The organism is Streptomyces sp. NPDC019443, from assembly GCF_044389785.1.
Lineage (GTDB): Bacteria > Actinomycetota > Actinomycetes > Streptomycetales > Streptomycetaceae > Streptomyces.
In genome coordinates, this window is sequence record NZ_JBIRYJ010000008.1 from 224726 (window position 1) to 282396 (window position 57671).

Here is a 57671-nt window from a genome sequence, read left to right on the forward strand (position 1 = left end):
GAGCGCCTCGGGCGGTGGCGGTGAGGTGATCGACCGCCAGGCCGGTACGACGACGGTGCCCGCTCTGCCGATGGCCTCCAGGCCGTACGGTGCGGTCAGTTCGAGCCCGCCGGTGGTCCGCAGCGGGCCTTCCTCGCCACCGCAGACGAGCAGGCGATAGCGGGGAACTCCGGCGTCCTGACGGTCAATTCCGAACACCGAGAGCGGGATGGAACTTTCAAAGATGGGGCCGCCGCTGAACAGCAGCACCGCGACGACCTCCCGGCGCCGGCGCCCGGAGAGCTTCCGTGCTGCCTCCGGTGCGGCGGAGTCCTGACTCATGACGCTAAGCCCCCCTCGGTGTTCGCGTCTCCCCGTTCGTTTCGGGCCTTTCGCTCCTGCACGTTTCCCCTCGGTTTCGCACGAGTCCCGAGCCTTCGATACTCATGATCGAATCTACTGTGTCCCGTGGCGCCGACGTGACAAGTTCGGCATGCCCCGCTATGTCGACAAGGCAACTTGGCGCGAAGCATTCGATCACGAAGCGTTCCACTCGGGGGCTCCGCAGGGAAGTGCGCCTCGCACGCATGGCCCGTCCGCGTAGGGTGCGAGCGCCATGAATGGTCCTTTCTTCCCTGGTGGCAAGGGGGTTGGCAGGCCATTTCGCCAAGGGAAGGCCAGTGGCGCGAAGTTGGCTGAAAACATACGGGTGCGGGTGTGCGAACGCGTCAGTCGCCGGGCGCACTTCCCGCGCCGCGCCGAGAGCCCCGGTGCGCCCCGGGAGTGGTCCGCGTGCGCCGGCCGCGGGGCTGCGGCGACTCGGCGGACGGGGCACGGGGCGCACTGCGTTCGGACTGGCGCAACAGCACCCGGCAGGCGGCCGTCACGGCGGCGAGGCCCAGGGCAGCGGCGGCCGCCCCGCCAACGGACGTCCCGTACACGACCAGCACGACAGGGACGACCACACAGCTGAAGGCCGCCCAGCGCACCACGTCGCTCGCCGAATCGGACGAGGGGCGCGGGGCGGCCTCAACGCGCTGTCCGTGCTGCGGGGCCGGGGAGGGGTCGGGGGCCGGGGCGGACGGGCGTGCGGGCACAAAAGCTCCCTGGAGGCGGCGGAGTGACCGAGGTGCAACGAGGAGCGGAGCCTTCCGGTCACTGGCGTGGACGTCAACGGCCGGATCAACGGCCGGATCAACGGCCGGATCGGCAGCCGGATCAGCGGCTGGATCGGTGGACCGGCCGACGGACGACCGACCGCCGGCCCAGTGGACGGCCGGCGCAGACTGCTGTAGACGCCAAGCGGCATTGCCATCCGGGGCACGCTCGGGCATGCTCCCTGGAACGCCGCGTACGGGCAGCAGCTCTGGGCAGGAGAGGAGTGTCGCCGTACCCTTGGGGTATGGGCCAGGGAAGATGATTCCCGGACACAGCTCCGCCGCGATGCCAACCGACGCACCCTCCCTGAGACGATCCCTCACAAGAGGACCTTCTTCGCCGAGACACCGATGGCCGGTCACGAAATTCCCGAACCCGCGGACCGCAAGCAGGTAGCCGACCCCCTGTCGGACCTGCGAGCGGCAGAAGAAACACGTCATTCCTGCGATCCGGCCTTCCGGCACGGAGTCGTAGTCGGCTTCGACGGCTCGACCTCCAGTGAGCGGGCGCTCGCGTACGCCGTCGGCATGGCCAGAAGGTCGGGTTCCGGCCTGATCATCGTCCACGTCGCCAACCGGCTGCCGACCACCGTCTGGGCGGGCTGCGAACCCCCGGTCTTCGTGGACGTCCCCGATCACCGCACCGAGGTGCTCGGCCTGGAGCTGGCCTGCGCGGACTACCTCACCGAGGTGCCCTGGATCCTGGTCGAACGCGGCGGCGACATCTGCCACGAGCTGGAGGAGGTCGGCCGGGAGTATTCGGCCGACGCGATCGTGGTCGGCTCGACGCACGGCATCGTCGGACGCATCTTCGGCTCGGTTGCCGGGCGGCTCGCGCGGCGCGCGCAGCGCCCGGTCGTAGTGATCCCGTAGCGCGATCCCGTAGCGCGATCCAGTGACGCATCGTGACGTATCGTGACGTGCGGTGGTCGGCTCGTCGCTGATCGTCGTAACTCGGCGTACGCCTTGTCGTGTCCATTCCGTAATCCCGGCTTCAGTCCAGGTGAGGCAGCGTCAACTCCCTTCCTCGGCATGGAAATCTACCCGTCCGTACAGGTGGATTGTGCGCTTGTGAAGGGTACATAGCGGTCGCTGGGAAGCAGCACAACTGCACAGGACACGAAGGGAGCCCGCCGTGGACAACGAAGTCTCTGCGGGAAGCGCTACTCCATCGACACAGACTCTCGGCCACCTCGCACTCGGACTGACCCTGCTGGCGTTCGGCGTGGGCAACACAGGCGTGATCGACAATGTGGCGGCGGCAGACGCGGCCGGTCTTGCGACCTGGGTCGGCGGCGTCGCACTGTTCATCGTCGGGTTGCTCGAATTCCGCGCGGGCAACGCCGGTACGGGCACGGCGTTCTCGGGCCTCGGCGCCTTCTGGTTCACCTGGGGGACCGGGGTCGGCGCCGAAGTCACCGGTGAGGCGGCAGGCCTCTTCATGCTGCTCTGGGCGCTGCTCGCGCTGACCCTGACGGCCGCGTCCGCGGGCAGCGGACTGTTCGGACAGGGCGTGTACGGGCTGCTGTTCGTCTCGCTGCTGCTGCTCGGCATAGCGTCGTTCGCCGAGAACGACGGTCTCGCCAAGGCGGGCGGCTGGATCGGCGCGGTCGCGGGTCTCGCCGCCTGGTACGGCGCGACGGCCGCACTCGCCAAGTGGCCGACCTTCTCCGGACGTGCTGCCGGCCGTGGAGTGACGGCCACCGGCTGAGGCAGCCACAAGCCGGCGTGCTGGGCTGCGCCGGCTGACGAAAGGGCGGTCCCCCCGCGCGTAAAGGTGGCAACGCACGGGGGGACCGCTCCTGTCTGTATCGGCTGTACGGCCCTGTACGGGCCGTACGGGGCCGTACTACTCGACCGTGACGGACTTCGCCAGGTTGCGCGGCTTGTCGATGTCCCGGCCCATGGCCAGCGCCGTGTGGTACGCGAAGAGCTGGAGCGGGATGCCCATCAGAATCGGGTCCAGCTCGTTCTCGTTCTTCGGCACGACGATCGTGTGGTCGGCCTTCTCCTGCTCGCGGTGCGCGACGGCGAGGATCCGGCCGCTGCGGGCCTTGATCTCCTCCAGGGCCGCGCGGTTCTTCTCCAGCAGGTCGTCGTCCGGGACGATCGCGACCGTCGGCAGCGCGGGCTCGATGAGCGCCAGCGGGCCGTGCTTGAGCTCGGAGGCCGGGTAGGCCTCGGCGTGGATGTAGGAGATCTCCTTGAGCTTCAGGGAGGCCTCAAGAGCCACCGGGTATCCGCGCACGCGGCCGATGAACATCATCGACTTGGCGCCCGCGTACTCCTCGGCGAGCTTCTTGATCTCGGCCTCGCCCTCAAGGATCTCGCTGATCTGCGCGGGCAGCTTGCGCAGGCCCTCGATGATCCGCTTGCCGTCGGCGACCGAGAGGTCGCGGATGCGGCCCAGGTGCAGGGCCAGCAGTGCGAAGGCGACGACGGTGTTGGTGAAGCACTTGGTGGAGACGACGCAGACCTCGGGGCCTGCGTGCACGTACACGCCGCCGTCGGCCTCACGGGCGATCGCGGAGCCCACCACGTTGACCACGCCGAGGACGCGGGCGCCCTTGCGCTTGAGCTCCTGCACGGCCGCGAGTACGTCGTACGTCTCACCGGACTGGGAGACGGCGATGTACAGGGTGTCGGGGTCCACGACCGGGTTGCGGTAGCGGAACTCGGAGGCCGGCTCGGCGTCCGCGGGGATCCGGGCGAGGCCCTCGATCAGCGAGGCGCCGATCATGCCCGCGTGGTACGAGGTGCCGCAGCCGAGGATCTTCACACGGCGGATGCCGCGGGCCTCGCGGGCGTCCAGGTTCAGACCGCCCAGGTGCACCGTGGAGAACTTCTCGTCGATGCGGCCGCGCAGGACGCGGTCCACCGCGTCGGGCTGCTCCGAGACCTCCTTGTGCATGTACGTGTCGTGGCCGCCCATGTCGTAGGAGGCGGCTTCCCACTCGACGGTCTCGGGGGTGGCGGTGGTGCGCGTGCCCGAGGTCGTGTAGGTGCGGAAGTCGTCGGCCTTCAGCGTGGCCATCTCGCCGTCGTCGAGGGTGACGACCTGGCGGGTGTGGGAGATCAGCGCGGCGACGTCCGAGGCGACGAACATCTCCTTCTCGCCGATGCCGAGGACGACCGGGGAGCCGTTGCGGGCCACGATGATGCGGTCGCTGAAGTCGGCGTGCATGACGGCGATGCCGTAGGTGCCCTCGACGACCTTGAGCGCCTCGCGGACCTTCTCCTCGAGCTTTTCGGCCTGGGAGCGGGCGATCAGGTGGGTGAGCACCTCGGTGTCGGTCTCGGAGGCGAAGACGACGCCGTCCGCTTCCAGCTTCGCGCGCAGCTCGGCGGCGTTGTCGACGATGCCGTTGTGGACGACCGCGACCTTGTTCTCGGGGTCGAGGTGCGGGTGCGAGTTGATGTCGCTTGGGGCGCCGTGGGTGGCCCAGCGGGTGTGGGCGATGCCGGTGGTGCCGGCGAAGCGCTTGGGGATCCGGGCCTCCAGGTCACGGACCCGGCCCTTGGCCTTGACCATCTTCAGTCCGGCGGCCTTGGGGCTCGTGATCACGATGCCCGCGGAGTCGTAACCCCGGTACTCCAGCCGCTGCAGGCCTTCGAGCAGCAGCGGTGCCACATCACGCTTGCCGATGTATCCGACAATTCCACACATAGAGTTCTTACCCCTCCATAGATCAGGTGTGTGCTCGTCCCCCTGGGCTGTCTGGCCGCCCGGCCGATCGGGCCGGTCGGCCGGTCAGCCGTATACGATGCGGCGCAGCTGGCGGAGCGAGAGCTCCGGCGGCGCCACGGCGCGGTGCGGCAGTTCGGCCGCGATCCGCTCGAAGATCTCCGTGTTCGCCAGGCCACCGGACTGCAGCTCGCGGTGGCGGCGGCGGACGAATTCGTCGGTCTTCTCGTCGAAGTACGCCAGCACGTCGAGCACCACCCGGCCCGCCTCACCGCGCTGGAGCGCGGTGCTGCGCACCAGATGGTCGATGAGGTCGTCGTGTGACGAGGGGCGGCGGTCGAGCACCCGTAGATATTGCGGGGTCACCTGCCGCATTTGCAAGAATCCTGCCCGATTGCGGGCAGGAAGAGCTCACATTCGCTTCAATACGGCCTGTTTCGCGGTGGTGAACTCCTCGGCCGTCAGTATTCCGGCCTCATGCAGTTCGCCCAGCTCGCGCAGTCGGCGCAGCAGCGCGTCGTGATCGCTGCCGCCGGGCGCGGGGACGGCGTCGGCAGGCTCGGCGGGACGGGCGATGGGGGAGGGGGCGTACGGATGGGGCATACGGGCCACCACGGCGGCCCCGACCAGCGCCATCAGCGGGTCCTTGCGGAAGCCCCACAGCTCTACCGCGTGCGGGTCGTACTTGGGCGGAGCCTTCGTCGGGGCCTTGGACACGGCGAAGCGGAGGTAGCCGTTCTCCAGCCCGGCCGACGGCAGCCACTCCACCGACTCCACGTCCTGAACCGCGAGGGTGCGCGCGCCGCCGGATGACTTGGACTCCTCGGTCTTCCAGTTCCACTCCAGCCGGATCCGCTCCCCGTCGAAGGTGGCGGTGCCGTCGCCCGCGCCCACGGTGATCGGCAGGGCGGGGCCGGGCAGCAGATAGCTGTCGACCGGGCCTGTCTCCACCTGTTCCAGCAACAGCGCGTTGCGCACCTCGTCGACGAAGTACTCGGCGACGCCGGTGCGGTCGTTGTCCACGGTCAGCCGGTAGGGGTCGGAGCCGTCCTCCAGCTTGCCGCCGGTGATCTGCAGGAGCGGGTCGGCGCCGTTGCGCAGGCGCAGCCGCAGCCGTCCGGACTTCTTGCCCGGCTCGAAGGAGATCCCGGCGAGCGCCCCCAGCGGTACGGCGATCTCGCCGAGGGTCTTGCGCAGCAGGCTCACGCTCTTGTCGCTGCCGGGCACGATGCGCACCGTGTCCCCGTCGAAGGTCCAGGTGCCGTCCTTCTGGATGATTTCCGCCATGCCGGGATTCTCGCACCGGGGATGGCGTACGTGGGTTCGCCCAGGGGGAGTTGGCGAGGGGCGGCCCAGGGGCGTGGTCTACACCTTGACCGGAGTTGAGGCGCGCGGTACGCATGATGACTGCCGTTCGGTTGCTCAGCACCACAGTTGCGACGCCCGTCGAAGGGACCCAGCCTGTGAGACAGCCCAGAACGTTCCCCCGTCTTTTCGGCTCGCTGCTGCTCGTCGCGGCCGCGGGCATCGCCGGCGTCGGCGCCGGCCAGGCCCCCGCTCCGGCCGCCCCCGAGGCCCGGCCGCTCGGCCAGATCGTCCCCGCGCCCGCTTCCGTGCGCCCGGGCGGGTCCGCGTACACCCTCACGCCATGGACCCGGATCCGGGTCGACGGCGACTCCCGCGAGGCCCGCCGGATCGGCACGTATCTCGCCCAGCTGCTGCGGCCGTCGACCGGCTATGCCCTGCCCGTCACCGACGACCGCGGCCCCGGCGGTATCCGGCTGCGGCTGAGCCCCGGGGACCGCTCCCTGGGCGACGAGGGCTACCGGCTGGAGTCCACGCGCGGCGCGCTCACCCTCACCGCCCGCAAGCCCGCCGGGCTCTTCCACGCCGTGCAGACGCTGCGTCAGCTGCTGCCCGCCTCGGTGGAGAAGGACACCCGGCAGCGCGGCCCGTGGAAGGTCGCGGGCGGCACGATCACCGACAGTCCGCGCTACGGCTACCGGGGCGCGATGCTCGACGTCTCCCGGCACTTCTTCACCGTCGACCAAGTCAAGCTCTATATCGACCAGTTGGCGCTCTACAAGATCAACAAGCTGCATCTGCATCTCTCCGACGACCAGGGCTGGCGGATCGCCATCGACTCCTGGCCGCGGCTGGCGGCGTACGGCGGCTCGACCCAGGTCGGCGGCGGCCCCGGCGGCCACTACACCAAGGCCCAGTACAAGGAGATCCTCGGCTACGCGGCCTCGCGCTATCTGGAGGTCGTCCCCGAGATCGACATGCCGGGGCACACCAACGCCGCCCTCGCCTCGTACGCCGAGCTGAACTGCTCCGGCATCGCACCGCCCCTCTACACCGGGACGGACGTCGGCTTCAGCTCGCTGTGCGTGCCGAAGCCTTTGACGTACGACTTCGTGGACGACGTCATCCGCGAGTTGGCCGCGCTCACCCCCGGCAAGTACCTCCACATCGGTGGCGACGAGGCGCACTCCACCAGCCACGCGGACTATGTGGCGTTCATGGACAAGGTGCAGCCGATCGTCGCCAAGTACGGGAAGACGGTGGTCGGTTGGCACCAGCTGACCGGCGCGACTCCGGCGAAGGGGGCGCTCGCGCAGTACTGGGGTCTGGACAGCACCAGCGCCGCGGAGAAGGCGCAGGTCGCGAAGGCCGCGCAGAACGGCACCGGGTTGATTCTGTCGCCTGCGGACCGGATCTACCTCGACATGAAGTACAACAAGGACACCCCGCTGGGGCTGGCCTGGGCCGGGTACGTGGAGGTGCGGAGGTCCTACGACTGGGACCCGGCGGCGTATCTGCCGGGCGCGCCGGCGTCGGCAGTGGCGGGGGTCGAGGCGCCGCTGTGGTCCGAGACGATCTCGACGAGCGACCACATCGAGTTCATGGCGTTCCCGCGGGTGGTGGGGGTGGCGGAGCTGGGCTGGTCGCCTGCGTCTGCGCATGACTGGGAGTCGTACAAGGTGCGGCTGGGGGCGCAGGGGCCGAGGATGGCGGCGCTCGGGATCGACTTCTACCGCAGCCCGCAGGTGCCCTGGCCTTCGGGCTGAGACGTCCGGGCGCACCGCGCCCTGGGGCTCCGCCCCGGGCCCGTGCCTCAAACGCCGGCGAGGCTGGTTTTCGGGGCTCCGCCCCGGACCCCGCTCCTCAAACGCCGGAGGGGCTGGAAAATCCAGCCCGTCCGGCGATTGAGGACAACGCCCGAAGGGCGTACCGGGCCCGCTGGACCGTGCCGTCCTCGCCGATGACCAGGATGACCCTCGCCCCCTCGGGGCGCGACTGTTATGGCCCTGTTCACATCGCAGTGGCCTTTTCGGCCTCGGTGGCGTCGTCGGCCTCGTCCACCGCGCCGGCCTCGGCCTCCTCGCGGAGGCCGTCCTCGCTCACCCCGCGCTTCCAGTAGCCGACGAATGTGACGCGGCGGCGGTCGAGTTCACGCTCGCGCACCAGATGGCGGCGGAGCGCCTTCACGCTGCCCGACTCGCCCGCGATCCAGGCGTACCCGGTGCCCTCGGGCAACTCGGCAGCGCTGACCGCCTCCAGGGCGGACGGCGGGCCCTCCTCCCGTACCAGCCAGGTGATCCGGGCGTCCGCCGCGGTCCTGAGGTCCTGGCGGTCCCCGGTGTGCTGCACCTCCAGCCAGACCCCGGCCTTCATCCCGGCCGGAAGCCACTCAAGGATCGCCGCGGCGGCCGGCAGGGCCGTCTCGTCGGCCCAGATCAGCACCCAGTCGGTGTCCGCGGGCGGCCGGCAGCGCACGGCGGTGTTGTCGGCGACGGCCGGGCCGAGCACCATCACGCGGTGTCCGGGTGCGGCCCGGCCGGCCCAGCGGCAGGCGGGACCGCCGTCCGCGTGCAGTGCGAAGTCGATGTCCACCTCGCCTGCCTCGCCCGGCAGTTGGCGCTGCTCGCGCACGGTGTACGAGCGCATCACGGCCCGTACGTCGTCGGGCAGCGCCCGCCAGGCGGCGAATATCGCGCTGCCGTCACCGGCGTCGACGGGCACGACCGGCGCGTCCTGGCCCGGGTGCGGCAGGAACAGTGACAGGGACTGGTCGCGGCCCCCGGCGGTGAAGTGCTTCAGGTCCTCGCCCCCGAAGGTGACGCGGACCATGGACGGACCGAGCCGCCTGGTCCGTACAACCTCCAGGTCGAAGAAGCGGAACGGGGCGGCCTCGGCCGTCGTCGTCATGGTCAGGCAACCTTCTTCGCGGTCTCGATGGCCTTGGCCAGGTCCTCGAGGACCGGCGCGCACTTGTCGTAGGAGTAGATCGGCTCGGTGACGCGCGGGATGACCTGTCCGGCCTTGACGGCGGGCAGCTTGCCCCAGGTCGGCTTCTTGGTCAGGGAGTCGGGCTGAAGGGTCCCGGTGCGGTTGTCCAGGATGATGATGTCGGCGCCGTACTTGCCGGCGTTCTCCCAGCTGAGCTCCTCGAAGAAGCCCTGCGCGTTCGGCTTCGGCTCCACGAACTTCACGCCCAGCTCCTGGAAGTACAGGGTGTCGGCGGACGTCTTCGGGACGGAGACGTAGAAGAGTTCCTGGCTGCCGGAGCCGATCAGGACCTTGATGTTCGGCTTGGCCTTGGCGGCCGCGCGCAGCCGGGCCGCGGCCTTCTCGAAGCGGGCCTTGGCGTCGGCGGCCTTCTTGCCCTTGACGTCGCCGCCGAGGGATTCGGCGAGCTCGGCGTGGCGCTCCAGGGCCTTGGCCATCGTGGTCTCGGCGGCCCACAGCAGAACGCTGGGGGCCAGCTTCATGATCTTGTCCTTGGACTGCGGCGGGACGTACCACGGGTCGTTCTTGGCCCACATGTTGGTGATCAGCAGCTCGGGGGCCAGAGCCGCGTACTGCTCGATGTTGAACTCGCCGTAGACATTGCCGACAATCTTGACCTTGCTGATGTCGAGGTCGCCGGCCTGGACGTCGGGCTTGCCGTCCTTGGTCTTGGTCGGGCCGAAGACGCCCTTGACCTCGACGCCGTAGTCATGGAGGGCGGCGGCGGTGCCGGTGAAGGCGACGATGTTCTTCGGGACGGACTTCAGCTCGACGGTCGTACCGCGGTCGTCCTGGAACTTCCAGGGGCCGGACTTCTCGGCGCCCTTGCCCGCGCCGCCCTTGTCGTCTTTCTTGCTGCAGGCGGCCAGTGCGACGCCGAGCCCGAGGGCGCTGCCCGCGGTGAGCAGGCCGCGACGGGTGAGATGGGAAGCTCGGGCGTTGGGCATGATGGTTTCCGCTTTCGTACGTGCCGGGGTCGGCCACTGGGCAAGTTCGAGGGTAGGTTAGCCTAGCCTTATCCCGTGCCCAGGAGATGCCTCCCCCGGCCGTGCGGACGGCGGGCCCGTGCGTCAGGCGGGCAGGCCCAACTCCCGTGCGATCAGCATCCGTTGCACCTCGCTCGTGCCCTCGCCGATTTCCAGGATCTTGGAGTCGCGCCACATCCTGGCCACCGGGTACTCGTTCATAAAGCCGTAGCCGCCGTGGATCTGGGTGGCCTCGCGGGCGTTGTCCACCGCGATCGTCGAGGAGTACAGCTTGGCCAGCGCCGCCTCCTTCTTGAACGGCTCGCCCCGCACCAGCCGGGATGCCGCGTCGCGCCAGCCGACCCGAGCCATATGGGCCCGCATCTCCATGTCGGCGATCTTGAACTGGATGGCCTGGTTGGCGCCGATCGGCCGCCCGAAGGCGTACCGCTCCCGCGCGTACTTCACGGACTCGTCCACACAGCCCTGAGCGAGGCCCGTGGCGAGCGCGGAGATGGCGATCCGGCCCTCGTCGAGGATGCGCAGGAACTGGGCGTAGCCGCGGCCCTCTTCGCCGAGCAGATTGGCGAGCGGCACCCGGACGTCGTCGAAGGACAGCTCCCGCGTGTCCGAGGCGTTCCACCCGACCTTGGAGTACGGGGCCGCGACCGTGAAGCCCGGGGTGCCGGACGGAACGATGATCGAGGAGATCTGCGGCTTCCCCCCGTCGGTGCGGCCGGTGACCGCGGTGACCGTGACCAGGCCCGTGATGTCCGTACCGGAATTGGTGATGAAGCACTTGGAGCCGTTGATGACCCACTCGTCGCCGTCCCGTACGGCCGTGGTGCGGGTGCCACCGGCGTCCGAGCCCGCGCCCGGCTCGGTCAGGCCGAACGCGCCGAGGATCTCGCCGGAGCACAGGCGGGGGAGCCACTGGCGCTTCTGCTCCTCGGTACCGAACAGATGCAGGGGCATCGCGCCGAGCGAGACGCCCGCTTCGAGGGTGATCGCGACGGACGAGTCGACGCGGGCCAGCTCCTCCAGGGCGATGCCGAGGGCGAGATAGTCGCCGCCCATGCCGCCGTACTCCTCGGGGAAGGGCAGTCCGAACAGGCCCATGCGGCCCATCTCGCGGACGATTTCGTACGGGAACTCATGGCGCTCGTAGAAGTCGCCGATCTTGGGCGCCACGACATCGTGCGCGAACGCCTCGACGGTACGGCGGAGTTCCTCGTGTTCGGCGGAAAGCCGGTGGTCGAGCGACATTGCTACGACTCCTTGTGGGAGAGGGCGCGAACGGTGCGGGAGGGGCTCGGTCGCCCCAGTTGTCCGGCCAGCCAGACGCTGGTGGCGGTGAGCCGGCCGAGGTCGACCCCGGTTTCGATGCCGAGGCCGTTGAGCATCCACACGAGGTCCTCGGTGGCGAGATTTCCGGTCGCGCTCTTCGCGTACGGGCAGCCGCCGAGGCCGCCCGCGGAGGCGTCCACGGTGGTCACACCGTGCTGCAGCGCGGCGAGGGTGTTGGAGAGGGCCTGCCCGTACGTGTCGTGGAAGTGCACGCCGATCGCGGAGGTGGGCACGCCCTCCTCGTTGAGCTCGGCGAGCAGGCTCTGCACATGGCCGGGCGTGGCCACGCCGATGGTGTCGCCCAGGCTCAGCTCGTCGCAGCCGAGGTCCATGAGCCGCTTGACGACCCGGACGACCTGGTGGACGGGGACGGGCCCCTCCCACGGGTCGCCGAAGCACATCGAGAGATAGCCGCGCACATGGATCTTGTCGGCGCGGGCCTTGGCGACGACCGGCTCGAACATGGCGAGCGACTCGTCGATCGTGCGGTTGAGGTTGCGCTTCGCGAAGGTCTCGGTCGCGCTTCCGAACACGGCGATACGGCGCGCGCCGAGTGCCATGGCGCGGTCAAGTCCGCGGGCGTTCGGCACGAGGACGGGCAGGCCGACGCCCCTGATGTCGCCAAGCAGGGGGAACAGCTGCTCGGCGTCGGCCAGTTGGGGCACCCAGTCGGGGTGCACAAAACTGGTCGCCTCGACGGTGGTCAGTCCGGCGTCGGCCAGCCGGTGGATGAACTCCGCCTTGATCTCGGTCGGTACGACCGCCTTCTCATTCTGCAAACCGTCGCGCGGGCCCACTTCGTGGATGCGCACCCGGGGCGGCAGGTCCTGCGACGGGAACTCCATCGGCAGTCGGCCGGTCATCGCTCGTCCTCCTCGTGCGGGGTGACCACGGCCAGCACCTGGTCCATGGCGACGGTGGAGCCCGCGGTCACATCGAGCTCGGTGACGGTGCCGGCGTGCGGGGCGGAGATGACGTGCTCCATCTTCATCGCCTCGACGACCAGCAGACTCTGGCCGGCGGCGACTTCGTCCCCGACAGCGACCTTGACGACCGTGACCGTCCCGGGCATGGGGGCGGCCAGCGTGTCGGCCCCGGCGTGCGCGGCGCCGGTGAGGGAGGCGGCGACGGGGTCGTGGTCCTGGACGTGCCAGGAGTCACCGTCCCGGCCGAGCCAGGCGCCGGCCCGCCAGAAGGTGTGGACCACGCCGTCGAGGGTGACCGAGACCCGGTCGGCCTCGACACGGTGGCTGCTGCGGTCCCGTACCTCATAGGACACCGGGTCGAGTCCCGGCACGCGGAACCAGTGGGTCACAGGGGCGGGCCGGCCGCCCATGCGCCAGCCACTCGGCACGGAGAAGGGGTCGGTCCAGCCCGCGACCCGCTGCGGAGTCAGCTCGGCGAGCCGGACCGCGGCCGCGGCTTCGTACACCTCGTCCGGGATACCGGACGGCACGAGTCCGTCCGCCTCGCGCTCCACCAGGCCCGTGTCCAGGTCGCCCGAGACGACCAACGGGTGGGCCAGCAGGCGGCGCAGGAAGCCCGCGTTCGTCGGGACGCCGAGGGTGACCGTGTCGGCGAGGGCCGCGCGCAGGCGGCGCAGGGCCGTCGCGCGGTCCGGGCCGTGGGCGATGACCTTCGACAGCATCGGGTCGTACAGGCTGCTGACCTCCGTGCCCTCGCTGAGGCCGGAGTCGGTGCGCACGCCGTCGCCCTGCGGTTCGCGCAGGGCGAGCACCGTGCCGCCCGAGGGCAGGAAGCCGCGGGCAGGGTCCTCCGCGCAGATACGGGCCTCGATCGCATGGCCGGTGAGTGTGATGTCCCGCTGGGCGAAGGGCAGTTGCTCGCCCGCCGCGACCCGCAGCTGCCACTCCACCAGGTCCGGGCCGCCCCTTCCCGTGATCGACACAGCCAGCTCCGTCACCGGATGCTCGACCTGGAGTCGGGTGTTCATCTCCATGAAGAAGTACGAGGAGGGGTCGTTGCCCGGGACGATGAACTCCACCGTGCCCGCGCCCCGGTAGCCGCACGAACGCGCCGCCTGCACGGCCGCCTCGCCCATCGCGGCACGGGTTTCCGGGTCGAGCAGGACGCTCGGCGCCTCCTCGATGATCTTCTGGTGGCGGCGCTGGAGCGAGCACTCGCGCTCGCCGAGGTGGACCACATTGCCGTGGCCGTCGGCCAGCACCTGGATCTCGATGTGCCGGGGGCGGTCGATCCACCGCTCCACAAGGAGGGTGTCGTCGCCGAACGAGGCACGCGCCTCTCTGCGGGCCGCCGCGATCTCCTCCAGGAGCACCGACTCGACCCGGGTCAGGCGCATGCCCTTGCCGCCGCCGCCCGCCGAGGGCTTCAGCAGCACCGGCATGCCGATCTCCCGGGCAGCGGCGGCCAGTTGGTCGTCCGTCAGGCCGGAGCCGGACGAGCCAGGCACCACCGGGACGCCCGCCGCCTGCACGGTCTCCTTCGCGCGGATCTTGTCGCCCATCAGCGAGATCGCCGAGGCGGGCGGCCCGATGAAGACCAGGCCCGCGTCGGCGCAGGCCTGCGCGAAGCCCGCGTTCTCCGCGAGGAAGCCGTAGCCGGGGTGGACGGCCTCGGCGCCGGTACGGGCCGCGGCCTCCAGCAGGCGCTCCACGCAGAGGTAGCTCTCGGCCGCGGGTGCGGGGCCGATACGGACCGCGGTGTCCGCCTCCCGTACATGCCTCGCGTCCGCGTCCGCGTCGCTGAAGACGGCGACCGAGCGGACGCCCAGGGCGCGCAGCGTACGAATGACCCGGACCGCGATCTCGCCCCGGTTGGCGACAAGAACTGTGCTGAACATCGTCATGGTCCGTCTCACATCCGGAAGACGCCGAAGGCGGGGTCGGTCAGCGGGGCATTGGCGCAGGCCGTGAGCGCGAGGCCCAGCACCTGCCGGGTCTCCAGGGGGTCGATCACGCCGTCGTCCCACAGCCTGGCCGTCGCGTAATAAGCATTGCCCTGTTGCTCGTACTGCGCTCGGATCGGCTCCTTGAAGGCCTCTTCCTCGGCGGCCGGCCACTGCTCGCCGCGGCCCTCCAGCTGGTCCCGCTTCACCGTGGCCAGCACCGACGCCGCCTGCTCGCCGCCCATCACGGAGATCTTGGCGTTGGGCCACATCCACAGGAAGCGAGGGGAGTACGCCCGGCCGCACATCGAGTAGTTCCCCGCGCCGTACGAGCCGCCGACGACGACCGTCAGCTTCGGCACGCGGGTGCAGGCCACCGCCGTGACCATCTTCGCGCCGTGCTTGGCGATGCCGCCCGCCTCGTAGTCCCGGCCCACCATGAAGCCCGAGATGTTCTGCAGGAAGAGCAGGGGGATGCCGCGCTGGTCGCACAGCTCGATGAAGTGCGCGCCCTTCTGGGCGGACTCGGAGAACAGGATGCCGTTGTTGGCGACGATGCCGACCGGGTGGCCGTGGATCCGGGCGAAGCCGGTGATCAGCGTCGTGCCGAACTCCGACTTGAACTCCGCGAACCGGGAGGCGTCCACGATCCGGGCGATCACTTCGCGTACGTCATAGGGGGTGCGGGAGTCCACCGGCACCGCGCCGTACAGCCCGGCGGGGTCCACCTTCGGCTCCTCTGCCGGTTGGACCGACCAGGGGAGCGGGCCGCGCTCGGGGAGCGTCGCCACGATGTTCCGTACGATCCGCAGCGCGTGCGCGTCGTCCTCGGCGAGATGGTCGGTGACGCCGGAGATCCGGGAGTGGACCTCGCCGCCGCCCAGCTCCTCCGCCGTGACGACCTCGCCGGTCGCGGCCTTCACCAGCGGCGGTCCGCCGAGGAAGATCGTGCCCTGGTTGCGCACGATCACGGCCTCGTCACTCATCGCCGGGACGTATGCCCCGCCGGCCGTGCAGGAGCCGAGGACCGCAGCGATCTGCGGGATGCCGGCGCCGGACATCCGGGCCTGGTTGTAGAAGATCCGCCCGAAGTGCTCGCGGTCGGGGAAGACCTCGTCCTGCATGGGGAGGAAGGCGCCGCCGGAGTCGACGAGATACACGCAGGGCAGGCGGTTCTCCAGCGCCACCTCCTGGGCGCGCAGGTGCTTCTTGACCGTCATCGGGTAGTACGTGCCGCCCTTGACGGTGGCGTCATTGGCGACGACGACCACCTCGCGGCCGCTGACCCGGCCGATCCCGGCGATCACTCCGGCGGCCGGGGCCTGGCCGTCGTACATCCCCTCCGCGGCAAGCGGGGCGAGCTCCAGGAAGGGCGAGCCCGGGTCGAGGAGGGTGTCCACGCGGTCGCGCGGCAGCAGCTTCCCGCGGGCGGTGTGGCGGGCCCGGGCCTTTTCGCCGCCGCCGAGGCGGGCCTCGGCCAGCTTGGCGCGCAGGGCGTCGGCCAGCTCCTGGTGCGCCGCCTCGTTGGCCTGCCAGGCCGGTGAGGCGGGGTCCGCCGCGCTCGCCAGCACGGGTGCCTGCTCCATCGTCGTGCGCCCCCTTGCCGTACGCCTTCGTACGAGAAAAAGTTAATGAGCGTTAACGCGTTTCCTTCAGGTTAACGACCGCTAACAGCGTTGTCTAGAATCAATGTCATGACCACCAGGACCGACGCCCCGACGCGTCGCGAGCAGATCCTCAAGGCGGCCGCGCGCCTGTTCGCCGAGCGCGGCTTCCACGGCGTCGGCGTCGACGAGATAGGGGCGGCCGTCGGTATCAGCGGACCCGGCCTGTACCGCCACTTCCCCGGCAAGGACGCGATGCTCGCGGAGCTGCTGGTGGGCATCAGCGAACGCCTGCTGAGCGGCGGCCGGCTCCGCGTCGAGGAGGCGCCGGCCGACCCCGAGGCGCTGCTCGCCTCGCTCATCGACGGGCACATCGACTTCGCTCTCGACGACCGCCCGCTGATCACACTCCACGACCGCGAGTTGGACCGGCTGCGCGACAGCGACCGCAAACTGGTGCGGCAGTTGCAGCGGCAGTACGTCGAGCTGTGGGTCACCGCGGTCCGCGAACTCCACCCGGACGTCGCGGAGTCGGAGGCCAGAGCGGCGGTCCACGCGGTGTTCGGCCTGCTCAACTCCACGCCGCATCTGGGCTCGTACGGCGGCGGCCTGCCGGGCCGCGCGGCGACGGAGACACTGCTGCGGCGCTTGGCACACGGGGCTTTCGCGTCACTGGCGGGCTGAGGACCTGGGGTTCTGCCCAGCCGTCCGCCGCTGCCGTCCAACGTTCGGGACGCAGGGCGCCGCGGGCGTGCCGGACGGCACAATGGGCTCATGCCGATACCCAGCCGTGCCGCCCTTGTCGACCACCTCGTCCGCACACGTATCGCCGGAGACGTCGCCACCCCCCGCGACAACAATCTCTCCCACTACCGCAAGCTCGCCAACGGCGACCGTCACTTCTGGCTCGGCCTGGAGCTCGGCGACCGGTGGACCGATGAGCAGGATGTGCTCGCCGTGATGGCCGAGCGGTGCGGTGTCAACGACGATCCCCAGCACCGGGCCGGGCAGGACACCATCGACCCCGAGCTGACCGTCGACGCCCTGGACCGGCTGGCCGCCCGGCTGCGGAAGGCCGCCGCCGGGCAGGAGCGGGTGCTGTTCGCGACCGGGCATCCCGGCGGGCTGCTGGATGTCCACAGACAGACCGCCGACGCGCTGCGGGCCGCCGGGTGCGAGATCGTACGGATTCCGGGCGGGCTCACCGCCGACGAGGGCATGGTGTTCCAGTTCGCGGACATCGCGATGCTGGAGCGCGGCGCGACCCTGTGGCACACGCACTCCCCGGCGCCCATGGCCGCGATCCTGGACGCGCTGGAGCGGGAGGCCCGCCCGCAGCCCGACCTGGTGGTGGCGGACCACGGCTGGGCCGGGTGCGCGGGACAGCGGGGTCTGGACTCCGTCGGGTACGCGGACTGCAACGACCCCGCGCTGTTCATCGGGGAGGCGGAGGGGACCCTCCAGGTGGTGGTGCCCCTGGACGACCACGTCACCGATCCCCGCTTCTACGACCCGATGGCCGAGTATCTGCTGGACGCGGCGGGGCTGACGTCCCAGGGCTGACGCCCGACGGCTGACGGCGGGGCGGCGCACACGCCCGCCGCCTGACCGTCCTCAGGCGCGGGGTACGCGAACGACGCCCTCCTGGATGACGGTGATCGCCAGCCGCCCGTCCTGCGTGTAGATCCGCGCCTGGCCCAGACCCCGGCCGCCGGAGGCCGACGGTGACTCCTGGTCGTAGAGCAGCCACTCGTCCGCCCTGAAGGGGCGGTGGAACCACATCGCGTGGTCGAGCGACGCGCCCACGACATCGCCGACCGCCCAGCCCCCGCGGCCGTGCGCGAGCAGCACCGAGTCGAGCAGCGTCATGTCGGAGACGTACGTGGCGAGGCAGACGTGCAGCAGCGGGTTGTCGGCGAGCTTGCCGTTCGCCCGGAACCAGACCTGCGAGCGCGGCTCGCGCGCCTCGCCGACCGTTCCGTACGGCGGGGCGTCGACGTACCGGAGATCGACCGCCGCCCGCGCCTCCAGGAAACGGTCGGCCACGCCCGGATCGACGAAGCGGTCCGCGTAGCGCGGCAGCATCTCGGCCGCCGTCGGCAGCGTCTCCGGGTCCGGCGCGGCAGGCATTTCCGCCTGGTGCTCCAGCCCCTCCTCGTACGTCTGGAACGACGCCGAGAGATGGAAGATCGGCTGCCCGTGCTGCACGGCCACCACCCGGCGTGTGGTGAAGGAGCGGCCGTCGCGGATCCGGTCGACCGTGTAGACGATCGGCGCGCCCGGGTCGCCCATGCGCAGGAAGTACGAGTGCAGGGAGTGGGCCGTGCGGTCGTCGGGCACGGTGCGGCCCGCGGCGACGAGAGCCTGGGCCGCGACCTGCCCTCCGAAGACGCGCGGGACCACCGCGGACCGGGACCGGCCGCGGAAGATGTTCTGCTCGATCTGCTCCAGGTCGAGCAGATCGAGCAGGTCGTCGAGCGCTTGGTTCACGGATGGAACCTACAGGCCCATCGACTTGGCGATGATGGACTTCATGACCTCGCTGGTGCCGCCGTAGATGCGGTTGACGCGGTTGTCGGCGTACAGGCGGGCGATCGGGTACTCGTTCATGTAGCCGTAACCGCCGTGCAGCTGGAGGCACTTGTCGATGACGCGGTGCGCCACCTCGGTGCAGAACAGCTTCGCGGACGCGGCCTCCGCGGCGGACAGCTCGCCCGCGTCCAGGGCCTCCAGGGTACGGTCGGCCACGGCCTCGGCGGCGTCCACCTCGGCCTGGCAGGCGGCCAGTTCGAACTTGGTGTTCTGGAAGGAGGCGACCGGCTTGCCGAAGACCGTGCGGTCCTGCACGTACTGCTGGGCGAACCGGACGGCGGCCTTGGCCTGCGCGTACGCGCCGAACGCGATGCCCCAGCGCTCGGAGGGCAGGTTCTGGCCGAGGTAGTAGAAGCCCTTGTTCTCCTCGCCGAGCAGGTCCTCGACCGGCACCTTCACGTCGACGAAGGCCAGCTCGGCGGTGTCGGAGGTGCGCAGGCCGAGCTTGTCCAGCTTGCGGCCGACCGAGTAGCCCTCCGACTTGGTGTCCACCGCGAACAGCGAGATGCCGAAGCGGCGGTCGTCCTCACGCGGGGCGGAGGTGCGGGCGCACACGATCACGCGGTCGGCGTGCACACCACCGGTGATGAAGGTCTTGGCGCCGTTGAGGACGTAGTGCGTGCCGTCTTCCGAGAGCTTGGCCGTGGTCTTCATGCCCGCGACGTCGGAGCCGGTGCCCGGCTCGGTCATCGCCAGCGCCCACATCTCCTCGCCGGTGACGAACTTCTCGAGGTAGCGCTTCTTCTGCTCGTCGGTGGCAAGCAGCTTGATGTACGGCAGGGCGAGCAGCACATGCACGCCGGAGCCGCCGAAGTTGACGCCCGCGCGGGAGGTCTCCTCGTAGAGCACGGCCTCGAACTTGTGCGTGTCCAGGCCCGCGCCGCCGAACTCCTCGGGGACGTTGATGCCGAAGACGCCCAGCTCACCGAGCTTGTAGTAGAAGTCGCGGGGCGCCTGGCCGGCCGCGAACCACTCGTCGTAGACGGGGACGACCTCGGCCTCGATGAAGGCGCGGATGGTCTCGCGGAACGCCTCGTGGTCCTCGTTGAAAACGGTACGGCGCACGGGGACGCCCCCCTTCCCTTTGCGGCTGGACCGCCGCCGCTCCCGCGGAGGTGGTTCAGCGCCATCGTGGTTGCTCAATTGATGGTGCAACTAAGCGCTTGCTCAGACAAAGTTACCCGGCGGTCACCGGGGCTGTCCAGGGTGGGGGACGGTCGTTCGCGTCACAGCGAGCGCAGCGCGAACCACAGCTCCATCCGTACGTCCGCGTCGTCCAGGTCCTCGTCGAGCAGGGTCGCGCAGCGGGCGATGCGCTGGCGGACGGTGTTGCGGTGGACCTCCATCGCCGCGGCGGTGCGGTCCCAACTGCCGTGCAACGACAGCCAGTTGCGCAGGGTGTCGAGCAGAGCTGGGGAGTCCGCGATCGGGGCGAGACGCAGCCGGGCATGGGCGGCCGCCTCCTCGGGGGCCAGCAGCGCCGAGAGCGAGGTGCCGCGGTGCCTGACCAGCTCAGTGCGGGTGGCGGCGGCCCGGTGCACGGCCCTGGCGGCCTGGCTGTCGGCGGCGGCGAGCTCTTCGGGGAGGACGGGGGCGCTCACGCCGAGCAGCCAGCCGGGCTGCGGGGTGACCTCGCTGTCGGCCGGCAGCAGGATCCGTACGGTCCCGTCGTCGGCCGGGTCGACGAGCGCGCTGCCGAGCGCTGCGCCGAGCGCGGACGCGGCGAAGGGGGTGCCGCTCCCGCCGCGTGCGTGGACGACGGTCCACCGCTCGGCCCCCAGCAGTGCCGCGGCCTCGGAGGCCCCCGCCCCGAGCAGCAGCCGTACGAGGGCGGCGCTGCGCCCGCTGCTGTCGGCGCCCTGGTGGGGCGCGGTGAGCAGCGAGAGGAGGACGACGGCGACTCCGGCGACGGTGTGGTCGCCGGCCTCGCGCACGGGGGTGGCGAGCCCGAGGACGAGCCTCTGGTGCCCACCGAGGGCGTAGGCGGCGAGCTGCGCGCCGGGAATGGCGTCACTGGCGGAGGCGGGCACGGGCCCGGCCTGCCCCGCGTCGTCCCCCGGCGTTCCCGGCAGCGGTTTCACCACCTGCGCCAGCCGCCTCAGCGCCGCCCCCGCGTCCGGGCTCGGCGCGCGGCCCGACGACGAGAGTTCCGTGCCGTCCGGGGCCAGCAGCACCGCCTGGCCGCCCAGGCGGGACGCCAGCTGGTGCAGGACCGCCGGGACCGGGTCAGGGCGGGCCGCCGCCGCGGCGAGGCCCTGCTGGGCCTGGGTCACCCGGCGCAGTTCCCGGTGGCGCGCCTCCGCCATCAGGCGCCAGACCGCACGCGCCACCGCCGTGAACGTCGTCTTCGGCGGCACCTCGAGCAGCGGCAGCCCATGCCGGTCGCACGCCTCGATCAGCGCCTGAGGCACCGTGTCGTACACCGGCGCCACGCCGAAGCCCAGCGCCGCCGCCCCCGCCTGCACGATGCGCGAGACGTACATGTCGGGGTCCTTGAGCAGCACCCCCGCGCTCAGCAGCAGCTCACCGCCGAGCAGATACGGATAGGGGTCCGCCATCTCGGAGGTGTGCACCATGCGCACCGCCGCGCCCGCCTCCACCGGCCCGGCGATCTGGCGCAGACCGAGTTCCTCGCGGGCCAGCAGTGCGGCGAGAGGGATCGGTGGGGTCGGTGGGGCTGCTGCGATCTCCGGCATGGACAGTCCATCCATAGGCGGCGTCAAGAATGGATGAAACGTACACTTCAGCGATGCTTTCCGGCCACCTACCGTCGTCGCACAAGACCTGAGGACCCGGGGGACGAGACGAAAGGAAGCCGATGGCTGTCGACTATGCAGTAATCGTCGTTTACCTGGCCGGCATGCTCGGCATGGGCTGGTGGGGCATGCGCCGCGCGAAGTCCAAGAGCGAGTTCCTGGTCGCCGGCCGCCGGCTCGGCCCCTGGATGTACTCCGGCACCATGGCCGCCATCGTCCTCGGCGGCGCCTCCACCATCGGCGGCGTGGGCCTCGGCTACAAGTACGGCCTCTCCGGCGCCTGGATGGTCTTCGCCATCGGCCTCGGGCTGCTCGCGCTGAGCATATTCTTCTCCGCGCGCATCGCCCGCCTCAAGGTCTACACCGTCTCCGAGATGCTCGACCTGCGCTACGGCGGCAAGGCCGGCATCATCACCGGCGTCGTGATGTGGGCGTACACCCTGATGCTCGCGGTCACCTCGACCATCGCGTACGCCACGATCTTCGACGTCCTCTTCGACATGAACCGCACCGTCGCGATCATCCTCGGCGGCTCGATCGTCGTCGCGTACTCCGCGCTCGGCGGCATGTGGTCGATCACCCTCACCGACATGGTGCAGTTCGTCGTCAAGACCGTCGGCGTACTGCTGCTCCTGCTGCCCATCGCGGTCGTCAAGGCGGGCGGCTTCGCCGAGATGAGGGCCCAGCTGCCGAACGAGTACTTCGCACCGCTCGGCATCGGCGGCGAGACGATCTTCACGTACGTCCTGATCTACACCTTCGGCATGCTGATCGGTCAGGACATCTGGCAGCGCGTCTTCACCGCCCGCACCGACAAGGTCGCCCGCTGGGGCGGCACCGTCGCAGGCACCTACTGTCTCGTCTACGCCCTGGCCGGCGCGGTCATCGGCACCGCGGCCAAGGTGCTCTACCCCAAGCTGGGCAACGCGGACGACGCCTTCGCCACCATCGTCAAGGACGAACTCCCCATGGGCGTGCGCGGCCTGGTGCTCGCCGCCGCGCTCGCCGCGGTGATGTCCACCTCCTCCGGCGCGCTCATCGCCTGCGCCACCGTCGCCAACAACGACATCTGGTCGCGGCTGCGCGGCGCGGTCTCGGCGCGCGGCGACGATCCGCACGACGAGGTCAAGGGCAACCGGGCCTTCATTCTCATCATGGGCGTCGCCGTCATCTGCATCGCCATCGCCCTGAACAACGTCATCGAGGCGCTGACCGTCGCGTACAACCTCCTCGTCGCCGGTCTGCTGGTGCCCATCCTCGGCGGTCTGCTGTGGAAGCGCGGCACGGTCTACGGGGCGCTCGCCGGAGTCGTCGTCGGCGGCGGGGCCGTGATCGCCCTGATGGCGAAGTACTCGATCCTCGCGACCGAGCCCATCTACTACGGCCTGCTGGCCTCGCTCGCCGCGTACGCGATCGTCAGCCTGTGCACCCGGCCGACGGACGAGGCGATCCTGGCGAACTGGCGCGAGCGGCTGGCCGGCCGCCCAGGTGCCGAGGCTGAGGCCCCGGCCGAGCCCGCCGCTGTCCCCAGCTAGCGCCCACAGCTAGAGTCAAACCGCAACGAAGCGTAGGAAAGAAGGCAATTCACATGAGCAGCACCGAGCAACCGCGCGGCCCGATCGACTCGTCCCGTATCCCGCGGTACGCCGGACCCGCCACGTTCGCCCGGCTGCCCCGGCTCGACGAGGTCGGCCGCGCCGATGTCGCCGTGGTCGGTGTTCCCTTCGACTCCGGGGTCTCCTACCGGCCCGGCGCGCGCTTCGGCGGTAACGCGATCCGCGAGGCGTCGAGGCTCCTGCGCCCGTACAACCCGGCGCAGGACGCCTCGCCCTTCGCTCTCGCGCAGGTCGCGGACGCGGGTGACATCTCCGCGAACCCGTTCAACATCAACGAGGCCGTCGAAACGATCGAGGCCGCGGCCGACGAACTACTGGGTACCGGCGCGCGGCTGATGACGCTCGGTGGCGACCACACCATCGCGCTGCCCCTGCTGCGTTCGGTCGCCAAGAAGCACGGCCCGGTCGCCCTGCTCCACTTCGACGCGCACCTGGACACCTGGGACACGTACTTCGGCGCGGAGTACACCCACGGCACGCCGTTCCGCCGGGCCGTCGAGGAGGGCATCCTCGACACCGAGGCGCTCTCGCACGTCGGTATCCGCGGCCCCCTGTACGGCAAGCAGGACCTGACCGACGACGAGAAGATGGGCTTCGGCATCGTCACCTCCTCCGACGTCTACCGCCGGGGCGCCGACGAGGTTGCCGACCAGCTGCGCCAGCGCATCGGTGACCGTCCGCTCTACATCTCCATCGACATCGACTGCCTCGACCCGGCCCACGCCCCGGGCACCGGCACGCCCGAGGCGGGGGGCATGACCTCCCGCGAGCTGCTGGAGATCCTGCGCGGTCTGGCCTCCTGCAACCTCGTGTCGGCGGACGTCGTCGAGGTCGCGCCCGCGTACGACCATGCCGAGATCACCTCGGTCGCGGCGTCCCACACGGCGTACGAGCTGACCACGATCATGTCCCGCCAGATCGCGGAGACCCGATGACCCACGATCACGACCTGGTCCTGCGGCCGACCGAGGCGCAGACCGCGGCCGCGCTGAACCCGCCGCCCGGCCGCAACGGGGGCGACCTCGTGGTCGAGACGCTCCAGGGCCTGGGCGCGACGACGGTCTTCGGCCTGCCCGGCCAGCACGCGCTGGGCATGTTCGACGCGCTGCGCCGCTCCTCGCTCTCGTACGTCGGACTGCGCGTCGAGAACAACGCGGGCTTCGCCGCCGACGCGTACGGCCGTCTGACGGGTGAAGTGGCCCCGCTGCTGCTCTCCACCGGCCCGGGTGCGCTGATGGCACTGGCCGCGCTCCAGGAGTCGGCGGCGGCTTCTGCGCCCGTGCTGGCGATCGGCAGTCAGGTGCCGACGGCCGGTCTTGGCGGTGGCCGCCACGGCTATCTTCACGAACTGCGCGACCAGCAGGCGTCGTTCCGCGACATCGTGAAGTCCGTGCACACCGTGCGTACGGCTTCGCAGATCCCTTCGGCTATCGCGGCGGCGTGGAAGTCGGCGCTGACGGCTCCGCACGGCCCGGTATGGGTGGAGATCCCCCAGGACGTTCTTCTGGCGAGGACGACGCTGCCGGTCGTCACGGCGATGGACGCGACCCCGGACGAGGTCGTGCCGCGCCCTGAACTGACCGCGGTGGCAGCCGACTTGCTGTCTCGCGCCTCCCGCCCGGCGATCATCGCGGGCGGCGGAGTCGTACGCTCCGACGCGTCCGGCAAGCTCCTCGCGCTCGCGGAGAAGCTGGACGCCCCGGTCGTCACGACCTTCGGCGGCAAGGGCGCGTTCCCCTGGGAGCACCCGCTGTCACTCCAGTCCTGGCTGGAGGACCGCCACACCACGGACTTCCTCGAGTCGGCGGACGTCCTGCTCGTGGTCGGATCCGGCCTGGGCGAACTGTCCTCGAACTACCACACGTTCGCACCGCGCGGCCGGGTCATCCAGATCGAGGCGGACGCGGGCAAGCTGGAGTCCAATCACCCGGGCCTCGGCATCCACGCGGATGCGCGCCTGGCGCTGTCGGCGCTGCTGGAGACGGTGGAGGAGCGCGAGGACGCCACGGCGGCGGAGCGTGTCCGTACGGTCCTGACGCAGGTCCGCGAACGAATCGCGTCCCAGGACCTCCCCCTGGAACAGCAGGTGCTGGCGTCCGTACGCGAGGCCCTGCCGGACAGCTCGCCCAGCTTCTGGGACATGACGATCCTGGCCTACTGGGCCTGGTCCGCCTTCGACGCCCGCCACCCGAACACGATGCACTCGGCCCAGGGCGCGGGCGGCCTCGGCTACGGCTACCCGGCGGCGCTGGGCGCCGCGGCGGCGGACCGCTCCCGCCCGGTCCTCGCGGTCTCGGGCGACGGCGGCGCGATGTACTCGATCGCGGAACTGGCCACGGCACGCCAGTACGACCTCCCGGTCACCTGGCTGATCGTGGACGACGGCGGCTACGGCATCCTGCGCGAGTACATGAAGGACGCCTTCGGCGAGCCGACAGCGACGGAACTGTCCCGCCCGGACTTTGTGGCGCTGGCGGAGTCCTTCGGGGTGCCCGCGGTCCGTACGACCCCGGAGTCCCTGACGGAAGATCTGGGCAAGGCGCTCACGGAGCCGGGCCCCTCGGTGGTCGTGCTCCCCGCGGTCCTGCGGATGTTCGCCCCGACGCACGCCTGAGCCGTCCCTCTGATCCCTGGCCCCGCTGGCCCATCCCCCGAGGCAGCGGGGCCAGGCCATGTCTGAACGGCCGGGGAACGTGGACAGTTACGAGGGCATGGGGGACACGGCTTGAGCGAGCTCGTGCCCGAGGGAGCGATCGAGTAGCCCTACCCGCCCAAGCACGAGACGGTTCTTGTCAGGCACCCAAACGACGGTAAGCCCGCTTTCTGCGTGACCAAGCCCAGCTACCAGCCCCATACCCGGGTTTCGGATCAGATGGAGTCGCCGGCCACGTCCATGTATTCCTTGCGGAGAATGTCGATGATGGGGTGATCGCCGGGCAGCTCCGTGTCATCGATGAGCGTGATGGCGCGCACTCCGATGGCGGCGTTGGTCGCGAAGGCCGCTTCCATGGAAGCGAGGTCTCCGAGAGAGACGGGTGCACTCTGGTGTTCGTGGGCTTCTTGGAGGAGCCGCATCGTCACACCCACGAGGCAGTCAGCGTCCGGCCAGATCACCTGGTCGCCGTCGAAGAAACCGATATTCCAGCTGCAACCCTCGGAGATGAGCTCTCCCCCGTCTGCGAAGAGCGCGTCGTCGAATCCGTTGCGCTGAGCCGCGCGCCGATGGCGGAGCAGCCCGAAGAGCCCCACGCTCTTCACCTCGGGAGCGTCTCGTACGTACAGGGACGACTGCACGCGCAGGGGTGGGAGGGGCAGGGTGGCGGCCGACCTCCGCGTGACGAGGATTTGAGGGTCTGTGGCGTGGTCCGGATGCCCCAGGTCCGTGGTCGGGTCGAACACCGTGACGCGGATCGTGGTCGACCCGTGGGCCGGTGCCATTCGCCGGATGAGTTCGCGTACACGCTCGGTGTCGAGGTCCGCTCCGAACAGGGCAAGGCAGTCACGGGCGAGCCGGTCCAGGTGAAGTGACAGGCCGCGAACTCGGCCTTCGTCCACTCGAAGACTGGTGAAGTGGCCGTAGTTGGTGAGAGCGAGTGTCTGGAGCTCATCCAGGCTGACGGGGCGTCCGTTGAGTTCTGCCATGCGGCCAGCATGGCAGTCGCACCCGTCGCGCCTGCGCCACGAGCCCTCGCGCGGCCCCTCGCCGACGAGAACGGCGCGCAGCTCGCGCTCGAGCGCGGGTTCACCGCGGGGGTCGGCAACACCGTCCGGCTCTACCTCGCCGACCTACGGCATGCCACCGACGTCACCGATGTCGAGTACGTCACAGGACAGCAAGGCGTCCGGCTCGTACGCAAGGCACTGCTCGCCGACCTCGTCGACTGCCCCTCCCTCGGCGCGCCCGCCAAGCAGCCCCAGCTCAATCCCCTCCTCGACAACATCGAGGCCCTGGCCGTCACTTCGCACGGCCCCGGCGGCCGGCTCCGGCTCCTGCTCGCCGGCGACGACAACCAGAACGCTTCCCAGATCACCAGGCTGTACCGGCTGACGGCTCGGCTCCCGTGCAACCACTGAGGCCGTACAACTTTTCGGCCACTCGTGAGTCATGTGGAGCGGGTGCGCTGAAAAAGCGCACCCCCTCCAGCACAAGGGGACGGAAAGCCTCCATGACTCACCACCGAATAACGGGCCGCATGACGGGCCGCGTATCCCGGCGCGCCCGTGCCGCCGCCGCGGCCCTCGCCGCGGGTGTGCTCGTGCCGCTGGCCGCGGGCGCGACGCCCGCGGCCGCCGCGACGCCGACGGTCAGCTGCACCTCCGGCAAGTCGGGACTCGCCGCCAAGCTGACCCAGGACATCACCGCCTCGCTCGTGGGCCGCGCCTCCACCACCGCCGTCGCCGTGCGCGACAACACCACGAACACCACCTGCGGGCTGCGGATCGGCGACCGTTACGACTCCGCCAGCGTCGTCAAGGTCACCGTCCTGACGACGCTCCTGTGGGACGCGCAGAAGACAGGTCGTCAGCTGACCGACCGCGAGAAGCAGCTTGCCTCCGACATGATCACCAAGTCGGACAACGCCGCCACCAGCGCGCTGTGGAAGCAGCTCGGCGTCACCAAGATCCAGGGCTTCCTCAACGCCGCCAAGATGTCCCGGACCATCCCCGGCTCGGGCGGCTACTGGGGCCTCACCCAGATCAGCGCCGGCGACCAGATGCTGCTGCTGAATCTGCTGGCACTGAAGAACACCGTCCTCACCGACGCCTCGCGCGGCTACACCCTCGGCCTGATGTACAAGGTCGTGCCCTCGCAGCGCTGGGGTGTCTCGGCCGGCGCCCCGAGCACCGCCCGCATCCAGATCAAGAACGGCTGGCTCTCGCGGGCCACGCATGGCTGGCGCGTACACAGCATCGGCGCCTTCACCAGCGGCGGTCACAGCTACACGATCTCCGTGCTGACGCACGACAACAGCTCCATGCAGTACGGCGTCGACACCATCCAAAGGGTCGCCCGCGCGGTCCACAAGGACCTGGCCCCCGCGGCCACCGCGACGGCCGAGGTCTTCGCGCCGCCCGCCGTCCCGCAGGAGGCCCTGCCGGGCACCCCGGAGACGGCCCCGAGGGATGCGGTCCCCGCCACCCGCTGATCCACCGAATTGTTGCGGCGGGATGAAATCCGCTGCTCGCCGCGTTGGTGCCTTCCGGTAGACCAGATCAAAACGGGAGGCACCACGTGGCGTCGGCAGAGCAGTCGGCAGATCAGGGGTGGGCGCGGCGGCTGTCCGGATATGCCTGGAGGTACCGGCGCAACGTCGTACTCGCGCTCGGCTCCTCGCTGGTCGGCATGGCCGTCATGGCGCTCGTCCCCCTGATCATCAAGGTCGTCATCGACGACGTCATCGCCGACCGGACGAGCTCTCTCGCCCTCTGGACCGGCCTGCTGATCGCCGCCGCCCTCGTCGTCTACGTCCTCACCTACATCCGCCGCTACTACGGCGGCCGCCTCGCCCTCGACGTCCAGCACGACCTCCGTACCGAGATGTACGGGACCATCACCCGCCTCGACGGACGCCGCCAGGACGAACTGTCCACCGGACAGGTCGTCGGCCGCGCCACCAGCGACCTTCAGCTCATCCAGGGCCTGCTCTTCATGCTCCCGATGACCATCGGGAACATCCTGCTCTTCCTCATCTCCCTGGTGATCATGGCGTGGCTGTCGCTGCCGCTCACCCTGATCGCGATCGCCGTCGCCCCCGCCCTCTGGTTCATCGCCAAGCGCAGCCGCACCCGGCTGCACCCCGCCACCTGGTACGCGCAGAGCCAGGCCGCCGCCGTCGCGGGCGTCGTCGACGGCGCCGTCTCCGGCGTACGCGTCGTCAAGGGCTTCGGGCAGGAGGACCAGGAGACCGGCAAGCTGCGCGAGGTGAGCCGGAAGCTCTTCGCGGGGCGGCTGCGCACCATCAAGCTCAATGCGAAGTACACCCCCGCCCTCCAGGCCGTCCCCGCGCTCGGACAGGTCGCGATGCTGGCGCTCGGCGGCTGGCTCGCCACCCGCGGCCAGATCACGCTGGGCACCTTCGTCGCCTTCTCCAGCTATCTCGCGCAGCTCGTCGGCCCGGTCCGGATGCTCGCCGTGGTGCTGACCGTCGGACAGCAGGCGCGGGCCGGCGTGGAACGCGTACTGGAGCTGATCGACACCGAGCCCACCATGAAGGACGGCACGAAGGAGCTCGCGGCAAACGCCCCCGCCACCGTCGAGTTCGACGACGTGACCTTCGGCTACGACGAGGAGCGCCCCGTCCTCGACGGCTTCTCGCTGGAGATCAGGCCCGGCGAGACCGTCGCCGTCGTCGGCTCCTCCGGCAGCGGCAAGTCCACCGTCTCGCTGCTGCTGCCCCGCTTCTACGACGTGACGCACGGCGCGGTCCTGGTCGGCGGTCACGATGTGCGCGAGCTGACCCTCGACTCGCTGCGCGCGGCCATCGGTCTCGTGCCGGAGGACAGCTTCCTCTTCTCCGACACGGTGCGCGCGAACATCGCCTACGGAAAGCCGGACGCCACCCAGGAAGAGATCGAGACCGCGGCGCGCGCCGCGCAGGCCGACCGCTTCATCGCCGAGCTGCCCGGCGGCTACGACACCAAGGTCGGCGAGCACGGCCTCACCCTCTCCGGCGGCCAGCGCCAGCGCATCGCGCTCGCCCGCGCGATCCTCACCGACCCCCGGCTGCTCCTCCTCGACGACGCCACATCGGCCGTCGACGCACGCGTCGAGCACGAGATCCACGAGGCGCTCAGATCGGTCATGGCCGGGCGTACGACCCTGCTGATCGCCCACCGCCGCTCCACCCTCGGCCTCGCCGACCGCATCGCCGTGCTGGACGGCGGACGGCTCGCCGACATCGGCACGCACGCGGAGCTGACGCGCCGCTCGGCCCTGTACCGGCGGCTGCTGACCGACCCGGACGAGCTCGGCGGCGTATCGCCGGGGCACACACCGCTGCCGGCCGCGGAACCGGAAGAGGACCACTCCGTACGGGACGAACTGGACGCCGAGTTCGACGCCGAGCGCGGCCTCACGCCCAGGCTGTGGGAGCGCGAGGAGAACGCCGAGTCATCGTCCCTCGTAGCCTCCGGCACGGGAGGTACCCCCATCCCCGGCGCAACGCCCGAACTGCTCGCCCAGGTCGAGGCGTTGCCCCCGGCCGACGGCACCCCCGCCGTCGACGAGGCCCGCGCCGTGCTCCCCGAGCACGAGTACGGGCTGCGCCGCCTGCTGCGCGGCTTCGGCCTGCCGCTGCTGGTCAGCCTGCTGCTGGTGGCCGTCGACGCGGGCATGGGCCTGCTGCTACCCATATTGATCAGGCACGGCATCGACGAGGGCGTCAGCCGGATGGCGCTCGGCGCGGTGTGGGCGGCTTCCGCGCTCGCGATGGTGACCGTCGTCGTGCAGTGGGCCGCGCAGATCGGCGAGACCCGGATGACGGGCCGCACCGGCGAGCGGATCCTCTACTCCCTGCGCCTGAAGATCTTCGCGCAGCTCCAGCGGCTCGGACTCGACTACTACGAGCGCGAGTTGACCGGCCGGATCATGACGCGGATGACGACGGACGTGGACGCCCTGTCCACGTTCCTGCAGACCGGACTGGTCACCGCGTTCGTCTCGGTGGTGACCTTCTTCGGCATCATGGTCGCCCTGCTCGTCATCGACGTACAGCTGGCGCTGGTGGTCTTCGCGACCCTGCCGGTACTGATCTTCGGCACGTACTTCTTCCGCAAGCAGAGCGTGAAGGCGTACGAACTGGCCCGTGAGCGCATCAGCGTCGTCAACGGCGACCTCCAGGAGTCCGTGTCCGGACTGCGGATCGTCCAGGCGTTCCGGCGCGAGCGTGACGGCGCGGACAGGTTCGCCGCTCGCAGCGACAGCTACCGCCAGGCGCGGGTCCGCGGCCAGTGGCTGATCTCGGTCTACTTCCCCTTCGTGCAGCTGCTGTCCTCGGTGGCCGCGGCGGCCGTGATGATCGTCGGCGCCGGCCGGATCGAGGCGGGCACTCTGACCGCCGGCGCGCTCGTCGCGTATCTGCTGTACATCGATCTGTTCTTCGCGCCGGTGCAGCAGCTGTCCCAGGTCTTCGACGGCTACCAGCAGGCGACGGTGTCGCTCAGGCGCATCCAGGAACTGCTCCAGGAGCCGACGTCGACCGCCGCCGCGAAGGAGCCCCTCGATGTGCTGTCGCTGCGCGGCGAGATCGCCTTCGAGGACGTGAACTTCGCCTACGGGGACGAGGAAGACGCCCTCATCGGCATCGATCTGCGTATCCCGGGCGGTCAGACGGTCGCCTTCGTCGGCGAGACCGGCGCGGGCAAGTCGACGCTGGTCAAGCTGGTCGCGCGGTTCTACGACCCGACGAGCGGCCGGGTCACCGCCGACGGCGCCGATCTGCGCGAGCTGGATCTGACGGCGTACCGGCACCGGCTCGGCGTCGTCCCGCAGGAGGCGTACCTCTTCGCGGGCACGGTCCGGGACGCCATCGCCTACGGCCGCCCCGGCGCGAACGACGCCGAGGTGGAGGCCGCAGCCCGGGCGGTCGGCGCCCACGACATGATCGCGACCCTCGACGGCGGCTACCTCCACGAGGTCTCCGAGCGCGGCCGCAACCTCTCAGCGGGCCAGCGCCAGTTGATCGCCCTGGCCCGCGCCGAGCTCGTCGACCCGGACATCCTGTTGCTCGACGAGGCGACCGCGGCCCTCGACCTGGCCACCGAGGCCCAGGTGAACCAGGCCACGGACCGCCTCACTGGCCGCCGCACCACGCTGGTCGTCGCCCACCGCCTGACGACGGCGGCGCGCGCGGACAGGGTGATCGTGATGGACGGCGGCCGGGTCGCGGAGGACGGCACCCACGAGGAACTGCTCGCGCTGGGCGGCACGTACGCGACGCTGTGGCGGACCTTCATAGGGGAGGACGAGCCCGCCACTGTGTGAGGGGTCGCGATGTTGTGGCGGACCTTCATGGGGGGGAGGACGAGCCCGCGCCGGTGTGACCCGGCTCGCCTGCCTCAACCTCACGGACGGCGCCTCGCGCACCGGACAGTTGGCCGACTGCCGCGACACGCCTTCCGCGCCCGCCGGCAGGAGCCGAATGCCTGATAAACCAGGACCAATCTGACGGCGGCTCGGAATCCGGTGAAGGGCAGGCACGTGAACACCCCCAAGATCGACGACGCTTCGGCGCCGCCAACCATGTCCTCCGCCGTTGGGTGGCGACAGCGATCCCACGACCTCGCCACCCCCCGCCCGGCCCCCGTCCCTCCCTCCTCCGAACCCGTCCGCTCGCGCGCCGACGCCGTCGCGCGAGCCGTCGTACAGTCCGCGGTGCTGCTGCTGACCGTGCTTCTGCTGCTGCTGATCCAGCGACTGCCGTGGAACGGCGACCTCGGCCTCCACGCCGCGACGATCGAGCGGCTGCGCGCCGATCTGCTCCACCCGGGCAGCCCGCAGGTCGATGCCGACACCGACAGCCCGTACTACTCACCGTGGACCGTGCTGCTCGCCCTGGTGGCCAAGGCGACCGGAGAGAACGCCTTCACGGTGCTGCGGATCGCGGCCCTGATCACGCTCCCTCTGCTGCTCACCGGTATCCGGCAGTTCACCCGCACGCTCAGCACACGCCGGCTCGCGCCGGCGCTGGCCGTGCTCTGCCTGCTGCTGCTCTGGGGGCCGCCGCTGCTCGCGTGGAGCGGTTTCCTGGAGCTCGGCTCGCTCGCGCTCGTCATCTCGTACCCGAGCACCTTTGTCGTCGCGCTCTCCTTCCACTTCTGGGCGCTGCTCACCAAGGCCCTGCGTACGGCGGCGTCTTGGAGGGCCTTCCTCGGGCTCGGCCTGATGTGGGCTGTGATCATGCTCAGCCATCAGTTCTCGGGGGTCGTCGCGACCTTGGGGGCTCTGGCCGTGCTGCTCTCCGCACGGCCGTGGCCGGCCAAGGAGACCTGGCTGCGGCTGGCGTGGGGCATCGTGCTCGGCGTCGCTGTGATCGCCGTGTGGCCGTACTACTCGTTCTTCTCGCTGTTCGCCTTCGACGGGCTGGAGGAGATCCACCACTCGCTGTACAGCGATATGCCGGCACGCTTCGGTCTTGCCCTCATCGGGGTTGTCGCTCTGCTGTTCCGGTGGCGGCGGGACAAGCGCGACCCGCTGGTGATCCTCTTCGCGCTGGGCACGCTGTTGGTCGCGGCCGGCGGTCTCACGGGCCACTGGTCGTGGGGCAGGGCGCTGCCCGCGGCGATCATCCCCGCGCAGTTGGCCATCGCCCTCGCGATCGCTGAAGCCGGGAGCAGGTTCGCCCGCAATGCCCTCGCGGCGGTCACAGGCGCGGCGTTGCTGTTCGGGGCATGGACCCAGTCCACCGCCCTCGGTTATGTCTTCATCGGTGAAGCACTGCCCCAGGCCGTACGGGAGAAGTCCTGGCCGTCCTGGCAGGGCCGCGAGTGGGTGGCACGCGCGGTGAAGCGCGGCGACACCGTCATGACGACGTACCGCACCAGTCTGGTGCTTCCTGCGTACGGCATCTACACCGTCGCCCCCGGCTTCGACGACATCTTCCTGCCGGACCAGAAGGAGCGGCACGCAGCCGTTGAGCGCTTCTTCGCGCGCGACACGTCACGCGAGGACCAGCTCGACATCCTGCACCGCTACAACGCGAAGTGGCTCCTGCGGTGGGACGTCGAGGGCGGTCCGCCCTCGAAGGACCCGGCGCTGCGCCTGGTCGACATCGGGCCCGACGGCCAGATGCTGTACAAGGTGGTGGGCTGACCGGGCGCTGGACATTGCCTGTGAGGAGCCCTCCACCGTGTGACGGATTCGTGCGCGTCGCAACCGTTCGGCCCCCGCCTGCGTCGTACGCATGTACGGAGCTGTGACAAGGGGGCGCGAGAGTGTTCGGTGGGGCGGGGAACAAACGACTGGGGCGACGACTCGGGCGGCGGATGCTCGCGCAGGGCCTCGCCGTGCTCATGGCCGTGGCCGCCCTCACCCTGGCAGGCCCGGGCACACAGCGCGCCGACGCCGTCGTCTCCGTCTGCAGCGGGCGGCCGCTGAAGACCGTCAAGTTCGCCACCGGTGAGCTGCGCGTCTACAAGAAGCGGCAGTACGCCTGCGCCGTCACCGTCTCCAACACGCCCGGCACCCGGCGCGCCATGTCCGTCTCCCTCCAGGCGCGCGGCGGCCACCCCGCCGGGGACAAAGGCACCTTCACCCGTCATGCGGGCCCCGTCACCGTCCACGCCCTCAACCGTTGCGTACGGGCCACCGGCGCCGTCTCCGGCGTCGCGGGCTCGACCGGCTGGATCCTCTGCTGACCGGGCTCCGGGCCCACTTGACCGAGACCCGCGCCAACTGGGGCTGGCGGGCCGGGCATTGCCCCCGCTAGGTTCACCGCGACCGCTGGTGAATCAAGGGGAGGGTGAATGCGCAAGGCGCTCAGATGGCTGTTGTCGCTCGTGGTGCTCATTGGCACCGTGAGCGCGGCCGGCGCGACGGCCGGTGCGGCTACCGCCGCAGAGCCGACGACCGGCACGGACATCAAGGACCGGATCCTCGCGATACCGGGCATGAGTCTCATCGAGGAGAAGCCGTACCCGGGTTACCGCTTCTTCGTTCTCAACTACACACAGCCGGTCGACCACCGGCACCCGGACAAGGGCTCCTTCAAGCAGCGGATCACCCTGCTGCACAAGGACACCAACCGTCCCACCGTCTTCTTCACCTCCGGCTACAACGTGAGCACCACGCCGCGCCGCAGTGAGCCGACGGCGATCATCGACGGTAACCAGGTCTCCCTGGAGTATCGGTTCTTCACCCCGTCCCGTCCTGATCCCGCCAACTGGTCCAAGCTGGACATATGGCAGGCCGCCAGCGATCAGCACCGCGTCTTCACGGCGCTGAAGAAGATCTACGCCAAGAAGTGGCTCTCCACCGGCGGCTCCAAGGGCGGCATGACCGCCACCTACTTCGAGCGCTTCTACCCCCGGGACATGGACGGCGTCGTCGCGTACGTCGCCCCCAACGACGTGGTGAACAAGGAGGACTCGGCGTACGACCGGTTCCTCGAGAAGGTCGGCACCAAGGAGTGCCGGGACAAGTTGAACGCGGTCCAGCGCGAGGCTCTCGTGCGCCGCGCGCCGCTGGAGGCCAAGTACCAGGAGGCCGCGACCACCGAGGGCTACACCTTCAAGACCATCGGCAGCCTCGACAAGGCGTACGAGGCCGTGGTCCTCGACTACACCTGGGCGTTCTGGCAGTACAGCCTGCTCGCCGACTGCGAGTCGATCCCGGCCGCCGCGACCGCCACCGACCAGGAGATCTACGACTCCATCGACGCGATCTCCGGCTTCTCCTTCTACACGGACCAGGGCCTGGGCACGTACACGCCGTACTACTACCAGGCAGGCACCGAGCTCGGCTCGCCCGACATCAAGCAGCCGCACCTGGACGGGCTGAGCCGGTACGGGTACCAGCCGCCGCGGAACTTCGTGCCGCGTGACATCCCCATGCGCTTCAAGCCGTGGGTGATGAACGACGTCGACAAGTGGGTCCGGCACAACGCCCACCAGATGATGTTCGTCTACGGCGAGAACGACCCGTGGGGCGCCGAGCCGTTCCGGGTCGGCAAGGGCAGCCGCGACAGCTATGTGTACGTCGCGCCCGGCGGAAACCACTCGTCCAACGTCGCCGGCCTGGTACCGGACCAGAAGGCGAAGGCCACCGCCGCGATCCTGAAGTGGGCGGGTGTCGCCCCGGCCGCCGTCCAGCAGGACGCCGAGAAGGCGAAGCCGCTGACGAAGTACGACGCGAAGCTCGACAAGCGGGACATCGAGCGGGAGCCGGCCCTGCGGCCGTAACCCGTCGCACGGAAGTGAGTGGGCTGTGCCCGCCGTTGAGTGATCCTCATACACGGCGGGCGCAGCCCACCGGCTTGTCACCGCCCAGCCGCACATAGAGCGCCGTCGACGGCGGGCACTGCGCCCTGCTCCGGACCGCCGACGCCACCTCGAACTCCGGTGCCCGTGCGCCCGATCCGTCACAGGCCGTCTCCTTCACCTGCCGCTTGCTCGCGCTGTACACGCAGTCGCCGACGACGGTGTGCGGGCCGCCGCCCTCGCCCGGATCGCCCGGATGCGGAGGCTCCAGATTGCGCATACATGCGTACCCCCTGCCCACCTCCCCGTCGCCGTCCTCGTCGGCCGCCGGACGGCTCTCGGAGATGTGCAGTACGAAGTCGGTGGCCGCGGGGCAGGCGGGGCCGCTCGCGGGCCGCCCCTCGTCTGCGCCCCCGCTTCCGCCCTCGTCTCCGCCCTCGTCTCCGCCCTCGTACCGGCCTTCATGGCGGGCGATCACCCGGGCCGCCGCCTTCTCACTGGCGCAGAGCACTTCCTGGACGTTGCGGCCGCGTGAGCCGCAGTCACCGGGGCCGAGGAAGACCAGGCCGTACCCGGACGGCGTGGCGGTGGGGCTCACGGCGCTGCCGCCTGCCGCTGTGGTGCGTCCCGTCGCCTGCTGGCAGCCGGCGGAGAGCGCCGACGCCAGCGCGACTGCCAGTACCAGTACCAGGGCGCTCACCGCCCCCGCGGACCGCCGCTGTGTGCCCATCCGGACCCCCCGAGCCCCGGCCCCCCGGCCGGTTTGGTCCAGCGTGGCCCGCCGAGGCGGGCACACGCCAGACGCGCGGAGTGTTTCGGGACAATTGGGGGGAGTGCGCCGGTGGCGCGGGACGGGTCGGTTACGTCAGTCGTACGTCAGTCGAACGACAGACCGTGACCGATGGGATACAGCACCTGGGCCGGATCGTCCGCCCGCTGCACGGGCACGGGCAGCCGCCCCTCGGGCTCGGTACGGCCCGCGATCACGCGTGCCGCGGCGCGCAGTTCGACATCGGTCCAGGAGTATGCGGCGAGCGCCGCCCGTACGCCGTCGAGCCGTGCGATGTCGTACGGATTGCGGATGGCGAGCGCGACGAGGGGCACCCCCGTCGCGGCGAGCCGTGCCACCAGGGTGCGCTGAGGGCTGGTCGCCGAGACGTTGTACGTGCCGACGATCACCGCGTCCTTGCCGCCCGCCGCCGCGACCGCTTCCTCGATCCTCGCCGCGGTGGGGGTGATGCCGGTGGACAGCGCGGTCGCGGTGAAGCCCAGTTCGGTGAAGGCCTTCGCCAGTACGGCGGTCGGCGGTCCGGTAGTCCCGGTCGGCGAGGCCGGGTCGGCGCCGACCACCAGGAGCTCCGGCTGCGCGCGCCGGCTCAGCGGCAGCAGCCCGCCCTCGTTGACCAGCAACGTCGTCGTCCGCTCCGCGATCCGGTCGGCGGCGGCGAGATGCGCGCCGACGCCGACGGTGCGATCGAGACGCCGGTGGGAGACGAACGGGTCGCGGAACAGGCCCAGTCGCTCCTTGAGACAGAGGATGCGCAGGATCGATTCGTCGATGCGTGCCACGCTGATCTCGCCGCTCTTGACGGCGCTGAGCACGCCGTTCCAGGCGACGGCCAGGTCCGGCGGGTTGAGCAGCTGATCCACGCCCGCCTTCAGCGCGAGCACCGGCACCCGGTGGTCTCCGTACTTGTCGCGCACGCCTTGCATATTGAGCGCGTCGGTGACGACCACTCCGTTGTAGCCGAGCTCCTCGCGCAGGATGCCGGTGAGGATGGGGCGCGACAGCGTGGCCGGGTCATTGCTCGGGTCCAGGGCCGGGAACTGGATGTGCGCCGTCATGATCGAGTCGATGCCGGCGGCGATCGCGGCCCGGAACGGCGGGGCGTCGATCTCCTCCCACTGCTGACGGGTGTGCGTAATGACGGGGATGCCGGTGTGACTGTCCACGGTGGTGTCGCCGTGCCCCGGGAAGTGCTTGGAGGTCGCCGCGATGCCCGCGCCCTGGTAACCCTTGACCTGCGCGGCGACCAGGCGGGCGACTGCCTCCGGGTCGGCGCCGAAGGACCGTACGCCGATGACCGGGTTGGCGGGATTGACGTTGACGTCGGCAACCGGGGCGTAGTTCTGCAGGATGCCCATCGCGGCCAGTTCTGCCCCGGCGATCTGCGCGGCGCTGCGGGCGTAGGACCGTGACCCGCCCGCCCCCAGCGCCATCGCGCCCGGCACGAGCGTGGCGGGCTTGCCGATCCGGGTGACGATGCCGTGCTCCTGATCGGTGGAGATCAGGAGCGGCACAGGGGTGGACTGGGCGAGTCCGGCGCGCTGGATGCCGTTGGACAGATCGGCGATCTGGTGCGGATCGCGGGTGTTGTGCGCCCAGGAGAAGTAGATGATCCCGCCGACGTGGTACGCGGCGACCAGTTCGGCGGCCGTGCGGACGCCCATCTCCTTGAGGTTGAGCTCGATGTCGGCCTGGTCGGGGGCGGTGGCGGAGTGCCCGTACACCCGCATCACAAAGAGCTGGCCGACCTTCTCCTCCAGGCTCATCCGGGAGATCAGCCGTTTGAGACGGTCGCGGTGGGAGGGGTGGGCGAGGGCGGGGGATGCGGTGGCTACGGCGCCGGCCGCGACGGCGGTCGCGGCGGTCGCGGTGAGGAGGGTGCGTCTGGAGAGGCTCCGGTCGTGCATGGGTGCTCCTTCCGGCCTTGCTCGACAAGGGAGTTGAAGGAAACTTCCAAGGATTCACGGATAGCCGGAAAGTTACTGCCAGGTCAAGGGTGTGGCAACAGAAAGCACGCGCGGCACGCGAAAGGTCACCCGGACGCGGTGGCGGGTGACGGTGCCGGGCGCGGGCGGCCCGAATGCCGTGGCGGACCCGGACCCGGACCCGGACCCGCACCCCGCATTCGCCCCGCGTCTCACGCGCCCGGCCAGTGGCGCTGGAGCGATTCCACCGTCGCCGTGATCGCGGGGCGGCGCGCCGCGCCCGTGCGCCACAGCGCGTACAGCCGTCGCTTCGGCACCGGATCCAGGGCGAGAGCCACCACCCCGGCAGGCAGCGGGCCGCGGCCGAGCCGCGGGATCAAGGCGATGCCGAGCCCGGCCGCGACCAGTGCGAGCTGGGTGTGGTATTCCTCGGCCTGGTGGGCGAGATCGGGTTCGCAGCCCGCCGCGCGCAGCGTACGGACCAGCCAGTCGTGGCAGACCGTGCCCGGCGGCTGGCAGATCCACCGCTGCCCCGCCAGATCCTCGCGGCGCACGGACACACGCGCCGCCAGCGGATGCCCCTCCGGCACCAGGAGATCGCACAGGTCGTCGCCGATGACGGCCTGTGCCACGCCCTCGGGAGCGGGCAGCGGTGCGATGTCCCAGTCGTGCGCAAGAGCCAGGTCGATCATCCCGCGGGCCACCAGGTCGATGGAGAGATGCGGGTCGACCTCCGTCATCCGGGCGTCGAGCCCCGGATGCCTGCGGCCGAGTTCGGCGAGCACGCCGGGCAGCAGTCCGCGGGCCGCCGAGGCGAATGCGCCGATGGTGAGCCGGCCGGTCGGCTGCCCCCTGCGCTCCTCCAGGGTGGTCTCGGCGCGCTCGACGATGGCGAGCAACTCCTGTGCGGTGGCGGCAAGATGACGCGCCTCGTCGGTGAGCGCGACGCCCCGTCCCCGCCGTTCGAGCAGGGTCGTACGCGTCTCCCGCTCCAGCTTGGTGATCTGCTGCGACACGGCGGACGGGGTGTACCCCAGGGCGATGGCCGCGGCGGCCACGGAACCGTGGACGGAGACCGCGTGCAGTGCGCGCAGTCGCCCCAGATCGAGCATGGCCGACCTCCATTTCTGCGGGCATTCGTAAGCAACGCTCAATTCCACCATGAAGAAGTCCGCGCTGGTGCTACATGGTCGGGGCCGGTGATCCTCTGTGCATGCGTCCCGTACACATCGCACTCGCCGTCCTGGTCGCCGCGGTCTGGGGAGTGAACTTCGTCGTCATCGAGCTCGGGCTCGGCCACTTCCCGCCGCTGCTCTTCTCCGCGCTGCGCTTCTTGGTGGCCGCGCTGCCCGCGGTATTCTTCGTGGGCCGCCCAAAAGTCGCCTGGAAGTGGGTGATCGGTGTCGGACTGGCGCTGGGCGTCGCGAAGTTCGGGCTGCTGTTCATCGGCATGGACCGCGGGATGCCGGCCGGGCTGTCCTCGCTCGTCGTGCAGATCCAGGCGGTCTTCACAGCCCTGTTCGCCGCTGTAGTTCTCACCGAACGGCCGGGAAGGGTACGGGTCCTGGGCATGGCGGTCGCCCTGTGCGGCATCGCCCTCGCCGCGGTCGACGAAGGGACCTCGGGCCCCGTCCTCGCCTTCCTGCTCGTCATCGCGGCCGCGGCCTGCTGGGGCCTGTCCAATGTGCTGACCCGCAAGGCATCCCCGCCGGACGCACTGAACTTCATGATCTGGGTCTCGACCGTCCCCGTACTGCCGCTGCTCGCGCTCTCCCTGCTCTTCGAAGGCCCGCAGGCCGATCTGGACGCGCTGCGCGCCCTGGACTGGAGCGGCGTCGGCGCGATCGTCTACGTCGCCTGGGGCGCGACGGTCTTCGGCTTCGGCGCCTGGGGCTTCCTGCTGCGCCGCTACCCCGCCTCCGCCGTCGCCCCCTTCTCGCTGCTCGTGCCGGTCTTCGGCATGTCGTCGGCGGCGCTGCTGCTCGACGAGTCGGTGAGCCCGCTGCGCTGGGGCGCGGCCGTGCTGCTGGTCGGCGGTGTGGCGCTCACCTCACTGTCGCGAGCAGGCGCTCCAGGTGCTCCCGTCCCGGAACCAGCAGCCCGGGCAGGTCAGCTGCCTCCGGATGCCAGCGCTTCTCGTACTCCCAGCACAGCCACGTCTCCTCGGTGAGTGTCGCCAGGCACTCGGCCAGCGGCAGTACTCCCGCGCCGAGCGGCAGCGGCGCGAGGTCGTCGCGCGATGCGACGTCCTTGACCTGGACATAGCCGAGGAAGGGAGCGAGCGCCGCATGTGCCGCCGCCGGTTCCTCGTGGTCGAGCCACGGGTGCACCACGTCCCAGATCGCGCCCGCGTGCTTGTGTCCGACGAGGCCCAGGATGCGGGAGACATCAGCGCCGGTACGGTGCGAGTCGTGGGTCTCCAGCAGGATCCGTACGCCGAGTCCGGCCGCGGTCTCGGCGGCGGCTCCGAGCCGGCGGGCGGCCGTGGCCTCCGCCCCGGCCCGGTCCTGGTCGCCCCCGCCGGGGAAGACGCGTACATTCGGCGCGCCCAAGTCCTTCGCCAGCCGCAGCAGTTCGTCGAGTTCCTCGTACACCGGAGCGTCGTCACCGGGAGCCGCGACGCCGGTGTACCCGCACACGGTGAGAATCTCCACGTCCGCCCGTTCGAACTCCGCCACCACGGCGGACCGTTCCCGCGTTCCGATCCCCGGATGCACCGGCTCCTCGGGGTCGGCGCGCAGCTCGACCCCCTGATAGCCGGTGTCCACGGCGAGCGCGACCACATCCGCGACGGGCATGCACGGCACACCGAGCGTCGAGAAGGCGAACCTCATTTGACCGTTCCTTCCTGCAGGGGCAGCCGCCAGTCCTGGCCGACCAGATCCGCTCCGTACGAGCGGTGCGGCTTCTCGGCGACGAGGGTGAACCCGGCCCGCTGATAGATCCGGCGGGCGCCGGTCAGTACGTCATTGGTCCACAGCACCAGTTCTCGGTACCCCACATCGCGCGCGAAATCCACGACAGTGCTCACGAGTCGGTCGCCGAGTCCGTGACCGCGCGCCTCTGGTTCGACGAGCAGGAGCCGCAGCCGCGCGGTCGCCGGGGCGTCGTCCCGTACGCACATCACCGACCCGGCCGGCCGCCCGTCCAGCTCGGCGATCCACACCCGCTCCAGATGGGGGTCGTGGTCCTGTGCGAAGTCCGCGACGATCCGGGCGACGAGCCCTTCGAAGTCGGCGTTCCAGCCGTACTCGGCGGCGTACAGCGCACCGTGCCGCTGCACGACCCACCCCAGATCGCCGGGCCCGGGCTCACGCACCACCGGTCCTTCGCGGTGCGCAGTCCGGGACCGGGAGAGGATCTCGCGCACGGTCCGCATCGCCTCGACCAACCGCGGCCGCTCGTCCGTCGCCACCCTGTCCAGCAGCGCCCCGACGGCCTCCCGCGACCGCTCGTCCAGCAGCGCGGCGGCCTCGCGCCCGCGGGGAGTGAGGGTGATCCGCTGCCGCCGCGGATCCACCTCGGACGGCGCCCGCCCGACCAGCCCGTCCCGCTCGAACCTGGCGAGCAGCCTGCTCAGGTACCCGGCGTCGAGGGAGAGTTCGGCGCGCAGGTCGGCGGCGTCGGTACGGGGGCTGTGGGCGAGTTCGTACAGGACGCGCGACTCGGTGAGGGTGTACGGGGTGTAGAGGTGCTTGCTGTAGTCGAGCGCGCCGATGAGGTTGGTGTAGAAGCGGTTGAACGCGCGGATTTCATGGATCGGCATGAGCTACTCCGGGCTGGTCACTCCGGGCTGCTTACTCGGGGGCTCTACCCTTGACTGAGTCAACGGTATTCCGGGGTTCGGGCCCCGGCAAGGGCTGGTGGCCGCTTTGTCATTCACGGCCGCGGCGGCTGCGCCGACTGGTGAACAGAGGTGTCGCGCTGGTCCCGCCGGACGAGCGCTCGCTCTCGCTGGACCTTCGGGCCGTCCCGGGTTGTCCGACGCCAGAAGGATCGCCATTCTCATCCGCTCCAGTCTTCACGACATCTCCTCATACGTCGGCTATGAGCGCTACGGTTCTCTTCGTCGCACCACGTGCGCACTACGTCACAGATCGACATGTTGTGGCTGCTTGGGCCTGCCCTGAGGCGGCCGCACGTCTGGGGGACTGCATGCTCGAAATGCCCAAGGGCTCCAATGTCGGCCTGACAACCCTGAGCGATGACACCGGTTCGGTGATCGTGAGTCTGCGCTGGAGCAGCGCGGCGGGAGACGGGGACGCGGATGTGTCCGTATTGCTGTTGGACGCCAACGGCAAGGTGCGCAGCGACGACGATTTCTTCTTCTACAACAACCCCGCGGCAGCCGACGGCAGCGTGCAGCTGTTGGGCAAGACACCGACCGACAACGGCAGCGAAGACCGCATCAGCCTCGATCTGACCGCAGTGCCCCCGAATGTCGAACGCATTGTTGTTGCTGCCAGTCAGTACGGCGGTTCGTGCTTCGGTGAACTCGACGACCTGCGGGTGACGCTCGCCGATCGCAGCGGTGAGGCTCTGCTCGGATTCTCCATCGCCGACGCCGGCGTCGAGAGCGCGTTCATCTTCGGTGAGCTCTACCGGCGGGGCGAGGAGTGGAAGTTCCGGGCGATCGGCCAGGGCTACGAGACCGGCCTGGCGGGTCTGGCCACGGACTTCGGTATCGATATCGATGACGCGAGCGATGACGAGGCCGCAGAACCAGCCGAGGTGGAGCCGGTACTGAAGGCCGAAGAGCCGCGGACTCCGGCCGTCGAACCGCCGGTGGCCCTCCCCGCACAGGCAGTGCGTGAAGCGCAGCCCGCCGATGTGAAGCCGACGCCGACGGGCGCCCGTGGCCCTCGTACCGCCAAGAAGAAGGTCACGCTGCCCAAGGTGGCCAAGAAGTCCCTCGCCGAGAACGATTCCTGGAAGCCTGCACGGCTCTTCCCCGCACCCTCGCTCAAGAGCGACAAGGAGCGGGAGCTACGGGCAACTTCCGTTCTGCTCTCGGTGATGGCCGAAGTGCCGGAGTTCGGGCGTCGGCTCATCGCGGCATTCGGCGCACCGGCCGGCCGGATGCAGACCTTCACCGAGGTCACGCTCCCGCACGGAGAAAACCCCAAGCGCCCGGACGGTGTGATCCGCGTGGAAAGGGCGGGCAAGCTGTGGACCGCTCTGCTCGAGACGAAGACCAATGGAAACCCGCTCAAGCCGGATCAGGTACAGAACTACATGGACATTGGCGCCCGCCGCGGCTACGAGGCCGTCATCACCCTCTCCAACGACGTGGCCCTCGAAGGCAGTCCGCTGGTGGACGTCAGGATCGACGGACGGCGTAAGCACAAGGTCGCTCTGTGGCACTTGTCCTGGGCAGAAGTGGCCCACCAGGCACAGATGCTGATCCGCCACGAGGGCGTCGGCAACGCCGCCCATGCGTGGCTCCTGCAGGAACTGCTGCACTACCTTCAGCACGAGAATTCCGGCTGCCACGGATTTCAGAACATGGGTCCGGCCTGGGTGCCCGTACGAAACGGCATCGACACGGAGACTCTCTGCCAGGGTGACCGGCGCGCCGTCGAGGTCGTCGAGAGCTGGGAACAGCTCATCCGTCAGGTCTGTCTGCGCCTCGGCGGCGAACTCGGCCAGAAGGCCCTGCCGGTACAGCGTGCCAAGCGCGGTACCGATCCGCATTCCCGGCGGGCCGCACTCGCCGACCGGCTGTGTGAGGAAGGCCGGCTGACCGCCGAGTTGCGTATCGACAGCACGCCCGGCGTTCTGGCGATCGTCGCCGACCTGCGGACCGGCAAGCTGCGCACGTCCATCGAAATCCAGGCCCCGGAAGGGAGTTACCCCCTCACCTCGGCCAAGCGCCTGATCCGACTGCTGGCCGAGGCGCCCGCGGACCTCCACGTCGAGACCCTCGTCGAGGGCGGCAACGGCCCACGCGGCACCCTCGAACGGCTACGGCCCGAACCGGCCGACATCCTTCCCAAGGACGGCGCCCGGATGACCGGTTTCCGGCTGTCCTTGTTCAAGGGCATGGGCGCCACTCGCGGCAGCGCGGAATCCGGATTCATCCGCAGCGTCGACGAGGCTGTGGACCGGTTCTACGCAAGCGTGGTCGCTCAGCTGGGCCCCTTCGAACGACGCCCGGTCAGCCGATCGCAATCCACGGAACCGGCTGCTGTCGGCTGATCCCGAGTTGCGGGACTGGTAGCCGTACTGCGCCGCCGCGGCGGCGCAAGTTGCCGCCGGCCCTCCCGCGGCCTCACCGGCAGGGGCAGTACGGCGCCCTCGTGCCGCAATCGCCCCCTCACCCCTTCCGCGGCGGCGCCGTCGACGCCCGTGCCATCAGCTCCGCGGCGATCGTCGCGATCCCCCCGGGCGGCGGGGCTTCGTTGCCCATCGCCAGGCGGCCCGCCCGTGCGCCCGCCTCGTAGAGCGGCAGCCGGACCGTCGTCAGCGCCGGGACCGCGTCCACCGAGAAGGGGAGGTCGTCGAAGCCCGCCACCGAGATGTCCTCGGGGATGCGCAGCCCCTGGTCGCGCAGTGCCGCGCATGCGCCCAGCGCGACCGTGTCGTTCGCAGCCACGATCGCCGTCAAGTCCGGGTCGCGGCGCAGGAGTTCGAGCGTCGCGTCGTAGCCGGAGCGGCGCGCGTACGGGCCGTGCACGGTCACGTGTGACTGGTCCTCTTCGATCCCCGCCGCGGCCAGCGCCGCCCGGTGGCCCTCCAGCCGGTGCCGGGTCGTCGTGCGCTCCGGCGGGCCCGCGACGTAACCGATCCGGCGGTGTCCGAGCGCCAGCAGATGCTCGGTGAGCCGCCGCCCGCCGCCCCGGTTGTCGAAGGCGAGCGCGGCGACGATCGCCTCGCTGCCCGGCAGCGGGGGCCGGCCGCACAGCACCACCCGCGTCCCCGCGTCCGCGAGCCTCGCCAGCTTGGCGGCCATCGCGGCGATATGGTCCGGGTCCTCCAGCGCACCGCCGGTCAGGACGACGGCCGCGGCCCGCTGCCGCTGGAGCAGGGTGAGATAGGTGAGTTCGCGCTCCGGCGAGCCGCCGGTGTTGCAGACGACGGCCAGCTTCTCGCCGCCCGCCCGCCCCGAGCCCTCCTGCCCGCCGATCTCCGTCTGTGCCGCCCCGGCCATGATCCCGAAGAAGGGGTCGGCGATGTCGTTGACGAGGATGCCGACCAGGTCGGAGGTGGCCGCGGCGAGTGAGCTCGCGGGTCCGTTCAGTACGTAGTCGAGCTCGTCGACCGCCCTCAGCACCCGATCCCGCGTCGACGTCGCGACCGGGTAGTTGCCGTTGAGCACACGGGAGACGGTGGCCGGGGACACCCGGGCGCGCGCCGCCACATCCGCCAGGGTGACTGTCATCGCTTTCCTCCACGGGAGATGGAACAGGGCCCTTGTCCGGGCCGCTGTCGGCAGGCTAGCGTCATACCGCGTAGAAAGCGCTTGCTACCGCCGTATCGAGGGAACACGGCCGTGATGAGGGAACAAGAAGCATCGAGGGCACATGGAGGCACCTTCGTGACACGCAGGACAGTGCGGATCGCCATGAACGGCGTCACGGGGCGAATGGGGTACCGCCAGCACCTGGTGCGCTCCCTCCTCGCGATCCGCGAACAGGGCGGCCTCGACCTCGGGGGCGGCGAGGTCCTGTGGCCCGAGCCCGTCCTCGTCGGCCGCCGTGAGCACGCGCTGCGCGAGATCGCGGAGCGGCACGGCCTCGCGCACATCTCCACCGACCTCGACGCCGTGCTCGCCGACGACAGCATCGACATCTACTTCGACGCGCAGGTCACCTCCGCCCGCGTCGACGCGATCAAGCAAGCCATCGCCGTCGGCAAGCACGTCTACACCGAGAAGCCGACCGCGACCGACCTCGCCGGCGCGCTGGAACTCGCCCGCCTCGCCGAGTGCGCCGGCATCAAGCACGGAGTCGTCCAGGACAAGATCTTCCTGCCGGGCCTGCTGAAGCTGAAGCGCCTCGTCGTCGGCGGCTTCTTCGGCCAGATCCTGTCCGTGCGCGGGGAGTTCGGCTACTGGGTCTTCGAGGGCCACTGGCAGGAGGCGCAGCGCCCCAGCTGGAACTACCGCGCCGAGGACGGCGGCGGCATCGTCGTCGACATGTTCCCGCACTGGGAGTACGTACTGCACGAGCTGTTCGGCCGGGTCACGTCCGTCACCGCGCAGGCCGCCACGCACATCCCGCAGCGCTGGGACGAGCGCGGCAAGCCGTACGCCGCGACCGCCGAGGACGCCGCGTACGGCATCTTCCAGCTGGAGGGCGGCGCCGTCGCCCAGATCAACTCCTCCTGGGTGGTACGGGTGATGCGCGACGAACTCGTGGAGTTCCAGGTCGACGGAACCCACGGCTCGGCGGTCGCGGGCCTGCGCCGCTGCCGCGCCCAGCACCGCTCCGCCACCCCCAAGCCGGTGTGGAACCCGGATCTGCCCGCCACCGAGTCCTTCCGCGACCAGTGGCAGGAGGTGCCGGACAACGGGGAGTTCGAGAACGGTTTCAAGGCGCAGTGGGAGCTGTTCCTGCGCCATGTCGCGCTGGGCGAGCCGTACCACTGGGACCTGCTGGCGGGCGCGCGCGGCGTGCAGCTTGCCGAGCTGGGGCTGAAGTCCTCGGCCGAGGGCCGGCGCCTCGAGGTGCCGGAGCTGTCGCTGTGACGATCAGGCTCCCGCACGGGGTGTACGAACCCCGCAACGAACCGGCCGTGTTCGCCGGTGGGGCCGCACTCGCCTCTCGTACGGTCTTCTCCGCGGCGCATGTCGTGGCCGACCCGTACGCCGACGCGAGCCCCGACTCGCCCGCCGCCGTCGACTGGGACGCCACGCTCGCCTTCCGCCGCCATCTGTGGTCGCACGGCCTCGGCGTCGCGGAGGCGATGGATACGGCGCAGCGTGGGATGGGTCTGGACTGGGCGGGCGCGGCGGAGCTGATCCGGCGCTCGGCGGCGGAGGCGAAGGCCGTGGGCGGCCTGATCGCGTGCGGGGCGGGCACGGACCAACTCGGCCCCGGGGGCGGTTCGCTGACGCAGGTGCGCGCGGCATACGAGGAACAACTGGCGCTCGTCGAGGACAGCGGCGCGCAGGCGATCCTGATGGCGTCGCGCGCACTGGCCTCGGCGGCCCGGACGTCCGACGACTACCTCTCCGTCTACTCCCACCTCCTGCGGCAGGCGAGCGGTCCGGTGATCCTGCACTGGCTGGGCCCGATGTTCGACCCGGTGCTGGAGGGTTACTGGGGTTCGTCCGATCTCGACGCGGCCACATCGGTCCTGCTCGACGTCGTCGCCGCCCACCCCGACAAGGTCGACGGCATCAAGATCTCGCTGCTGGACGCGCAGCGCGAGGCCGACCTGCGCCGCCGCCTCCCTCAGGGCGTCCGCTGCTACACCGGCGACGACTTCAACTACCCGGGACTGATCGCGGGCGACGAGCGGGGCTTCAGTCACGCGCTGCTCGGGATCTTCGACCCGCTCGGCCCGCTGGCCGCCCAGGCGGTACGGATCCTCGACACCGGCGATGTCGCCGGGTTCCGCAGACTTCTCGACCCGACGGTCGAGCTCTCCCGCCATCTGTTCGAGGCGCCGACCCGCTTCTACAAGACGGGCGTGGTGCTGCTCGCCTGGCTGGCAGGGCACCAGTCGCACTTCACGATGGTGGGCGGCCTGCAGTCGGCCCGCTCGCTGCCGCACATGTGCCGGGCGTACGAACTGGCCGACGGCCTCGGCCTGTTTCCCGACCCGGGGCTGGCCGAGACCCGTATGAAGTCCCTCCTGACGATGTACGGAGTCGCCGAATGACCGATTCAGCCGACCTGACCCGCTTCAGCATCAACCAGATGACGGTGAAGCAGCTCACCCTCCCCGAACTCACCGAGGCGTGCGTACGCATGGGCATCTCGGGGGTGGGCCTGTGGCGTGAACCGGTCCGGGCGTACGGAGTCGAGGCAGCGGCGAAGCTCGTACGCGACGCCGGACTGACGGTCACCAGCCTGTGCCGCGGCGGCTTCTTCACCGCGATCGACCCGGCGGAGCGGGCCCACGCTCTGGCCGACAACCGCACGGCGATCGACGAGGCGGCTGCGCTCGGCACGGACACCCTGGTCCTGGTCTCGGGCGGCCTCCCTGCGGGCAGCCGCGACCTGCCGGGAGCACGGGAGCGCATCGCGGACGCGCTGTCGGTACTGACTCCCTACGCGGGAGAACGGGGCGTGCGGCTGGCGATCGAGCCGCTCCACCCGATGTACGCGGCGGACCGGTGCGTGGTGTCGACGCTGACGCAGGCGCTCGACCTCGCCGAACGCTTCCCGGCGGCGCAGGTCGGCGTGGTGGTGGACACGTACCACATCTGGTGGGACGAGGCGGCGCCGGCCGCGGTGGCGAGGGCGGGCGCGGCGGGCCGTATTCACGCGTTCCAACTGGCGGACTGGACGACGCCGTTGCCGGCGGGGGTGCTGAACGGGCGGGGCCAGCTCGGGGACGGCGCGATCGACTTGCGCGAGTGGAGGGAACGGGTGGAGGTGGCGGGGTACAAGGGCGCGATCGAGGTGGAGCTGTTCAACGAGGGGCTGTGGGCGCGGGACGGGGAGGAGGTCCTGGGGGAGGTGCTGGGGCGGTACGAGGAGTTCGCGGCGTAGCGGTTTTGTTGCGACCTCTTGTTCTGGCCTCTTGTTGTGGCCTCTTGTTGTGGCCTCAGGAGGGCGCGTGGATTCCGCAAAAACAACTGTCCGCTGTCGTGCAACCCTTTCCGCATGACGAGGGTCGTACCTGTCATCAAGGCTCCCGGGGAGGGATCTGGGGGGATCTGGGGAGCCCTTGACGGAGGGGAACAGGAGGGGCCCGGTCGTCGGACCGGGCCCCCTCGACCGTTCCGGGACACCCCGCAGGTCACAGGCCTCCCCGACGCACAGCCCGGCGGACAGCCCGGCGCAGAGTTGTCCACAGGCCACCCGCACTGTCGGACCCCGGCGGTAGCGTCGGATCATGTCCAATCTCGCAGTGGTCGAAGGGGTCCTTGAGCGGATCACATACGCCAACGAGGAGACCGGCTACACCGTCGCCCGCGTCGACACCGGCCGCGGCGGAGCCGATCTCCTCACGGTGGTCGGCTCGCTGCTCGGCGCGCAGCCGGGCGAGTCTCTGCGTATGGAGGGCCGCTGGGGCTCCCACGCCCAGTACGGCAAGCAGTTCACGGTGGAGAACTACACCACGGTCCTGCCGGCCACGATCCAGGGCATACGCCGCTATCTCGGCTCCGGCCTGATCAAGGGCATCGGCCCCAGAATCGCCGAGCGCATCGTCGAGCACTTCGGGACCGAGACCCTCGACATCATCGAGCAGCAGCCGAAGAAGCTCATCGAGGTCCCCGGACTCGGCCCGAAGCGGACGAAGTTGATCGGCGTCGCCTGGGAGGAGCAGAAGGCCATCAAGGAGGTCATGATCTTCCTCCAGGGCGTCGGCGTCTCGACCTCCATCGCGGTGCGCATCTACAAGAAGTACGGCGACGCCTCGATCTCGGTCGTGAAGAACCAGCCGTACCGCCTGGCCGCCGACGTCTGGGGCATCGGCTTTCTCACCGCCGACAGGATCGCCCAGGCCGTCGGCATACCGCACGACAGCCCGGAGCGGGTCAAGGCGGGTCTCCAGTACGCCCTGTCGCAGTCCAGCGACCAGGGGCACTGCTTCCTGCCCGAGGAGCGGCTGATCGCGGACGCGGTGAAGCTGCTCCAGGTCGACACCGGCCTTGTCATCGAGTGCCTCGCCGAACTCGCCGGTGAGGAGGAGGGCGTCGTACGGGAACAGGTCCCGGCCCCGGACGGAGGAGACCCCCTGACCGCCGTCTATCTGGTGCCCTTCCACCGCGCCGAAATCTCGCTCGCCGCCCAGCTGAACAGACTGCTGCGGACCGAGCAGGACCGGATGCCGGCCTTCCAGGACGTCGTGTGGGACAAGGCGCTGGCGTGGCTGGCGGAGCGTACGGGCGCGGAGTTGGCGCCCGAGCAGGAGCAGGCGGTCAAGCTGGCCCTCACCCGCAAGGTCGCCGTGCTGACCGGCGGCCCCGGCTGCGGCAAGTCGTTCACGGTCCGCTCCATCGTGGAGCTGGCCCGCGCCAAGAAGGCGAAGGTCGTGCTCGCCGCCCCCACCGGGCGTGCGGCCAAGCGGCTCGCCGAGCTCACCGGCGCGGAGGCCTCCACCGTGCACCGGCTGCTGGAGCTGAGGCCCGGCGGGGACGCGGCGTACGACCGGGACAGACCGCTGGAGGCGGACCTCGTGGTGGTCGACGAGGCGTCCATGCTCGATCTGCTGCTGGCCAACAAGCTGGTCAAGGCGGTCGCCCCCGGAGCGCATCTGCTGCTGGTGGGGGACGTGGACCAGCTGCCGAGCGTCGGCGCCGGCGAGGTGCTGCGCGATCTGCTCGCGGACGGCGGCCCGGTGCCGAATGTCCGGCTGACCCGCATCTTCCGGCAGGCCCAGCAGTCCGGGGTCGTCACCAACGCCCACCGCATCAACTCCGGTGTACAGCCCATCACTTCCGGGCTCTCCGACTTCTTTCTCTTCGTGGAGGAGGAGACGGAGGACGCGGGAAAGCTCACGGTGGACGTGGCGGCCCGCCGGATTCCCGCCAAGTTCGGCTTGGACCCGCGGCGCGATGTGCAGGTGCTCGCGCCCATGCACCGCGGCCCGGCCGGCGCAGGCACCCTCAACGGCCTGCTGCAGCAGGCGATTACGCCCGCTCGGCCCGACCTCCCCGAGAAGCGATTCGGCGGCCGGGTCTTCCGCGTCGGCGACAAGGTCACCCAGATTCGCAACAATTACGAGAAAGGCAAGAACGGCGTCTTCAACGGCACGGTCGGCGTGGTCACCTCGCTCCAGCTGGACGATCAGCGGCTGACGGTGCTGACGGACGAGGACGAGGAGGTTCCGTATGACTTCGACGAGCTCGACGAGCTGGCACACGCGTATGCCGTCACCATCCACCGCTCGCAGGGCAGCGAATACCCGGCAGTGGTGATCCCGGTCACCACCGGGGCCTGGATGATGCTCCAGCGGAACCTCCTCTACACAGCGGTGACCCGGGCCAAGAAGCTTGTCGTGCTGGTCGGCTCCCGTAAGGCGATAGGACAGGCAGTGCGCACTGTTTCCGCGGGTAGACGCTTCACCGCGGTGGACCACCGGCTGGCCGGCGGCTGACACTGAGGGCTCCGCCGCCCGGGGGAAGCCCCCCGGCCCCGCAGGGTGGGAAACGCCACCCCGGCTTCCGGAACCTGGGCGAACGGGGCAAGATGAGCAGGTTGGCGGCACTGAGTGCCGCCGATAGGCCCAATGGTCGACCCCGAGTGCACTCTCCTCAGCCAAATGGGGGATGGTAGAGACAGTCAGGGCACCTCGAAGAAGAGGCACTACGTCGGTGAGGGATGACGTGAGCGACAACTCTGTAGTACTGCGGTACGCGGACGGTGAATACACCTACCCGGTGGTCGACAGCACCGTCGGTGACAAGGGCTTCGACATCGGGAAGCTCCGAGCCCAGACCGGTCTGGTGACCCTGGACAGTGGATACGGCAATACCGCCGCCTATAAATCCGCGGTCACCTACCTCGACGGCGAGAAGGGCATCCTGCGCTACCGCGGCTACCCCATCGAGCAGCTGGCCGAGCGCTCCACCTTCCTCGAGGTGGCGTACCTGCTGATCAACGGCGAGCTTCCGACGGTCGACGAGCTTTCCAGCTTCCGGGGTGAGATCACCCAGCACACGCTGCTGCACGAGGACGTCAAGCGGTTCTACGGCGGATTCCCGCGCGACGCGCACCCGATGGCGATGCTGTCCTCCGTGGTCAGCGCACTGTCGACGTTCTACCAGGACAGCCATAACCCGTTCGACGAGAAGCAGCGCCACCTCTCCACGGTCCGGCTGCTGGCCAAGCTGCCGACGATCGCGGCGTATGCGTACAAGAAGTCGATCGGCCACCCGTTCGTCTACCCGCGCAACGACCTCGGGTACGTGGAGAACTTCCTGCGGATGACTTTCTCGGTCCCCGCCCAGGAGTACGACCTGGACCCGGTCGTGGTCGCCGCGCTCGACAAGCTGCTGATCCTGCACGCGGACCACGAGCAGAACTGCTCGACCTCCACCGTGCGTCTGGTCGGCTCCTCGCAGGCGAACATGTTCGCCTCGATCTCCGCCGGTATCAGCGCCCTGTGGGGCCCGCTGCACGGTGGCGCAAACCAGTCGGTCCTGGAGATGCTCGAGGGTATCCAGGCCACTGGCGGCGACGTCGACTCCTTCATCCGCAAGGTGAAGAACAAGGAGGACGGCGTCCGTCTGATGGGCTTCGGCCACCGCGTCTACAAGAGCTTCGACCCGAGGGCGAAGATCATCAAGGCCGCGGCGCACGATGTTCTTTCGGCGCTCGGCAAGTCCGACGAGCTGCTCGACATCGCGCTGAAGCTGGAGGAGCACGCGCTCTCCGACGACTACTTCGTCTCGCGCAACCTCTACCCGAACGTGGACTTCTACACGGGCCTGATCTACCGGGCCATGGGCTTCCCGACCGAGATGTTCACCGTGCTCTTCGCGATCGGCCGGCTGCCCGGCTGGATTGCCCAGTGGCACGAGATGATCAAGGAGCCGGGTTCCCGCATCGGCCGTCCGCGCCAGATCTACACCGGCGAGGTCCTGCGCGACTTCGTCCCGGTCGAGGCCCGCTGAGACCAGGATTCCGGCACGCGGGGCGCGTCCGCGCCTCGTGACCGGTCCTGTCGCAGGCACAGACAGCGGAAAGCGCCCCGCTGCCGATCCCCCCACGGGTCGGCGGGCGGGGCGCTTCCCATATCCCCGGAGCGGATTCCCCCCACGGGATCCGGCCGGGCGTCTGCTGGCTGCAGAAGCTCCTCACGCGGTCTGCCGGGGTACGTACGCACGGGAGGGCCGCTCAAAGCTCCCCGGGCACGTGCCCCGGCCAACGCTTGCCTGGGACGTCCCCCAAGACATCCCATGAACGTCCCCCAAGACGTTCTCGGCATCGCCAATTTAGACTCGCGAGGAGCCTGAATGGTTACCCCTAAATATCTGTGATCTAGGTCTCTTTGTGAAGGTCTTGTGCCCCACTTGTAGTCACCTGAAGGAGCGCAGACGCAGGCTGTTGGCTACCACAAATACGGACGAAAAGGCCATAGCGAAACCAGCGATCATGGGGTTGAGCAGGCCTGATGCCGCAAGAGGCAGTGCGGCGACGTTGTAGCCGAAAGCCCAGAAAATATTGCCCTTGATTGACGTCAGTGTCCGACGGGCGAGACGGATCGCGTCGGCCGCAGCCCTCAGGTCCCCCCGTACGAGCGTCAGGTCACCGGCCTCTATGGCCGCGTCCGTGCCTGTGCCCATCGCCAGGCCCAGGTCGGCGGTGGCCAGAGCGGCCGCGTCATTGACCCCGTCACCCACCATGGCGACGATGCGGCCCTGCGCCTGGAGACGCCTGACCACATCCACCTTCTCCTCGGGCATGACCTCGGCATACACCTCGTCGATGCCGACCTCGGCAGCGACAGCATCGGCGACCGCCTTGCTGTCGCCGGTCAGCAGCACCGGGGTGAGACCGAGGCCGCGCAGCAGCGTCACCGCCTCGGCGCTGGTGTCCTTGACCGCGTCGGCGACGGTGAGCACGCCGAGCGCCTTGCCGTCCCGGGCGGCGAAGACGGCGGTACGTCCCTCCGTGGCGGCGGCCTTCAGCTCGGGGGGCAGCTCCACCCCGGCGTTCTCGAACAGCTGTGCGCGCCCGACCATCACCTGGTGTCCGTCGACGACGCCTCGTACGCCGAGGCCCGGGACGTTCTCGAAAGCCATCGGCACGGGCAGGGTGCCGACGCGCTCCTCCGCTCCCGCTGCGACAGCGCGGGCGATGGGATGCTCCGACGCGTGCTCCAGTGCGCCGACGAAGCGAAGCAGTTCATCCGCATCGGCGGTTTCGGAGATGTACACGCTCTGAAGGCTCATCCGGCCCGTGGTGACCGTCCCCGTCTTGTCCAGGACGACGGTGTCGACCCGGCGGGTCGACTCGAGGACCTCGGGGCCCTTGATGAGGATGCCGAGCTGGGCGCCGCGGCCGGTGCCGACCATGAGGGCGGTCGGCGTCGCCAGGCCGAGGGCGCAAGGGCAGGCGATGATCAGTACGGCGACGGCGGCGGTGAAGGCCGCGGTCGCGTCCGAGGTGGTCAGCAGCCAGCCGGTCAGGGTGCCGAGGGCGATCACCAGGACGACGGGTACGAAGACGGCCGAGATCCGGTCGGCGAGGCGCTGCACGTCGGCCTTGCCGTTCTGGGCGTCCTCGACCAGTCGGGCGATCCGGGCGAGTTGGGTGTCCGCGCCGACCCGGGTGGCCTCGACGACGAGACGGCCGGCGGTGTTGACGCAGCCGCCGGTGACCGGGTCGCCCGCGGCCACATCCAGCGGCACCGACTCGCCGGTCAGCATCGAGGCGTCGACGGCGGAGGCGCCATCGACGACCGTGCCGTCGGTGGCGATCTTTTCTCCGGGGCGTACGACGAACCGGTCGCCGACCGCGAGCCGGCCGACTGGAATCCGTAGCTCCGTACCGTCGCGCAGCACGGCGACGTCCTTGGCGCCCAGCTCCATCAGGGCGCGCAGGGCCGCGCCCGCCTTCCGCTTGGAGCGGGCCTCCAGATAGCGGCCGAGGAGGAGGAAGGTAGTGACGCCCGCGGCGACTTCGAGATAGATCGTCGAGGAGGCATCGGTGCGCGAGACGGTGAGGTCGAAGCCGTGCCGCATGCCGGGCATGCCCGCGTGGCCGAGGAACAGCGCCCAGAGCGACCAGCCGAAGGCGGCGAGCGTGCCGACGGAGATGAGAGTGTCCATGGTGGCCGCGCCGTGCCGGAGATTGGTCCAGGTGGCCCGGTGGAAGGGGAGGGCGCCCCAGACGACGACGGGGGCGGCGAGGGTGAGGGAGAGCCACTGCCAGTTGTCGAACTGGAGGGTGGGGATCATCGCCATGAGGACGACGGGTATCGCGAGCAGGGCTGAGACGGTGAGGCGCTGACGGAGGGCGACGGACTCCGGGTCGACGTGTGCCGCGAGGGCCGCGGGAGCCGCGTCGGAGGTCGCGCCGGGAGCGGGGTCCGGCTCCGGCTCGGGCGGCGGGGGCCGCTCGGCCGTGTAGCCGGTCTTGACGACGGAGGCGATGAGGTCGGCGATCTCAAGCCCGTGCGGGTAGGAGACCTTCGCCTTCTCGGTCGCATAGTTGACCGTGGCGCTGACGCCGTCCATGCGGTTGAGCTTCTTCTCGACGCGGGCGGCGCAGGAGGCGCAGGTCATCCCGCCGATGGTGAGCTCGACCTGGGAGGTTTCCACGTTCAGGACTCCATCTCCACAACGGGCGCCGCCGGGCCGTACACGACCAGCATCGGACTGTGGTCGGGCACGGCCCGGCGGGAGGGCTTTGCAGAAGCGGGCGCGGTGCCCGGAGCTGGGTGCGCGGTGCTGGGCGCTGGGTGCCCGGTCTCAGGCCTGGCCGACGAGTTCGTATCCGGCCTCGTCCACGGCCTCGCGCACGGCCGTCTCGTCGAGCGGGGTATCGGAGACCACCGTCACCTGGCCGCTTGCGGCGACCGCCTTCACGGAAGTGACGCCCGGCAGCTCGGAGAGCTCGTCGGCGACGGCGCCCTCGCAGTGGCCGCAGGTCATGCCGTTGACCTGGTAGACCGTGGTGACGCCACCGATCCGGACGTCGGCCGCGCCGTCGTGACAGGAGCCGGTGGACGAGCAGCAGGAGCCGGTCGCCTGGGCGGTCTCGGTCTTCGTCTCGGCGGTCATGGCGTTCTCCTCTTCGAGGGTGAAACACGTACTGGGTACACGTACGAGGTCATGGTGCCGGAGAGGCGGGGGAATGCCGTAGCGCCCCGACACTCGTCAGACTATACCCCTAGGGGGTATTAATGCGAACCGGGCGCCGCGTTTCGCCGCTCCGTGGTGGCGAGCACGGCTTCGCCGACGATCGGGTTCAGGTACCCGAACATGACCTTCTTGACCTCCGTGATGTACGCCTGCCGCTCCTCGCCCTCGTGGGTGAGGACCAGATCCAGGCCGGCCTTGAAGATGGCGAAGATCGTGGCGGCCGTGCGGGAGAGCTCGGCGGGCGGGGCGTCGGGGAGGTAGCCCGCGATGATCTCCTCGATCCGGGTGAGCAGCCCAGCGTGCAGGGCGTTGAACTCCTGGGTGATCTGGCCGGGGATGTCGGGGCCGTGCATCAGGACGGCGAAGGCCGGGTTCTCGTGGTTGAACGCGAAGAGTGGATCGAGGACCGCGTCGAGCAGCTCATCGAGCGGGAGGTTGAGGTTGGCGGCGGTCAGGGCTGCGCCGTGGGACTCGCGCCACTGATCGAGGAGCCGGCCGCCGAGCTCGACGGCGATGGCCTCCTTGTTCGGGAAGAACTGGTAGAGCGTGCCTGGGGAGACGCCGGCCTCGCGGGCGATGGCGTTGGTACTGGCGGCGGTGTAGCCGCTGCTGCAGAAGACGTTTGCGGCGGCTTCGAGGAGCTGGGCGATACGGCGCTCGCCACGGGCCTGACGGCGGCGCGGCTTGGCGGCCCCGGAGGCTGTCCCGGTGGCTTTGGCGGCCCCGGAGGCACTGCTGCTCCTGGAGGTGCTGCTGGTCCCGGAGGTGCTGCTGGCCCCGGAGGTGCTGCTGGTCCCGGAGGTCCTGCTGCTCCCGGAGGTGCCGCCGGTCCCGGAGACGCTGCTGGTCCCTGTGGTCGAGGCCGGTCCGGACGTTCCCTCGGCCGCGGCGGCCGCACCGGTGGCAGTCGTCGCGGCGGGCTCCGGCGTCGTGGGCTGCGGCACGTGAAATCCCCAGCTTTCCTGGTGCGGTTGACAAACGCGAGTGGTCGCTCGCATTCTTGATTAATGCGAGCGATGGCTCGTGTTTGCCAGTCTATGGCAATGGTCGACTCATGCTGCCTGCCGGGAAGCCTGCGCATGGGCCACGGTGAAGGGGACACCGCACCATGTCCGAAGTCAACAGCCCGCCGCCGGTCGGGGGATGGACCCGCTTCGTCACCGCGCGGCCGCGGCTCTCCCTGCTGGCCGCCCTGGTGCTCACCGCACTCGCCGTGTTCGCCGGCAGCGGGGTCGCCGAGCGCATGGGC

The 57671-nt window shown here is 70.1% G+C and carries 45 protein-coding genes and 2 pseudogenes (2 of these 47 running past the window's edge); 23 read left to right on the plus strand and 24 right to left on the minus strand.

What is annotated here, in order from left to right:
• Positions 1 to 321, minus strand: the start of a protein-coding gene (locus ACH492_RS25205) for a GlxA family transcriptional regulator (protein WP_398989941.1). It extends 897 nt beyond the left edge of the window; 321 of the gene's 1218 nt are visible here — the first part of the coding sequence; the start codon lies at positions 319 to 321; the stop codon falls past the left edge of the window.
• 386 nt (positions 322 to 707) lie between these two features.
• A complete protein-coding gene (locus tag ACH492_RS25210; RefSeq protein WP_398989942.1) occupies positions 708 to 1076 on the minus strand; it encodes a hypothetical protein in 369 nt (122 codons plus the stop codon).
• Between the two features lie 66 nt (positions 1077 to 1142).
• Between ACH492_RS25210 and ACH492_RS25215 the strand changes: the two genes are divergently transcribed.
• The 3 genes from ACH492_RS25215 to ACH492_RS25225 all read left to right on the plus strand — a co-directional run bounded on the left by ACH492_RS25215 (position 1143) and on the right by ACH492_RS25225 (position 2847).
• Entirely contained in the window at positions 1143 to 1274 is a 132-nt protein-coding gene (locus ACH492_RS25215; protein ID WP_398989943.1) for a hypothetical protein, read from the plus strand.
• 213 nt (positions 1275 to 1487) lie between these two features.
• Positions 1488 to 2009, plus strand: coding sequence for a universal stress protein (locus tag ACH492_RS25220; protein WP_398989944.1), 522 nt, complete (start codon positions 1488 to 1490; stop codon positions 2007 to 2009).
• A 262-nt stretch (positions 2010 to 2271) separates the two neighbouring features.
• Positions 2272 to 2847: an acetate uptake transporter gene (locus tag ACH492_RS25225; protein WP_398989945.1), complete on the plus strand. Its 576-nt coding sequence runs from the start codon at positions 2272 to 2274 to the stop codon at positions 2845 to 2847.
• A 138-nt stretch (positions 2848 to 2985) separates the two neighbouring features.
• On the opposite strand, the gene glmS is transcribed toward ACH492_RS25225, so the two are convergent.
• The 3 genes from glmS to ACH492_RS25240 form a co-directional block, all read right to left on the minus strand.
• The gene (gene glmS, locus ACH492_RS25230) at positions 2986 to 4803 is read right to left on the minus strand and encodes a glutamine--fructose-6-phosphate transaminase (isomerizing) (protein WP_398989946.1); all 1818 of its coding nucleotides are present in this window, start codon (positions 4801 to 4803) and stop codon (positions 2986 to 2988) included.
• Between the two features lie 84 nt (positions 4804 to 4887).
• Complete coding sequence (locus tag ACH492_RS25235) at positions 4888 to 5166, minus strand: hypothetical protein (protein WP_356220337.1); 279 nt, start codon at positions 5164 to 5166, stop codon at positions 4888 to 4890.
• A gap of 66 nt (positions 5167 to 5232) precedes the next feature.
• Complete coding sequence (locus tag ACH492_RS25240) at positions 5233 to 6108, minus strand: DUF4429 domain-containing protein (protein ID WP_398989947.1); 876 nt, start codon at positions 6106 to 6108, stop codon at positions 5233 to 5235.
• Between the two features lie 116 nt (positions 6109 to 6224).
• Here ACH492_RS25240 and ACH492_RS25245 point away from each other — a divergent pair, with 116 nt between their 5' ends.
• Positions 6225 to 7892, plus strand: coding sequence for a beta-N-acetylhexosaminidase (locus tag ACH492_RS25245; protein WP_398990038.1), 1668 nt, complete (start codon positions 6225 to 6227; stop codon positions 7890 to 7892).
• 244 nt (positions 7893 to 8136) lie between these two features.
• On the opposite strand, the gene ACH492_RS25250 is transcribed toward ACH492_RS25245, so the two are convergent.
• The 6 genes from ACH492_RS25250 to ACH492_RS25275 form a co-directional block, all read right to left on the minus strand.
• Positions 8137 to 9033, minus strand: coding sequence for a siderophore-interacting protein (locus ACH492_RS25250; RefSeq protein WP_398989948.1), 897 nt, complete (start codon positions 9031 to 9033; stop codon positions 8137 to 8139).
• A 2-nt stretch (positions 9034 to 9035) separates the two neighbouring features.
• Positions 9036 to 10061, minus strand: coding sequence for an ABC transporter substrate-binding protein (locus ACH492_RS25255; protein WP_398989949.1), 1026 nt, complete (start codon positions 10059 to 10061; stop codon positions 9036 to 9038).
• Between the two features lie 123 nt (positions 10062 to 10184).
• Positions 10185 to 11345, minus strand: a complete 1161-nt coding sequence (locus ACH492_RS25260; protein ID WP_398989951.1) for an acyl-CoA dehydrogenase family protein — start codon at positions 11343 to 11345, stop codon at positions 10185 to 10187.
• 2 nt (positions 11346 to 11347) lie between these two features.
• Positions 11348 to 12289, minus strand: coding sequence for a hydroxymethylglutaryl-CoA lyase (locus ACH492_RS25265; RefSeq protein WP_398989952.1), 942 nt, complete (start codon positions 12287 to 12289; stop codon positions 11348 to 11350).
• Positions 12286 to 14250: an acetyl/propionyl/methylcrotonyl-CoA carboxylase subunit alpha gene (locus ACH492_RS25270; protein WP_398989953.1), complete on the minus strand. Its 1965-nt coding sequence runs from the start codon at positions 14248 to 14250 to the stop codon at positions 12286 to 12288. Before ACH492_RS25270 ends, ACH492_RS25265 begins: the two co-directional genes overlap by 4 nt.
• A 14-nt stretch (positions 14251 to 14264) precedes the next feature.
• Positions 14265 to 15881 carry a carboxyl transferase domain-containing protein gene (locus ACH492_RS25275; RefSeq protein ID WP_398989954.1) on the minus strand — a complete coding sequence of 539 codons (1617 nt, stop codon included), beginning with the start codon at positions 15879 to 15881 and terminating at the stop codon, positions 14265 to 14267.
• Positions 15882 to 15989: 108 nt separating this feature from the next.
• On the opposite strand from ACH492_RS25275, the gene ACH492_RS25280 reads away from it, so the two are divergent.
• Complete coding sequence (locus ACH492_RS25280) at positions 15990 to 16583, plus strand: TetR/AcrR family transcriptional regulator (protein ID WP_398989955.1); 594 nt, start codon at positions 15990 to 15992, stop codon at positions 16581 to 16583.
• 90 nt (positions 16584 to 16673) lie between these two features.
• A complete protein-coding gene (locus tag ACH492_RS25285; protein WP_398989956.1) occupies positions 16674 to 17462 on the plus strand; it encodes a phosphatase in 789 nt (262 codons plus the stop codon).
• Between the two features lie 51 nt (positions 17463 to 17513).
• On the opposite strand, the gene tesB is transcribed toward ACH492_RS25285, so the two are convergent.
• The 3 genes from tesB to ACH492_RS25300 form a co-directional block, all read right to left on the minus strand.
• Complete coding sequence (gene tesB / locus ACH492_RS25290; protein WP_398989957.1) at positions 17514 to 18389, minus strand: acyl-CoA thioesterase II; 876 nt, start codon at positions 18387 to 18389, stop codon at positions 17514 to 17516.
• Positions 18390 to 18398: 9 nt separating this feature from the next.
• Positions 18399 to 19556 carry an acyl-CoA dehydrogenase family protein gene (locus ACH492_RS25295; RefSeq protein WP_398989958.1) on the minus strand — a complete coding sequence of 386 codons (1158 nt, stop codon included), beginning with the start codon at positions 19554 to 19556 and terminating at the stop codon, positions 18399 to 18401.
• A 161-nt stretch (positions 19557 to 19717) separates the two neighbouring features.
• On the minus strand, positions 19718 to 21187 hold the full coding sequence (locus ACH492_RS25300; RefSeq protein WP_398989959.1) for a PucR family transcriptional regulator: 1470 nt from the start codon (positions 21185 to 21187) through the stop codon (positions 19718 to 19720).
• Positions 21188 to 21309: 122 nt separating this feature from the next.
• Here ACH492_RS25300 and ACH492_RS25305 point away from each other — a divergent pair, with 122 nt between their 5' ends.
• From ACH492_RS25305 to ACH492_RS25315, 3 genes are read left to right on the plus strand one after another with little or no spacing between them, the layout of a single operon-like run.
• Complete coding sequence (locus tag ACH492_RS25305) at positions 21310 to 22782, plus strand: sodium:solute symporter (protein ID WP_398989960.1); 1473 nt, start codon at positions 21310 to 21312, stop codon at positions 22780 to 22782.
• Positions 22783 to 22835: 53 nt separating this feature from the next.
• On the plus strand, positions 22836 to 23798 hold the full coding sequence (speB, locus tag ACH492_RS25310; RefSeq protein WP_398989961.1) for an agmatinase: 963 nt from the start codon (positions 22836 to 22838) through the stop codon (positions 23796 to 23798).
• On the plus strand, positions 23795 to 25477 hold the full coding sequence (locus ACH492_RS25315) for a thiamine pyrophosphate-binding protein (RefSeq protein ID WP_398989962.1): 1683 nt from the start codon (positions 23795 to 23797) through the stop codon (positions 25475 to 25477). The genes speB and ACH492_RS25315 overlap by 4 nt, the downstream gene beginning before the upstream one ends.
• Positions 25478 to 25731: 254 nt before the next feature.
• Here ACH492_RS25315 and ACH492_RS25320 read toward each other — a convergent pair whose 3' ends face one another.
• A complete protein-coding gene (locus ACH492_RS25320) occupies positions 25732 to 26505 on the minus strand; it encodes an aminotransferase class IV family protein (protein WP_398989963.1) in 774 nt (257 codons plus the stop codon).
• Positions 26506 to 26574: 69 nt separating this feature from the next.
• Between ACH492_RS25320 and ACH492_RS25325 the strand changes: the two are divergent.
• The 6 genes and pseudogenes from ACH492_RS25325 to ACH492_RS25350 all read left to right on the plus strand — a co-directional run.
• Positions 26575 to 26937 (plus strand): annotated as a pseudogene (locus ACH492_RS25325) (esterase-like activity of phytase family protein); the annotation flags it as partial.
• Positions 26938 to 27056: 119 nt separating this feature from the next.
• On the plus strand, positions 27057 to 28010 hold the full coding sequence (locus ACH492_RS25330; RefSeq protein WP_398989964.1) for a serine hydrolase: 954 nt from the start codon (positions 27057 to 27059) through the stop codon (positions 28008 to 28010).
• 86 nt (positions 28011 to 28096) lie between these two features.
• A complete protein-coding gene (locus tag ACH492_RS25335) occupies positions 28097 to 31846 on the plus strand; it encodes an ABC transporter ATP-binding protein (RefSeq protein WP_398989965.1) in 3750 nt (1249 codons plus the stop codon).
• Between the two features lie 216 nt (positions 31847 to 32062).
• Positions 32063 to 33673, plus strand: coding sequence for a hypothetical protein (locus tag ACH492_RS25340; protein WP_398989966.1), 1611 nt, complete (start codon positions 32063 to 32065; stop codon positions 33671 to 33673).
• Between the two features lie 173 nt (positions 33674 to 33846).
• Positions 33847 to 34218: a hypothetical protein gene (locus ACH492_RS25345; RefSeq protein ID WP_398990039.1), complete on the plus strand. Its 372-nt coding sequence runs from the start codon at positions 33847 to 33849 to the stop codon at positions 34216 to 34218.
• Between the two features lie 108 nt (positions 34219 to 34326).
• Positions 34327 to 35760 (plus strand): S28 family serine protease, encoded by a 1434-nt coding sequence (locus tag ACH492_RS25350; protein WP_398989967.1) that lies wholly within the window; start codon positions 34327 to 34329, stop codon positions 35758 to 35760.
• A gap of 46 nt (positions 35761 to 35806) precedes the next feature.
• Here ACH492_RS25350 and ACH492_RS25355 read toward each other — a convergent pair whose 3' ends face one another.
• The 3 genes from ACH492_RS25355 to ACH492_RS25365 all read right to left on the minus strand — a co-directional run bounded on the left by ACH492_RS25355 (position 35807) and on the right by ACH492_RS25365 (position 39602).
• Positions 35807 to 36508: a hypothetical protein gene (locus ACH492_RS25355; protein ID WP_398989968.1), complete on the minus strand. Its 702-nt coding sequence runs from the start codon at positions 36506 to 36508 to the stop codon at positions 35807 to 35809.
• Between the two features lie 146 nt (positions 36509 to 36654).
• The gene (locus tag ACH492_RS25360; protein WP_398989969.1) at positions 36655 to 38472 is read right to left on the minus strand and encodes a glycoside hydrolase family 3 protein; all 1818 of its coding nucleotides are present in this window, start codon (positions 38470 to 38472) and stop codon (positions 36655 to 36657) included.
• A 230-nt stretch (positions 38473 to 38702) separates the two neighbouring features.
• Entirely contained in the window at positions 38703 to 39602 is a 900-nt protein-coding gene (locus ACH492_RS25365) for a LysR family transcriptional regulator (RefSeq protein ID WP_398989970.1), read from the minus strand.
• 101 nt (positions 39603 to 39703) lie between these two features.
• Between ACH492_RS25365 and ACH492_RS25370 the strand changes: the two genes are divergently transcribed.
• Positions 39704 to 40660, plus strand: coding sequence for an EamA family transporter (locus ACH492_RS25370; protein ID WP_398989971.1), 957 nt, complete (start codon positions 39704 to 39706; stop codon positions 40658 to 40660).
• Here the strand turns inward: ACH492_RS25370 and ACH492_RS25375 are convergent.
• Both ACH492_RS25375 and ACH492_RS25380 read right to left on the minus strand, forming a co-directional pair.
• Positions 40554 to 41324: pseudogene (locus ACH492_RS25375) on the minus strand (sugar phosphate isomerase/epimerase family protein); the annotation flags it as partial. The gene ACH492_RS25370 and the pseudogene ACH492_RS25375 overlap by 107 nt on opposite strands.
• A complete protein-coding gene (locus tag ACH492_RS25380; protein WP_398989972.1) occupies positions 41321 to 42256 on the minus strand; it encodes a GNAT family N-acetyltransferase in 936 nt (311 codons plus the stop codon). The gene ACH492_RS25380 and the pseudogene ACH492_RS25375, both read right to left, overlap by 4 nt.
• A 389-nt stretch (positions 42257 to 42645) precedes the next feature.
• Between ACH492_RS25380 and ACH492_RS25385 the strand changes: the two genes are divergently transcribed.
• Positions 42646 to 44688, plus strand: coding sequence for a TerD family protein (locus tag ACH492_RS25385; RefSeq protein ID WP_398989973.1), 2043 nt, complete (start codon positions 42646 to 42648; stop codon positions 44686 to 44688).
• Positions 44689 to 44806: 118 nt separating this feature from the next.
• On the opposite strand, the gene ACH492_RS25390 is transcribed toward ACH492_RS25385, so the two are convergent.
• Positions 44807 to 45871 carry a LacI family DNA-binding transcriptional regulator gene (locus tag ACH492_RS25390; RefSeq protein ID WP_398989974.1) on the minus strand — a complete coding sequence of 355 codons (1065 nt, stop codon included), beginning with the start codon at positions 45869 to 45871 and terminating at the stop codon, positions 44807 to 44809.
• Positions 45872 to 46027: 156 nt separating this feature from the next.
• Here ACH492_RS25390 and ACH492_RS25395 point away from each other — a divergent pair, with 156 nt between their 5' ends.
• From ACH492_RS25395 to ACH492_RS25415, 5 genes are all read left to right on the plus strand, one after another.
• Complete coding sequence (locus ACH492_RS25395) at positions 46028 to 47179, plus strand: Gfo/Idh/MocA family protein (protein WP_398989975.1); 1152 nt, start codon at positions 46028 to 46030, stop codon at positions 47177 to 47179.
• Entirely contained in the window at positions 47176 to 48318 is a 1143-nt protein-coding gene (locus ACH492_RS25400) for a dihydrodipicolinate synthase family protein (RefSeq protein ID WP_398989976.1), read from the plus strand. The genes ACH492_RS25395 and ACH492_RS25400 overlap by 4 nt, the downstream gene beginning before the upstream one ends.
• A complete protein-coding gene (locus tag ACH492_RS25405; protein WP_398989977.1) occupies positions 48315 to 49154 on the plus strand; it encodes a sugar phosphate isomerase/epimerase family protein in 840 nt (279 codons plus the stop codon). The genes ACH492_RS25400 and ACH492_RS25405 overlap by 4 nt, the downstream gene beginning before the upstream one ends.
• Before the next feature lie 346 nt (positions 49155 to 49500).
• The gene (locus tag ACH492_RS25410; RefSeq protein ID WP_398989978.1) at positions 49501 to 51708 is read left to right on the plus strand and encodes an ATP-dependent RecD-like DNA helicase; all 2208 of its coding nucleotides are present in this window, start codon (positions 49501 to 49503) and stop codon (positions 51706 to 51708) included.
• Positions 51709 to 51937: 229 nt separating this feature from the next.
• Positions 51938 to 53227, plus strand: a complete 1290-nt coding sequence (locus tag ACH492_RS25415) for a citrate synthase (protein WP_398989979.1) — start codon at positions 51938 to 51940, stop codon at positions 53225 to 53227.
• A gap of 405 nt (positions 53228 to 53632) precedes the next feature.
• Here the strand turns inward: ACH492_RS25415 and ACH492_RS25420 are convergent, their stop codons facing one another.
• The 3 genes from ACH492_RS25420 to ACH492_RS25430 all read right to left on the minus strand — a co-directional run bounded on the left by ACH492_RS25420 (position 53633) and on the right by ACH492_RS25430 (position 57366).
• Entirely contained in the window at positions 53633 to 55843 is a 2211-nt protein-coding gene (locus ACH492_RS25420) for a heavy metal translocating P-type ATPase (protein WP_398990040.1), read from the minus strand.
• A gap of 186 nt (positions 55844 to 56029) precedes the next feature.
• Positions 56030 to 56341 carry a heavy-metal-associated domain-containing protein gene (locus ACH492_RS25425; protein WP_398989980.1) on the minus strand — a complete coding sequence of 104 codons (312 nt, stop codon included), beginning with the start codon at positions 56339 to 56341 and terminating at the stop codon, positions 56030 to 56032.
• A 119-nt stretch (positions 56342 to 56460) separates the two neighbouring features.
• Positions 56461 to 57366: a TetR family transcriptional regulator gene (locus tag ACH492_RS25430; RefSeq protein ID WP_398989981.1), complete on the minus strand. Its 906-nt coding sequence runs from the start codon at positions 57364 to 57366 to the stop codon at positions 56461 to 56463.
• Between the two features lie 164 nt (positions 57367 to 57530).
• Between ACH492_RS25430 and ACH492_RS25435 the strand changes: the two genes are divergently transcribed.
• Positions 57531 to 57671, plus strand: the beginning of a protein-coding gene (locus ACH492_RS25435; RefSeq protein ID WP_398989982.1) for an MMPL family transporter. The gene runs 2232 nt beyond the window's last position; the window shows 141 of its 2373 coding nt (coding positions 1-141); its start codon is at positions 57531 to 57533; the stop codon falls past the right edge of the window.

Excerpts from the sequence above, each read along its gene's own strand:
- ACH492_RS25260 (WP_398989951.1), bottom strand. The coding sequence starts at position 11,345 with ATGTCGCTCGACCACCGGCTTTCCGCCGAACACGAGGAACTCCGCCGT.
- glmS (WP_398989946.1), bottom strand. The coding sequence starts at position 4,803 with ATGTGTGGAATTGTCGGATACATCGGCAAGCGTGATGTGGCACCGCTG.
- ACH492_RS25315 (WP_398989962.1), top strand. The coding sequence starts at position 23,795 with ATGACCCACGATCACGACCTGGTCCTGCGGCCGACCGAGGCGCAGACC.
- ACH492_RS25390 (WP_398989974.1), bottom strand. The coding sequence starts at position 45,871 with ATGACAGTCACCCTGGCGGATGTGGCGGCGCGCGCCCGGGTGTCCCCG.
- ACH492_RS25380 (WP_398989972.1), bottom strand. The coding sequence starts at position 42,256 with ATGCCGATCCATGAAATCCGCGCGTTCAACCGCTTCTACACCAACCTC.
- ACH492_RS25410 (WP_398989978.1), top strand. The coding sequence starts at position 49,501 with ATGTCCAATCTCGCAGTGGTCGAAGGGGTCCTTGAGCGGATCACATAC.
- ACH492_RS25265 (WP_398989952.1), bottom strand. The coding sequence starts at position 12,289 with ATGACCGGCCGACTGCCGATGGAGTTCCCGTCGCAGGACCTGCCGCCC.
- speB (WP_398989961.1), top strand. The coding sequence starts at position 22,836 with ATGAGCAGCACCGAGCAACCGCGCGGCCCGATCGACTCGTCCCGTATC.
- ACH492_RS25300 (WP_398989959.1), bottom strand. The coding sequence starts at position 21,187 with ATGCCGGAGATCGCAGCAGCCCCACCGACCCCACCGATCCCTCTCGCC.
- ACH492_RS25255 (WP_398989949.1), bottom strand. The coding sequence starts at position 10,061 with ATGCCCAACGCCCGAGCTTCCCATCTCACCCGTCGCGGCCTGCTCACC.
- ACH492_RS25425 (WP_398989980.1), bottom strand. The coding sequence starts at position 56,341 with ATGACCGCCGAGACGAAGACCGAGACCGCCCAGGCGACCGGCTCCTGC.
- ACH492_RS25385 (WP_398989973.1), top strand. The coding sequence starts at position 42,646 with ATGCTCGAAATGCCCAAGGGCTCCAATGTCGGCCTGACAACCCTGAGC.
- ACH492_RS25245 (WP_398990038.1), top strand. The coding sequence starts at position 6,225 with ATGACTGCCGTTCGGTTGCTCAGCACCACAGTTGCGACGCCCGTCGAA.
- ACH492_RS25355 (WP_398989968.1), bottom strand. The coding sequence starts at position 36,508 with ATGGGCACACAGCGGCGGTCCGCGGGGGCGGTGAGCGCCCTGGTACTG.
- ACH492_RS25320 (WP_398989963.1), bottom strand. The coding sequence starts at position 26,505 with ATGGCAGAACTCAACGGACGCCCCGTCAGCCTGGATGAGCTCCAGACA.
- ACH492_RS25405 (WP_398989977.1), top strand. The coding sequence starts at position 48,315 with ATGACCGATTCAGCCGACCTGACCCGCTTCAGCATCAACCAGATGACG.
- ACH492_RS25370 (WP_398989971.1), top strand. The coding sequence starts at position 39,704 with ATGCGTCCCGTACACATCGCACTCGCCGTCCTGGTCGCCGCGGTCTGG.
- ACH492_RS25285 (WP_398989956.1), top strand. The coding sequence starts at position 16,674 with ATGCCGATACCCAGCCGTGCCGCCCTTGTCGACCACCTCGTCCGCACA.
- ACH492_RS25250 (WP_398989948.1), bottom strand. The coding sequence starts at position 9,033 with ATGACGACGACGGCCGAGGCCGCCCCGTTCCGCTTCTTCGACCTGGAG.
- ACH492_RS25360 (WP_398989969.1), bottom strand. The coding sequence starts at position 38,472 with ATGCACGACCGGAGCCTCTCCAGACGCACCCTCCTCACCGCGACCGCC.
- ACH492_RS25220 (WP_398989944.1), top strand. The coding sequence starts at position 1,488 with ATGGCCGGTCACGAAATTCCCGAACCCGCGGACCGCAAGCAGGTAGCC.
- ACH492_RS25365 (WP_398989970.1), bottom strand. The coding sequence starts at position 39,602 with ATGCTCGATCTGGGGCGACTGCGCGCACTGCACGCGGTCTCCGTCCAC.
- ACH492_RS25275 (WP_398989954.1), bottom strand. The coding sequence starts at position 15,881 with ATGGAGCAGGCACCCGTGCTGGCGAGCGCGGCGGACCCCGCCTCACCG.
- ACH492_RS25240 (WP_398989947.1), bottom strand. The coding sequence starts at position 6,108 with ATGGCGGAAATCATCCAGAAGGACGGCACCTGGACCTTCGACGGGGAC.
- ACH492_RS25350 (WP_398989967.1), top strand. The coding sequence starts at position 34,327 with ATGCGCAAGGCGCTCAGATGGCTGTTGTCGCTCGTGGTGCTCATTGGC.
- ACH492_RS25305 (WP_398989960.1), top strand. The coding sequence starts at position 21,310 with ATGGCTGTCGACTATGCAGTAATCGTCGTTTACCTGGCCGGCATGCTC.
- ACH492_RS25330 (WP_398989964.1), top strand. The coding sequence starts at position 27,057 with ATGACGGGCCGCGTATCCCGGCGCGCCCGTGCCGCCGCCGCGGCCCTC.
- ACH492_RS25420 (WP_398990040.1), bottom strand. The coding sequence starts at position 55,843 with ATGACCTGCGCCTCCTGCGCCGCCCGCGTCGAGAAGAAGCTCAACCGC.
- ACH492_RS25280 (WP_398989955.1), top strand. The coding sequence starts at position 15,990 with ATGACCACCAGGACCGACGCCCCGACGCGTCGCGAGCAGATCCTCAAG.
- ACH492_RS25345 (WP_398990039.1), top strand. The coding sequence starts at position 33,847 with ATGCTCGCGCAGGGCCTCGCCGTGCTCATGGCCGTGGCCGCCCTCACC.
- ACH492_RS25270 (WP_398989953.1), bottom strand. The coding sequence starts at position 14,250 with ATGTTCAGCACAGTTCTTGTCGCCAACCGGGGCGAGATCGCGGTCCGG.